The organism is Pantoea sp. UBA5923, assembly GCF_002431095.1.
GTDB classification, from domain to species: domain Bacteria; phylum Pseudomonadota; class Gammaproteobacteria; order Enterobacterales; family Enterobacteriaceae; genus Pantoea; species Pantoea piersonii.
This window is the reverse complement of the sequence record NZ_DJDN01000020.1, coordinates 87,241-132,535: the sequence shown is the minus strand read 5'-3', so window position 1 is coordinate 132,535 and position 45,295 is coordinate 87,241. Positions and strand designations below refer to the sequence as shown.

At 59.5% G+C, this 45,295-nt stretch carries 38 protein-coding genes and 2 tRNA genes; 24 read left to right on the top strand and 16 right to left on the bottom strand.

The genetic code is table 11. The features are described 5' to 3' along the window. The 4 genes from dhbA to B3797_RS05195 form a co-directional block, all read right to left on the bottom strand. On the bottom strand, positions 1-729 hold a 729-nt coding region (gene dhbA / locus B3797_RS05210), incomplete at its 3' end, for a 2,3-dihydro-2,3-dihydroxybenzoate dehydrogenase (RefSeq protein WP_311790578.1). Further along, positions 726-1,580 carry an isochorismatase gene (locus B3797_RS05205; RefSeq protein WP_311790577.1) on the bottom strand — a complete coding sequence of 285 codons (855 nt, stop codon included), beginning with the start codon at positions 1,578-1,580 and terminating at the stop codon, positions 726-728. The genes dhbA and B3797_RS05205, both read right to left, overlap by 4 nt. Positions 1,581-1,597: 17 nt before the next feature. Then, the gene (locus B3797_RS05200; protein ID WP_311790576.1) at positions 1,598-3,214 is read right to left on the bottom strand and encodes a (2,3-dihydroxybenzoyl)adenylate synthase; all 1,617 of its coding nucleotides are present in this window, start codon (positions 3,212-3,214) and stop codon (positions 1,598-1,600) included. 10 nt (positions 3,215-3,224) lie between these two features. Continuing rightward, positions 3,225-4,403 (bottom strand): isochorismate synthase, encoded by a 1,179-nt coding sequence (locus tag B3797_RS05195; protein WP_311790575.1) that lies wholly within the window; start codon positions 4,401-4,403, stop codon positions 3,225-3,227. Between the two features lie 195 nt (positions 4,404-4,598). Between B3797_RS05195 and fepB the strand changes: the two genes are divergently transcribed. After that, a complete protein-coding gene (gene fepB / locus B3797_RS05190) occupies positions 4,599-5,546 on the top strand; it encodes a Fe2+-enterobactin ABC transporter substrate-binding protein (protein WP_414693034.1) in 948 nt (315 codons plus the stop codon). Here the strand turns inward: fepB and entS are convergent. Continuing rightward, positions 5,541-6,791, bottom strand: coding sequence for an enterobactin transporter EntS (gene entS, locus B3797_RS05185; protein ID WP_311790573.1), 1,251 nt, complete (start codon positions 6,789-6,791; stop codon positions 5,541-5,543). The two genes, fepB and entS, sit on opposite strands and share 6 nt — an antisense overlap. A 143-nt stretch (positions 6,792-6,934) precedes the next feature. Here entS and fepD point away from each other — a divergent pair, with 143 nt between their 5' ends. The 3 genes from fepD to B3797_RS05170 are packed head-to-tail and all read left to right on the top strand — an operon-like array spanning position 6,935 to position 9,722. Further along, positions 6,935-7,924 (top strand): Fe(3+)-siderophore ABC transporter permease, encoded by a 990-nt coding sequence (fepD, locus tag B3797_RS05180; protein ID WP_311790572.1) that lies wholly within the window; start codon positions 6,935-6,937, stop codon positions 7,922-7,924. Positions 7,925-7,932: 8 nt separating this feature from the next. After that, positions 7,933-8,901: an iron-enterobactin ABC transporter permease gene (gene fepG, locus B3797_RS05175; RefSeq protein ID WP_409373268.1), complete on the top strand. Its 969-nt coding sequence runs from the start codon at positions 7,933-7,935 to the stop codon at positions 8,899-8,901. Then, positions 8,898-9,722, top strand: a complete 825-nt coding sequence (locus B3797_RS05170) for an ATP-binding cassette domain-containing protein (RefSeq protein WP_311790571.1) — start codon at positions 8,898-8,900, stop codon at positions 9,720-9,722. The genes fepG and B3797_RS05170 overlap by 4 nt, the downstream gene beginning before the upstream one ends. A 135-nt stretch (positions 9,723-9,857) precedes the next feature. Here B3797_RS05170 and B3797_RS05165 read toward each other — a convergent pair whose 3' ends face one another. Genes B3797_RS05165 through fes form a run of 3 tightly spaced genes read right to left on the bottom strand, consistent with a single transcriptional unit; the run spans position 9,858 to position 15,241 of the window. Continuing rightward, entirely contained in the window at positions 9,858-13,778 is a 3,921-nt protein-coding gene (locus tag B3797_RS05165) for an enterobactin synthase subunit F (protein ID WP_311790570.1), read from the bottom strand. Then, positions 13,771-13,989, bottom strand: a complete 219-nt coding sequence (locus tag B3797_RS05160; protein ID WP_311783227.1) for an MbtH family protein — start codon at positions 13,987-13,989, stop codon at positions 13,771-13,773. Before B3797_RS05160 ends, B3797_RS05165 begins: the two co-directional genes overlap by 8 nt. Positions 13,990-14,029: 40 nt before the next feature. After that, on the bottom strand, positions 14,030-15,241 hold the full coding sequence (gene fes, locus B3797_RS05155) for an enterochelin esterase (RefSeq protein ID WP_311790569.1): 1,212 nt from the start codon (positions 15,239-15,241) through the stop codon (positions 14,030-14,032). Between the two features lie 274 nt (positions 15,242-15,515). Between fes and B3797_RS05150 the strand changes: the two genes are divergently transcribed. Further along, complete coding sequence (locus B3797_RS05150; RefSeq protein WP_311790568.1) at positions 15,516-17,750, top strand: TonB-dependent siderophore receptor; 2,235 nt, start codon at positions 15,516-15,518, stop codon at positions 17,748-17,750. Here B3797_RS05150 and pmrB read toward each other — a convergent pair whose 3' ends face one another. Genes pmrB through dacB form a run of 3 tightly spaced genes read right to left on the bottom strand, consistent with a single transcriptional unit; the run spans position 17,751 to position 20,905 of the window. After that, a complete protein-coding gene (gene pmrB, locus B3797_RS05145) occupies positions 17,751-18,809 on the bottom strand; it encodes a two-component system sensor histidine kinase PmrB (protein ID WP_311783224.1) in 1,059 nt (352 codons plus the stop codon). After that, complete coding sequence (gene pmrA / locus B3797_RS05140) at positions 18,806-19,468, bottom strand: two-component system response regulator PmrA (RefSeq protein WP_311783223.1); 663 nt, start codon at positions 19,466-19,468, stop codon at positions 18,806-18,808. Before pmrA ends, pmrB begins: the two co-directional genes overlap by 4 nt. Positions 19,469-19,471: 3 nt before the next feature. Continuing rightward, entirely contained in the window at positions 19,472-20,905 is a 1,434-nt protein-coding gene (gene dacB, locus B3797_RS05135; RefSeq protein ID WP_311783222.1) for a serine-type D-Ala-D-Ala carboxypeptidase, read from the bottom strand. Positions 20,906-21,155: 250 nt separating this feature from the next. On the opposite strand from dacB, the gene greA reads away from it, so the two are divergent. Beyond that, on the top strand, positions 21,156-21,632 hold the full coding sequence (gene greA / locus B3797_RS05130) for a transcription elongation factor GreA (protein WP_120455408.1): 477 nt from the start codon (positions 21,156-21,158) through the stop codon (positions 21,630-21,632). 121 nt (positions 21,633-21,753) lie between these two features. On the opposite strand, the gene yhbY is transcribed toward greA, so the two are convergent. Beyond that, complete coding sequence (gene yhbY / locus B3797_RS05125) at positions 21,754-22,047, bottom strand: ribosome assembly RNA-binding protein YhbY (RefSeq protein WP_120455410.1); 294 nt, start codon at positions 22,045-22,047, stop codon at positions 21,754-21,756. 126 nt (positions 22,048-22,173) lie between these two features. Between yhbY and rlmE the strand changes: the two genes are divergently transcribed. From rlmE to B3797_RS05045, 17 genes are all read left to right on the top strand, one after another. Continuing rightward, positions 22,174-22,803: a 23S rRNA (uridine(2552)-2'-O)-methyltransferase RlmE gene (gene rlmE / locus B3797_RS05120; RefSeq protein WP_311783221.1), complete on the top strand. Its 630-nt coding sequence runs from the start codon at positions 22,174-22,176 to the stop codon at positions 22,801-22,803. 112 nt (positions 22,804-22,915) lie between these two features. Beyond that, the gene (ftsH, locus tag B3797_RS05115; protein WP_033749306.1) at positions 22,916-24,841 is read left to right on the top strand and encodes an ATP-dependent zinc metalloprotease FtsH; all 1,926 of its coding nucleotides are present in this window, start codon (positions 22,916-22,918) and stop codon (positions 24,839-24,841) included. An 85-nt stretch (positions 24,842-24,926) separates the two neighbouring features. Beyond that, complete coding sequence (gene folP / locus B3797_RS05110; RefSeq protein ID WP_311790567.1) at positions 24,927-25,760, top strand: dihydropteroate synthase; 834 nt, start codon at positions 24,927-24,929, stop codon at positions 25,758-25,760. 7 nt (positions 25,761-25,767) lie between these two features. Further along, positions 25,768-27,102, top strand: coding sequence for a phosphoglucosamine mutase (gene glmM, locus B3797_RS05105; protein WP_311790566.1), 1,335 nt, complete (start codon positions 25,768-25,770; stop codon positions 27,100-27,102). A gap of 216 nt (positions 27,103-27,318) precedes the next feature. Continuing rightward, positions 27,319-27,654, top strand: coding sequence for a preprotein translocase subunit SecG (secG, locus tag B3797_RS05100; RefSeq protein WP_311790565.1), 336 nt, complete (start codon positions 27,319-27,321; stop codon positions 27,652-27,654). A gap of 48 nt (positions 27,655-27,702) precedes the next feature. Then, positions 27,703-27,789, top strand: a tRNA-Leu gene (locus tag B3797_RS05095). Positions 27,790-27,848: 59 nt separating this feature from the next. After that, positions 27,849-27,925 (top strand) — tRNA-Met (locus B3797_RS05090). 209 nt (positions 27,926-28,134) lie between these two features. After that, the gene (gene rimP, locus B3797_RS05085) at positions 28,135-28,587 is read left to right on the top strand and encodes a ribosome maturation factor RimP (protein WP_147402108.1); all 453 of its coding nucleotides are present in this window, start codon (positions 28,135-28,137) and stop codon (positions 28,585-28,587) included. A gap of 24 nt (positions 28,588-28,611) precedes the next feature. Continuing rightward, complete coding sequence (gene nusA, locus B3797_RS05080) at positions 28,612-30,099, top strand: transcription termination factor NusA (RefSeq protein ID WP_081136885.1); 1,488 nt, start codon at positions 28,612-28,614, stop codon at positions 30,097-30,099. 17 nt (positions 30,100-30,116) lie between these two features. Then, positions 30,117-32,804: a translation initiation factor IF-2 gene (infB, locus tag B3797_RS05075; protein ID WP_311790564.1), complete on the top strand. Its 2,688-nt coding sequence runs from the start codon at positions 30,117-30,119 to the stop codon at positions 32,802-32,804. A 65-nt stretch (positions 32,805-32,869) separates the two neighbouring features. Next, the gene (rbfA, locus tag B3797_RS05070; RefSeq protein ID WP_120455418.1) at positions 32,870-33,277 is read left to right on the top strand and encodes a 30S ribosome-binding factor RbfA; all 408 of its coding nucleotides are present in this window, start codon (positions 32,870-32,872) and stop codon (positions 33,275-33,277) included. Continuing rightward, positions 33,277-34,221 (top strand): tRNA pseudouridine(55) synthase TruB, encoded by a 945-nt coding sequence (gene truB, locus B3797_RS05065; RefSeq protein WP_311783217.1) that lies wholly within the window; start codon positions 33,277-33,279, stop codon positions 34,219-34,221. Before rbfA ends, truB begins: the two co-directional genes overlap by 1 nt. Before the next feature lie 119 nt (positions 34,222-34,340). Further along, on the top strand, positions 34,341-34,610 hold the full coding sequence (gene rpsO, locus B3797_RS05060; RefSeq protein WP_010615981.1) for a 30S ribosomal protein S15: 270 nt from the start codon (positions 34,341-34,343) through the stop codon (positions 34,608-34,610). A 306-nt stretch (positions 34,611-34,916) separates the two neighbouring features. Beyond that, positions 34,917-37,052, top strand: a complete 2,136-nt coding sequence (gene pnp / locus B3797_RS05055; RefSeq protein WP_311783216.1) for a polyribonucleotide nucleotidyltransferase — start codon at positions 34,917-34,919, stop codon at positions 37,050-37,052. A 131-nt stretch (positions 37,053-37,183) separates the two neighbouring features. Further along, on the top strand, positions 37,184-38,068 hold the full coding sequence (nlpI, locus tag B3797_RS05050) for a lipoprotein NlpI (protein WP_033749316.1): 885 nt from the start codon (positions 37,184-37,186) through the stop codon (positions 38,066-38,068). 105 nt (positions 38,069-38,173) lie between these two features. Further along, complete coding sequence (gene yrbN, locus B3797_RS19570; RefSeq protein ID WP_100229640.1) at positions 38,174-38,230, top strand: protein YrbN; 57 nt, start codon at positions 38,174-38,176, stop codon at positions 38,228-38,230. Positions 38,231-38,246: 16 nt separating this feature from the next. Continuing rightward, positions 38,247-40,160 (top strand): DEAD/DEAH family ATP-dependent RNA helicase, encoded by a 1,914-nt coding sequence (locus tag B3797_RS05045; RefSeq protein WP_311783215.1) that lies wholly within the window; start codon positions 38,247-38,249, stop codon positions 40,158-40,160. Positions 40,161-40,248: 88 nt separating this feature from the next. Here the strand turns inward: B3797_RS05045 and B3797_RS05040 are convergent, their stop codons facing one another. Continuing rightward, positions 40,249-40,995: a glucose 1-dehydrogenase gene (locus B3797_RS05040; protein ID WP_311790563.1), complete on the bottom strand. Its 747-nt coding sequence runs from the start codon at positions 40,993-40,995 to the stop codon at positions 40,249-40,251. Between the two features lie 180 nt (positions 40,996-41,175). Here B3797_RS05040 and B3797_RS05035 point away from each other — a divergent pair, with 180 nt between their 5' ends. Then, entirely contained in the window at positions 41,176-42,078 is a 903-nt protein-coding gene (locus B3797_RS05035; RefSeq protein WP_311783213.1) for an AraC family transcriptional regulator, read from the top strand. A 17-nt stretch (positions 42,079-42,095) separates the two neighbouring features. On the opposite strand, the gene B3797_RS05030 is transcribed toward B3797_RS05035, so the two are convergent. The 3 genes from B3797_RS05030 to ubiU form a co-directional block, all read right to left on the bottom strand. Further along, entirely contained in the window at positions 42,096-43,106 is a 1,011-nt protein-coding gene (locus B3797_RS05030) for a luciferase-like monooxygenase (protein ID WP_311783212.1), read from the bottom strand. 116 nt (positions 43,107-43,222) lie between these two features. Further along, positions 43,223-44,104, bottom strand: a complete 882-nt coding sequence (locus tag B3797_RS05025) for a U32 family peptidase (protein WP_311790562.1) — start codon at positions 44,102-44,104, stop codon at positions 43,223-43,225. A gap of 10 nt (positions 44,105-44,114) precedes the next feature. Then, positions 44,115-45,110 carry a ubiquinone anaerobic biosynthesis protein UbiU gene (gene ubiU, locus B3797_RS05020; RefSeq protein ID WP_311783210.1) on the bottom strand — a complete coding sequence of 332 codons (996 nt, stop codon included), beginning with the start codon at positions 45,108-45,110 and terminating at the stop codon, positions 44,115-44,117. Positions 45,111-45,295: the final 185 nt, after the last annotated feature.

Here is a 45,295-nt window from a genome sequence, read left to right as displayed (position 1 = left end):
CACGATATCCTGCAGCACGACATGGCTGGCGAGATCCGAGGCGAGGAACAGTACGTTATGGGCGATCTCCTGCGGTCTGGCGATCTTACGCAGCGGGATCCCAAGCTTATATTGATCCGGGAAGCCGTCGATCATCTCCTGTTCGGCGGTTGGCGTATGCCACAGGCTGCGCTGCATCTCGGTATCGGTCGAACCGGGCGAAACGATATTGCACCGAACGCCATAAGGCGCCATCTCCAGGCCCACCGTCAGGGCAAGGCTGCGCAGCGCGGCTTTCGACGCGCCGTACGCTGACATGCCAATACGCGGCGCGTGCGCCGAGTTAGAGGCGATAGTAACGATGGCACCCGCCCGCTGCTGGCGAAAGAGCGGCAGCGTCTGCTGAAACATATTAAAGGCGCCGCCGACATTGACCGCCAGACAGGCCTGGAAATCTTCAAATGAGATTTCATCGGTCGCGCCGATGCGCAGGATGCCCGCGCCATTTACCAGCACGTCGAGCCGCGGCTGCTGCGCCAGCAGAGGCTGGCACGTCGCTTTCACCTGCTCCGGGTCCGCAACGTCCAGCCTGTGGCAGGCGAAAGGGTAGTCATGGTCGTGAAAGCGCAGGTCGAAGCCCTGAACCTGCGCGCCCGCCGCATGGAAAGCGAGCGCGGTGTGATAGCCGATGCCCTGGCCTGCGCCGGTTACCCAGACGATTTTACCGCTGAAGTCGAAGTGCTGGCTCATTGTGCAGGCTCCCGCGACAGCAGCGTCCACCAGCCGTCGATGGTCGGGTTTTTTGCCAGGCTAACGAAGTCGATATCGCTGTGAACCTGACGCCAGCGCGCCGCCAGCGCCATCATGCGAACAGAATCCAGACCGTAGTCGATCAGGTTCTCGCTATCTTCCGGCACGTCGTCATCCTCCAGCAGCGGCAGGATCAGCGCGCGCAGATCGTCTTTGCTGAGCGGCAGCGGCATCAGATCGGCGGTCATCACTACTTTGCCGCTGCGTCCGGCGGTATAGGTCAGCGCCATCATATGCTCTTCGCGGCTAAAGTCAGCCAGCGCATCTGCTACCATAAAGGGCTGAATATTACGCATAAAGGCGTCGGTGGCAGTAGTGAGGCAGCCGATGTGCGCATAAACGCCGGTGATGATCAGCTGGTCGCGACCCATCTCCTGCAGGATCGACTCCAGCGGCGAGCGTACAAAGGCGCTGTAACGCCACTTGGTCAGTACCTGATCCTCCGCATCGGGTGCCAGCGCATCCACGATCTTCTGCTGCTCCGGATGTTTGTTCAGGCCCGGCCCCCACATATCGTTGAGCAGCGCACGATCTTCATCGCTCTGCTGATTGGGCTGCGCGGTATAGAACACCGGAATGCCCTGCGCCTTACACCAGGCGCGCAGGCGGGCGATATTCTCCACCACCTGATTAACCAGCGGGCTGTTTTCGCCCCAGAAGTTAAGGAAATAGGCCTGCATATCATGAATAAGCAGCGCGGCGCGCTGCGGCTCCAGCGTCCATTTCACCTTGTTGGTGGGCAGCTCAGCGGCGGCAGGCAGCGGATATGAGGTCAGTTTTGGAATAGCCATAAAATCTCCGGAACAGGTCAGGCTTGTGCTTGTTGATCGGCAAGCTGTTGGCGCAGGCGTTTCTTGTCTACTTTGCCGACGGGCGTCAGCGGCAGTTCATCCACGCAGGTAATACGGTCGGGCAATTTATATTCGGCGACGCCCAGTTCGCGCAGGTGGCGTCGCAGCGCCACCGGTTTGATCGGCTGACGGGAAACGATAAAGGCGCAGCTCTTTTCGCCCATCAGCTCGTCCTGCATCGACACCAGCGCCGCATGGATCACATCGGCATGGCGCTGCAGAAGGTTTTCAATCTCCTCTGCGGCGATCTTTTCGCCGCCGCGGTTGATCTGATCTTTTTCACGGCCCTGTACGGTGATGTAGCCCTGCGGGTTAATCTCGATCAGATCGCCCGAGCAGTAAAAACCCTCGGCGTCGAAGCTGGCCGCGTTGTGCTCCGGGCTTTTGTAATAGCCGCGAAAGGTATAGGGGCCGCGCGTCATCAGACGGCCGATAGTGCCGCTCGGCAGCGGATTGCCGTTTTCGTCTGCCACCCAGACCTCATCGTCCGGTGAAATCGGACGGCCCTGGGTGGTGAGTATGGTTTTCTCGTCGTCGTCGAAGCGGGTGTAGTTCACCAGGCCTTCCGCCATGCCGAATACCTGCTGCAGCCTGCAGCCGATCTCGCTCTGAATGCGCGCCGCGATGGTTTCGCTCAGCCTGGCTCCGCCGACCTGCATGCGCTGCAGAGACGCCAGCGCCTTATTGCTGCCCCACTCATTGATCGCCTGCAGCCAGAGGCTGACGGCGGGCGGCACCAGGCCGGTGTCGGTCACCTGATGCTTTTCGATCAGCGGGAAGCAGTTCGTCGCGCTGGGATCTTCGGCCAGAATCACCTGGCCGCCCGCATAGAAGACGCCCAGCGAGCCGGGCGAACTCATTGCAAAGTTATGCGGCGCGGGCAGGGCGATCAGGTAACGCGTTTCAGCCGTGACTGCGCAGATCTCATCGCTGGCGCGAATGCTGTAGTAGTAGTCATTATGGGTGCGCGGGATGAGTTTCGGCGTACCGGTGCTGCCGCCAGAGAGCTGAAAAAGAGCCACTTCGTCGGCGGCGGTCGGCGTTGGCCGGTAGTCGCCCGCCGCTTCGGCCATCAGCGCTTCCAGGGTATTTTCCGGCTGGCTGTCATTGCGCAGGATCACCTGCCGCAGCGACGGCTGGGCAGTGCACAGCGCGTCGATAAAGCTATCGTCGGCGAACAGCGCATGGCGGCGATCGGCGATCAGCAGCGCGGGTTCGATCTGCGCGGCATAGGCCTGCAGCTCGGTGCGCTGGTGGCTGAACAGCGCATAGACTGAAACGACGCCCAGCTTAAACAGGGCGAAGACGGTGACGTAGAAATCGGCAACATTGCTGAGCTGTACCAGCGCGGTATCGCCGTTTTTCAACCCGCGGCGCTGTAGCGCGGCGGCGAGGTTGTCGCTGCGCTGCGCCAGCTGACGGTAGCTCAGCTGCAGATCGCCCTCAATAACGGCGATGGCGTCGCTGTTTTTATGACGCTCCAGGATATCGGTCATTGGCACATCCAGCCAGTAACCTTTCTCGCGGTAGCGCGCCGCCAGATCGTCTGGCCAGCGGTGGTATGGGATCGACATGGTATTTCCTTTATTGCAGTCCAAAAGCGCGCAGCATGGTGTCGAGCTTGACACCGGTCTCGCGCCATTCTGATTCCGGTTGCGAATCCGCCACGATGCCCGCGCCAGCGAACAGGCGCACCCGCGCGCCCTGTACGGTGCCGCAGCGGATGGTCACGACCCATTCGCCGTTGCCCTGATCGTCGCACCAGCCGACGATTCCGCCGAACAGCCGACGGTCAAACGGCTCCAGCGTCTGGATCAGCTGCTGCGCGCGCTGATGCGGGAAGCCGCTCAGGGCTGGCGTTGGATGCAGCAGACAGGCGAGTGACAGCGCGTTCTCCTGTTCGTCGAGCGCTTCGCCGTCGATCTGCGTCGCCAGATGCCACAGCGTGGCGGTCGTCAGCAGAGAAGGGGTAGCGGGAACCGAGAGCAGGCGGCTGCGCGGCTGCAGCACCTCACGCATCGCGTCCGTCACCAGCTTATGCTCGTGGCGATCTTTCGCTGACTGCATCAGAGTGTCGCCGGCTGCTCGGTCGCGCTCGGCAACGGCGTCGCGACGCGCAGATCCGGCGAGCGGACAGGAGCTGAAATCACGTCCCTTTTTACGCAGCATCAGCTCCGGGCTGGCACCGACCAGCGAACCGCCCTGCGGCAGCGGCAGGTGAAAGTGATAGCTGTCAGGGTTTTGCGCCACGATGCGCTGCATCAGCGCGGCGATATCCACCGGCTGTTCCGTCACGATATCCATCAGGCGCGACAGCACCACTTTATCCAGTTCACCGCGCTGCGTGGCCGTAACGGCCTGCGCCACCATCGCGGTAAAAGCGTCGTGCTCCGGTATGGCGGCGCGGCGACGCACCTGCGGCAGCGGCGGCTGAACGGCTGGCAGCGCACCTTGTAAATCGGCGCGGTCAAAGGTCTGATGCGATTCAGGAATAAACAGCGCGGCGGGCTGCGTGACGTCGAAGGGAATAGCGCCGACCAGGATCGGATGGGCAATACCCTGTTTTTTTGCCGCGGCGAAGTGGCGGCGCAACTGCTGTTGAAAATCGCCGTTTAGCGCATCGCCATCGGTCACCGGGGTGGTGACGGTGGTGTAGCAGCCTTGCGTAGCGATACTGCGCCACGGAGATGTGAAGATAAAACCCCGACACAGCGCGGAGAAATCCTCAAGCAGGGGATTTCCAAACGTCAACGTTTCAACCATAATTTTCACCTATAAATGATAAGATAATTAATAATGATTATCATTTGTATTGTGGTTCTGTAACCTACGTTGATTGGGCCGGAGTGTCAATAAATTCGCGGCGTTGAGCGCGCAATCTCCGCATCTTTCAGAAAGGTGGCAGGGCCTTGTCTTACAGTAAAAGGTGGACTGAATCTTATGTTTAAGCGGACTTTTATGACGGTGGCCGCGCTGGTTTTCGTCACGTTGCTGGCTAACCCGGACGCGCGGGCCGAAGGCGGCTGGCCGCGCACGCTGCAAAGCGCCCACGGCAGCGTGACGCTGCCAAAAGCGCCGCAGCGTATCGTCTCGACCAGCCTGACGCTGACCGGCTCGCTGCTGGCGATCGACGCGCCGGTAATCGCCAGCGGCGCTACCGCCCCAGGCAGCCGTCTGGCCGACGATCAGGGTTTTTTCCGTCAGTGGGGCGACGTAGCGAAGCGCAGAAACGTCAAGCGTCTCTATATCGGCGAACCCAGCGCTGAAGCAGTAGCCGCCGAAGCGCCGGATCTGATTATCGTCAGCGCTACCGGCAACGATTCCGCCATCAAGCTGGTGGATCAGTTCTCGGCCATTGCGCCGACGCTGGTGGTGAACTATGACGATAAAAGCTGGCAGCAGCTGGTGACGCTGCTTGGCGAAGCGACCGGCCACGAAGCTGATGCGGCGGCGCGCGTTAAGGCGTTTGATGAGCAGGAGGCGGCGCTGAAACAGAAAATCACGCTGCCGCCGCAGCCCGTTTCCGCGATGGTATTTAACGGCGACGGCCGTGCGGTGAACCTCTGGACCAGCGAATCGGCGCAGGGCAAGCTGCTGGAGCAGCTCGGCTTTACGCTCGCCGTACCGCCCGCCAACCTGCAGCAGATGCACAGCATGGGCCAGCGCAAAGATATTATTCAGCTCTCTGGCGAAAACGTCGCCAGCGGTCTGAACGGCAATAGCTTCCTGCTGTTTGCCGCAGAAGATCAGACAGCGCAGCAGCTGATGCAAAACCCTTTCCTGGCGCAAACCGCAGCGGTGAAGCAGCGGCAGGTTTATGCGCTGGGCGCGGATACTTTCCGGCTCGACTACTACAGCGCCAGCCATCTGCTGACGCGTCTGGAGCAGCTGTTCGTTAAGTCATAACGCCTCGTCCGCCAGCGTCGGCGCTGGCGGCTGATAGCGTCGCAGCCTCGCCATCAGGAGCCACATCACTAACCCCAGCAGCGCCGCGCTGAAACCGAAAAGCGCGGTGGCCTGCTGCGGCAGCAGCCATGTCCCCATCGCGCCGATCAGCGCCGCGCCGACTGCATCGCCGGTAACATTCTGCGCCGTCCAGAGACTGTTGATGCGCCCCAGCAGCGCATCAGGCGTCAGCGACTGGATTAGCGTGTATTGCACCAGGCTGTTAATGGCGCTGAAGTAGCCGAACGCCGCCAGACACGCCAGGCTGAGCGCGAACAGCGGCATCAGGCTAAACAGCCCAAGCGCAAGGAAGGCGGCGACGGCGCTGCCCAGGATCAGCCGCCCAGGCTGCGGCGACTGCGTCAGGCGTCCGCTGGTCAGCGCGCCCAGCGCCGCGCCGAGCGGCACAGCTGCATACATCAGGCCCAGCTCATCAAGACTGATCTGCCAGTGCGGCGCCAGCGCCGGATAGAGCACGCGCGCCGCGCTTGCCAGCGTAACCAGCGCGCCGATCAGCGCAGCCATACCGACCACCGGCGCGGCGAAAAGAAACTGCACGCCGCTGGCAAGCGCCCTGAGCGGATGCTCGCGCGGCTGGGGCGGCGGCGGCATCACGGGCAGCCTGAGCAGGGTCAACACGGTGAGCAGCGTACCGAAGGCAGCGAGCGCGTAGTTCCACGCCGCGCCGCCATGCGCCAGCACCACGCCGCCGATAGCGGGCGAGAGGATTGCGCCGAAGCGCACCGTCAGCATGGTAATGGCGCCCGCCTGCATCAGGTTTTCGCGTCCTACCAGCGCCGGGGTCGCCGCCAGCAGCGCGGTGACGCCGATCGCGCCGAAAAACCCGTCCCACAAGCCCAGCAGAAAAACCGCGCTGACCGAAGGCGTCGGCAGTGAAGCGTTAACGGCCAGCGCCACGAAGCCGAGGCCGCAGGTGGAGCGCGCAATCAGGATCAGACGTTTGCGCTCATAGCGATCTGCCAGCACGCCGCCGGTCAGCAGCCCGATAAACATGCCTGCGCCCGCCAGGGTAACCGCCAGCCCGACCAGCGCGGGGGAGCGGGTCAGCTGCTGGATTTGCACCGGAACGGCAACTGCCAGCATGCCGAGCGCGACAATAGAGATAAAGCGAGCGATAAAAACCGCGCGGAAAGCGGGGTGGGTCTTCAACAGGCTGAGATCGATCAGGTGGGAGGGTTTGGTCATTTCTATGCCTTTTGCTGCGGTTTTCCTCGTTATGGTCGAGGCGAATCATGGTAACATACAAAATACGAGTAATAACGATAACAAGTATCATTATCAAATTGATGCGCCAGACGCGTCAGTGAACAGTGAAGGTTCGGAACGTTATGCGCCAACTCACCGCAATAGCCGCCTCAGGGATGCTGCTGTTGCTCTTGCTCGCGCTCAGCCTGATGCTCGGCGCTAAATCGATCGCCATCCATGATGTTTATCTTGCCCTGACCACACGCTGCGGCGGCGCCGACTGCATAATTGTGCGCGAAGCGCGCCTGCCGCGTACTCTCGCAGGTTTGATGGCGGGTTGCGCGCTGGGGCTGGCAGGCGCGCTGATGCAGAGCCTGACGCGTAATCCACTCGCCGATCCCGGTATCCTGGGTGTTAATGCGGGCGCAGGTTTCGCCGTGGTGCTCGGCATCGCCCTGTTCGGCGCGGATTCGCCCGCCGACTGGCTCGGCTTCGCCTTTGGCGGCGCGCTGCTGGCGTCGCTGCTGGTGGCGCTGACCGGCGCGCTCGGCGGCGGCCGCGTCAATCCTGTGCGCCTGACCCTGGCGGGCGTGGCGCTGGGCGCGGTGCTGGAAGGGCTGACTTCCGGTCTTTCTCTTCTGAACCCCGATATTTACGATCATCTGCGCTTCTGGCACAGCGGCTCGCTGGATATTCGCAGCTTTGCCGTACTGCGCGTGACGTATCCGGCTGTGGCTGTGGGTGTGCTGGTTGCGCTGCTGCTGTCGCGCTCGCTCAACAGCCTGAGCATGGGTGGTGACCTGGCGACAGCGCTCGGTACGCGCGTGGCGCGAACGCAGATTCTGGGACTGCTGGCTATCGCCCTGCTGAGCGGCGCCGCGACGGCCGCCGTAGGCCCGATCGCCTTTGTCGGGCTGATGACGCCGCATCTGGCCCGCTGGCTGTGGGGCAACGATCATCGCTGGATGCTGCCCGGCACGCTGCTGATTACGCCCTGTCTGCTGCTGGCCGCCGATATTCTTGGACGTCTGATGGTGCCCGGCGAGCTGCGTGTCGCCGTCGTTACCGCGCTGCTCGGCGCGCCGATGTTGATTGTGCTGGTACGCCGCAAGCTGGGGAGAGGGCAGGTATGAGCCGGGCGATGAGGCATACCATCTGGCTGCTGGCGGCCTGCGCGCTGCTGGCGTTTTTTGGCGTCACCCGCGGCGCGCTGCCGATTACGGGCGCGCAGCTCTGGCAGCTAATCACCGGCGAGGCGGCGCGCAACGTTCAGCTGATCGTGCTGGAGTGGCGTCTGCCGCGCGTGGCAATGGCGTTGCTGATCGGCGCGGCGCTGGGCGTCAGCGGCGCGATTTTTCAGTCTTTGCTGCGCAATCCGCTCGGCAGCCCCGACATACTCGGCTTCAATACCGGGGCCTACAGCGGCGTGCTGGTGGCGCTGGTGCTGTTTCACCAGCACAGCGAAGCGATAACGCTGGCGGCGCTGCTGGGCGGCGTACTTACCGCAGGCGTGGTCTATCTTTTCGCCTGGCGCAACGGCGTCGAGACCTTCCGACTGATTATCGTCGGTATCAGCGTGCGTGCGCTGCTGATGGCGCTCAACGGCTGGTTGATTATCAGCGCCTCGCTGGAGGCGGCGCTCAGCGCGGGATTGTGGAGCGCCGGATCGCTCAACGGCATCACCTGGGCGAAAACGACGCCGGTAATCGTCGTGCTGCTGGCGGCACTGCTGATGACCGCGCTAATGGCGCGGCGTATGCGTCTGATGGAGATGGGCGATGATACCGCCTGCGCGCTGGGCGTGTCGGTGGAGCGCAGTCGGCTGTGGCTGATGCTGCTCGGCGTGGTGCTGACCGCCGCTTCGACCGCGCTGGCTGGCCCCATCTCATTCGTTGCGCTGCTGGCACCGCAGATCGCTCGTCGCCTGTGCGGCGGCATCAAAGGCGCGCTGCCGCTGGCGGCGCTGTGTGGCGCGCTGCTGCTGCTGGCGGCGGATTACGCGGCGCAGCACCTTTTCCTGCCTTATCAGCTGCCGGTTGGCGTGATTACCGTCAGCCTCGGCGGGCTTTATCTGATTGCACTACTGGTTCGGGAGGCACGACGCCAATGACAGAGAAAATTGCTCGCCTGCAGGGCGAAGCGCTGACGCTGGGCTACGAGAAGAAAATTGTGGCGGAGGCGCTGTCGGTAACGATTCCGGATGGTGAACTGACGGTGATTATCGGCCCCAACGCCTGCGGCAAATCGACGCTGCTGCGGGCGCTGAGCCGTCTGGCGCCGCCGCTCAAGGGGCAGGTGCTGCTCGACGGCGAGGCGATTTCGCGTTTCTCTACCAAAGAGGTGGCGCGGCGTCTCGGTCTGCTGCCGCAAAGCTCGCAGGCGCCGTCGGGCATCAGCGTCAGCGAACTGGTGGCGCGCGGCCGCTATCCGCATCAGCCTTTGTTTGGCCGCTGGCGCGATGAGGATGAAGCGGCGGTACAGCAGGCGATGCAGGCGACCGGCGTGGCGGATATTGCTGCGCAGCCGGTGGATCAGCTCTCCGGCGGTCAGCGCCAGCGCGTCTGGATCGCTATGGTGCTGGCACAGCAAACGCCGCTGCTGCTGCTGGACGAACCCACGACCTGGCTCGATATTACCCATCAAATTGAACTGCTGGAGCTGATGCAGGATCTGAATCAGCAGCATGGCCGCACGCTGGTGGTGGTATTGCACGATCTCAATCAGGCGTGTCGCTACGCCACTCATCTGATTGCGATGCGCAGCGGCGAGATTATTGCCGAGGGCAAGCCTTCGGAGATTGTTACGCCGGAGCTGATTGAGGCGGTGTACGGATTGCGCTGCATGATCGTGCAGGACCCGGTGGCACATACGCCGATGATTGTGCCGCTGGGGCGCGGCGGAAGCGGAAGGACGAGTCAAAAACCGCACTAAACATGGCAGAGCGGGTAGTCTGGTCTGAAGAGCAAAGCGTCCCGCGCCATGGATGGCGCGGGCCGAGCGGGCATGGATGCCTTGAGCGACTTTGCGATCGGACCAGACTACCCGTGACCGCACCTTACTCTGGAATCAGGCAAACTTTGCCAGCAACTGCTGCAGCTGCGGGCCGATCTGCGCAAACATGCGCGGCGAGATAATCTCTACGTGGGCGCACGCCAGCGGCCGCACCTCAAGCTCGCCTACATAGGGCGCCCAGGCGCGGCGCGCATCCTGACCCGGCTGCTGCGTCTGGGTAGCGAGGAACAGCGTGGCGCGGCCGTTGAAGCGCGCGCTGCGCGCCGTCGCCAGCAGGCGTACCGAACTGGCGTAGTTGGCCTCAATCGCATCGAACATCGCTTCCAGCCCTTCGCCCGCCTGCTGACGCTGCGCGGCGACAAACTGCTCACGTTCGCGGTTAACCTCATCCAGCACCGCCGGATCCAGCTGGTTCTCGCCACGTTTCTCGTCCCAGTTCTGCGTCTCAGGCGGCCAGGTATCAAGCAGGCCGAGGAACGCCACCTCTTCGCCAAGCGCCTCCAGCCGCGCGGCGATGCCCTGCGCCAGGGTGCCTCCGAGCGAATAGCCGAGGAAGTAGTAAGGACCGTGCGGCTGCTGCTGGCGCAGCGTGGCGAGGTGCGCGTCGCAGACCGCGTCCAGATGCGCCGCCTGACTGAGCGGGCCGCTGGCGTCGGGCGACTGGATGCCGACGATTGACCAGCGCGCGTCAAGATAGCGCTGCAGAATGCTGAACTGCCAGGCGAAGCCCGACGCCGGATGGAAGCAGAAGAGTGTTGGCCCGCTGCCCTGGCGCAGCGGCAGCACCGGCTCGAAACCGGCGTTTTGCGCTGCCTGCGCGTCGCTCAGCAGGGCCGCCAGCTTCTCAACCGTAGAGGCGACCATAATCTGACCGACGGAAACCGGCAGTTGCAGTTCGCGCCGCAGCTGCGCTGCCAGACGCATCGCCAGCAGCGAATGACCGCCCAGCGCAAAGAAGTCCTCCTGTGCGCCGACGCTGTCGCGCGCCAGCAGCGCGGCGAACGCCTCCGCCAGCTGCGTCTCCAGTCCCGGCAGCGGCGCGCGGCCCGCGTCGTTCGCGCGGCTTTGCGGCAGCGGCAGGGCTTTGCGGTCCAGCTTACCGTTGCTGCTGAGCGGCAGCGCCTCCAGCTCGACGATCGCGACCGGCACCATATGCGCGGGTAGCTGCTGCGCCAGCGCGGCGCGTATCGCCTCGGCATCAACTGGCCGATCTGCCACGACATAGCCTACCAGCTGGCGCGCGTCGCCCTGCTGCGCGCTGGCGTTGCCCAGCACCACCGCGTGCGTTACCGCCTGCATAACGCCGGGCAGCGACGCCAGCGCATGGTCAATCTCATTCAGTTCAATACGCTGGCCGCGGATCTTTAGCTGATCGTCGCTGCGGCCCAGATATTCCACCGCGCCGTTAGCGAGCCAGCGCGCCACGTCGCCTGTGCGGTACATGCGCGTGCCGTTGCCGAAGGGATCGGCGACAAAGCGGCTGGCGGTGAGATCGGGGCGGTCAAGGTAGCCGTGTGCCAGCTGCACGCCGGTGAGATAGAGATCGCCAGCGACGCCCGGCGGAACAGGCTGCAGGCGCGCATCAAGAATGCGTAAGCCGGTGTTCCAGACCGGGAAACCGATCGGCACGCTGGCGCCTTCTACCGACGCCAGCTCAGGGCCGAAAGCGGGATAATAGCTGACGTCTACCGCCGCCTCGGTCGGGCCGTAGAGGTTGTGCAGCGGCACCCGGGTCAGGGCTTCCCACTGGCGCGACAGCCCGGCAGGCAGCGCTTCGCCGCTGCAGAAGACGCGGCGCAGGCTGGCGCAGCGCGCCACGGCTTCGTCATCCTGTAATGAGGCGACGAACGCCGCCAGCATTGAGGGAACAAAGTGCGTGGTGGTGACGCGCCAGCGCGCGAAGAGCTGCTGCAGCGCGTCGGGATCGCGGTGCGCGTCCGGCGGCGCCATTACCAGCTGCGCACCCGTCAGCAGCGGCCAGAAAAATTCCCAGACGGAGACGTCGAAACTGCTGGGAGTCTTTTGCAAAACCACGTCGTCGGCGGAGAGCGGATAGCTCTGCTGCATCCACATCAGCCGGTTAACGATCGCCTCATGGCCGACCAGCACCCCTTTTGGTCGCCCGGTCGAGCCGGAGGTATAGATAATGTAGGCGCCGTCCTGCGGACGCGGATGCTGAGAGTGCTCGCGCTCGGCAACCGCTGGCAGCAGCGCGTCATAAAAGAGCGGCGCGACAGGCGAAAGCGCGGCGAAACGCGCTGCCAGCTCGTGGCTGGTGATCAAGGTCTTCGGCGCGGCGTCCTCCAGCATCATTCGCAGGCGATCGTCGGGATAGCCGGTATCAAGCGGCAGATACGCCGCGCCGACGCTGACGATCGCCTGCAGCGCCAGCGACAGAAAGATCGAGCGCGGCAGCGCCACGGCGACGATATCGCCGCGTTGCACGCCGCTGGCAGTCAGCTGCTGCGCCAGCGCCTCGACCTGCTGACGCATCTCGCGGTAGCACAGCTGGTGACGGCTGTCCGCCAGCGCGGGCGCGTCTGGCGTGCGCAGCGCCTGCGCCTGCAGCAGGCTGCTGAGCGTCGCTTCCGGCAGCATTATGGCGGTCTGGTTGATGCGATCCAGCTGCTGATGCTCCGCCTCGGTCAGCAGATCCAGTTCGCCGCAGGGACGCTCCGGCTGCGCCGCCAGCTGCTGCAGCAGCAGATCGAAACGGCTGGCGTGCTGTGCCAGTACGCTCTCCTGATAACGTTCGGCGTTGGCCAGCAGCTCCAGCGTAAGCTCGCCCTGTTCGCTGATATAGATAGCGATCTCCAGATCGCGCACCGGCCCCGAAGCGAGCTGATGCGTTATGCCCTCGATGCCGTTGAAATCGAGCTGATAGTCAAACATCTTCAGGTTGATAACTGGCCCGTAGAGCGGATCGCTATCGCCGAGGCGGCCTGCGTCGCGCTGAACCTGCTCGGCGTCGAAGCGCTGATGGCGGCGCATCTTTTTCACTTCGGCGGCCAGCTGGTTTGCCAGCGCGCTAAGCGGCTGAGCGGGATCGTAGTGCACCGCCATCGGCAGCACGTTAATCACCGGGCCGGTGGCGCAGAGCGCCGCCGAGCCGATGCGGCGCATAAAAATAAAGCCTGCGGCGAAATCATTCTGGCCGCTCAGGCGCGCCAGCCAGAGCGCCACCAGCGCAAAGGCGGCGTCGGCCGCGCTGACGGCCATCTGCTGCGTCAGCGTCTGGAAAAGCGCGCGGTCTGGCGAGAAAGCGTGGCGCAGCAGCGCGGTGCTGGCGCTCTGTCCAGCCAGCGGCAGTGCGGAAAGGGTGGCGGGCGGCGGCAGCTGCGCGCTCTTCTCACGCCAGAAGTCGCGGTCTCGCTGCCAGGTCGGCGACGCCTGATAGCGCTGGTACTCCTCAACCACGTCGCTAAAAGGCACAAACGGGGTCGGCTCCGGCGTTTCGTTGCGCATCCACGCGCTGTAGAGGTTGGCGATGCGGCGCGTCAGGGCGGTAAAGCTAAAGCCGTCTACCACCAGGTGGTGATAACGCTGATACCAGAACCAGTGCTGCTCGCCGAGGCGCATCAGCTGGTGATGCCACAGCGGCGCGCCGCTCAGCACGCGCAGATCGCCGGACATGTCGGCGCGCATCAGGGCGCGCGCGGCGGCTTCTGGATCCGCCTCCTGGCGCAAATCGACAACCTCAGGCAGCGTAAAGGCCTGCGGCGACAGCCACTGCACCGCTTCACCCTCACGTTCGCCAAAGGCCATATTCAGCGTATCGGCCTCCTGCATTCCGGCGACGATCGCCTTGCGCAGCAGCGCGCTGTCCAGCTCGCCGCGCAGCTCGACAAAATGCGCGACCGCATAGGCGTTAGTCTGTTGCGACAGCTGATCGGCCATCCAGATGCCGGGCTGCGCCGCAACCAGCGGCAGGATTTTCTGGTCGGTATGAAGGGGATTCATCAGGGTCTCAGACATGGTCGCTCCGGTTCGCGTTCGGGTAAGCCGGGCGAATATCGCGCCAGTTTGCATTGAGCCAGCTCAGACATTCCGCCTGCGGCCGGGGGCCGAATACGCTGCGCCAGCCGGCGGGCAGCGCGCGGAAAGCAGGCCAGAGGCTGTATTGCTGACAAGCGTTTATCAGCACGAGACAATCCTGCTGCGGATCGTCAAAAGGATTAGGTTGCATATCGGTCTCCTGCCCGCAACAGCCGGGCTAGCCAGGCGATTTAAAGAAGATGCTGCCACATTGCTTTCAGTCCATTGAGCAGCCCGCCGCGCCAGCAGAGCGCGTCGTGGCCGCCGTCGACCGGGTGGAAAATGACCTGATGTCCCGCTGCGGAGAGGTCTTGTTGGAGTTGTTGGTTTGCTTTAAAGATCAGATGCTCGCGGCGTCCGGCTTCCAGATAGAAGCGCGACGGCGAAAGACGGTAGTCGCCCTGCTGCAGCTGCTGGATCAGCCTGCCGTTGGCCTGGCCGCGCTCCGGCCACCAGAACGAGCCGGAAAGGCTGATGGCGCCGCCGAAATGGTGCGGCCAGTTAAGCGCCGCCCAGACGGATGACAGCCCGCCAAAACTCTGCCCGCTCACCAGCGTCTCGGCGGCGCTGGCGCGATGCGGCGCCCAACCCTGCAGCTGCGGCAGCAGCTCTTCCTGCAGGGCCAGCCAGAAATCGGCATTGCAGGTCAGCTCGCGGCTGCGATGTTCGCGATCGATGATATCGATCATGACGTAGACCGCCGGCGGTAGTTCGCCGGCGTCGGTCAACTGCTGTAGCGGCCAGGCGATCGGCATGCTGTTGGCCCAGAACTGACCATCCAGCAGCAGCGCCAGCGGGCGCTCGCTCGGCTGTGCCTCGCCGGTCGCGTAGACCCACACTGAACGGTGATTGCCGAGGCGCGCGCTCTGCCAGATATAGTGCTGCAATGGCAGCACAGGCGCGCAGCCGCTGTCCACCGCCTGCCAGACATGCTGTTCGGGCGCTTCGGGCAGATGCAGCGGCGACACACGCATACCGCGCCCGCCCGCCCAGCCGCGCAGCGGATTTAGCGGATCGTTCTGCGCGGTGGGAAACTTCTTGCTCCACCAGGCGCGCAGGGTCTGCATATCTGGCTCGCCCGCAAATGAGGCGGGATCGCTGTCGGGTATCAGGCAGTAGCTGCCGCGCCAGCTGGCGGGAAGCTGCGTGCGCCAGAACCAGACGTCGGTGCCTGCAATACGGCTGAGCGAGCGGGGCGTTGTGCGCTGATGATGGTCGGTGACGCCGGTAATATTGATCCAGACGCGGCGGACAGGGGAGGTGGCTTCACTCCCCTGCGGATCGCGCCAGAAAAAGGTCACGCCACATTCGCCGTTACCGACCAGTTCAATTAAGGGAAGACCCTGCTGCCTTAAGGTGTGCCACCAGGATTCACTGCCGGTTTCGTTGGTTAACCACGTCATAAATAGAGTATTTACTGGGCCAGATGCGCGCAAAGTTTCACAGATGTTATGAATAATACTATTGATAATTATTTGCATTTGCAATAGGGTGTTTCCCGCTCCGACATCAGGAGCGCGCGCGTTCCGCCAGCCTCATTAGCCTGTGTTGTCAGACGGATGTTCCGCGATGGAAAGCCTGGGTGCGGCTGGAATGCTTGCTTGCAAGGAAAGACTCTTTCACCGGCGCGCCCGCAGGAGACGAACAGGTTTCTGCTGGCAATCCAGGAACATAAAAATGCTTAAATTATCCCGTTTGTCATTAGCCATTTTGATTGAACTCGGCCTGACTGCTACCAGCGTACAGGCCGCAGACAGCAGCACTACCTCTGCTTCCAGCGGCGGCGACACGCTGGTAGTCAGCGCGGCGCAGCAGAATCTGCAGGCGCCAGGCGTTTCGACTATCACCGCCGACGAGATTAAAAAGCGCCCGCCTGCGCGCGACGTGTCGGAAATTATTCGCACCATGCCGGGCGTCAACCTGACCGGCAACTCCACCAGCGGCCAGCGCGGCAATAATCGCCAGATCGATATTCGCGGCATGGGGCCGGAAAACACCCTGATTCTGATAGATGGCATCCCGGTCTCCAGCCGTAACTCGGTGCGTCTGGGCTGGCGCGGCGAGCGTGACACGCGCGGCGATACCAACTGGGTGCCGCCGGAGATGATCGAACGCATCGACGTCATCCGCGGCCCGGCGGCGGTGCGCTACGGTAACGGCGCGGCGGGCGGCGTGGTGAATATCATCACCAAAAAATATGACGACCAGCAGTGGCATGGTTCCTGGAACGCCTACTACAACGTGCCTGAGCATAAAGAAGAGGGCGCGACCCGGCGCACTAACTTCAGTCTGGAAGGGCCGCTGGGCGATGATGTCAGCTTCCGTCTCTATGGCAACCTGGCGAAAACCCAGGCGGACGCTTACGACATCAACGAAGGGCATGCGGCGGAACGTACCGGTACCTACGCCGGAAGCTATCCGGCGGGTCGCGAAGGGGTAATCGATAAGGATATTAACGCCATGCTGCGCTGGGCGTTCGCGCCGATGCAGGCGCTGGAGTTTCAGGCGGGCTATAGCCGCCAGGGCAATCTCTACTCCGGCGATACCCAGAACACCAATACCAGCGATCTGGTGAAAAGCTTCTATGGCAAAGAGACCAACCGGCTCTACCGCCAGAACTTTGCGGTGAAGTGGACCGGCGCCTGGGATAACGGCGTCAGCACCAACAGCTACGCGCGTTATGAAAATACGCGCAACTCACGCATCAACGAAGGGTTGGCCGGCGGCACCGAAGGCATCTTTTCTAACAGCGGCTTCAATACGATTGAGCTGAACGATGTGCTGCTGCATAGCGAAATCAGCGTGCCGTTCGAACTGCTGGTGAACCAGACCGCCACCCTTGGCGTCGAGTGGAACCAGCAGCGTATGAAAGATCCCTCATCCACCACCCAGACCGCCTCTGACGGCGCGGTGCCCGGCATCTCCAGCAGCGGGCGCAGCCCCTATTCGCAGGCGGAGATCTTCTCAATGTTCGCCGAAGACAATCTGGAGCTGACCGACAGCACTATGCTGACGCCCAGCCTGCGCTTCGATCACCACTCAATCGTCGGCGATAACTGGAGCCCGTCGCTTAATCTGTCTCAGGGCCTGGGCGATGACTTTACGCTGAAGATGGGCATCGGCCGCGCCTATAAAGCGCCGAGCCTCTACCAGACCAACCCGAACTATCTGCTCTACAGCAAAGGGCAGGGCTGCGCCGCCAGCACCGGCTCCTGCTATCTGCAGGGCAACAGCGATCTGAAAGCGGAAAACAGCATCAACAAAGAGATTGGGCTGGAGTGGAAGCATGAAGGTTATCAGGCAGGGCTGACCTGGTTCCGCAACGACTACCGCAACAAGATTGAGGCGGGTTATGCGCCGTCCGGCAAAGCCTCTAACGGCACCACTGACATCTATAAGTGGGAGAACGTGCCGAAAGCGGTGGTCGAGGGGCTGGAAGGAACGGTGAACGTTCCTGTGACTGACAGCATCGCGTGGAATAACAACTTCACGTACATGCTGCAGAGCAAGAATAAAGAGACCGGCGATCGCCTGTCGATTATTCCTAAATACACGCTCAACTCCACGCTGAGCTGGCAGGCGACGCAGGATCTGTCGCTGCAAACCACCTTCACCTGGTACGGCAAACAGGTACCGAAAAAGTATGACTACAAAGGCAATGCCGTAACCGGCAGCGCGACGAAACAGGTAAGTCCTTACTCCATCATCGGGCTAAGCGGCACCTATGACGTGAATAAATACGCCAGCGTAACGGTCGGTATCGACAACCTGTTTGACAAGCGTCACTACCGGCAGGGCAACGCGCAGACCACCGGCAATTCCACGACGGGCGCTTATCTCTATGGCGCGGGCGCGAATACCTACAATGAATCAGGCCGTACTTATTATGTCAGCCTGAATACCCATTTCTGATCAGTTAAGACGCAACGGCAGTACGCAGCGGGCAATCAGCCCGCTGCGATCGCTGCGATTGATTAACTTCAGCTCGCCGTAGTGCATCTGCAAAATGCGCAGGACAATATTCAGTCCCAGACCGCTGCCGCCGTAGCGCTGATCGCGACGGCGAAACGCTTTAGTCAACTCTTCCGCCGCCTCGGGATCGATGCCCGGCCCCTCATCAATAACGCTGAGAATAATGTGGCTGTCACTCTCTTCCAGGGTTATCTCTATCAGGCTGCCCGTTGGGCTGTAGCGCGACGCATTCTCCAGCAGGTTGCGCAGCAGCAGACGCAGCAATACCGGCTCGCCCTGGCTTTGCGCTACCGCTTTTTTCGGCCAGATAATCTGCTGCTGGCGCGCATCGACTAGCTCTCGCATCTCTGGCTGCAGCGGCTGGAGGATTTCAGTCAGCCAGTGAACAGGCTGCGCAAGCCCGCTGGCCAGCGCCTGGCTGGCGCGCGCCAGCATCAGCAGCTGTTCAACGGTGTGCATCAGCTGATCGATGCGCGCCACCAGCATCTCGCTGTGCGGCACGCCCTGCTGCTGCAACAGCTCAAGATGCAGGCGCAGGCCGGCGAGCGGCGTGCGCAGCTCATGGGCTGCGTCTGCCGTAAACAGACGTTCCTGCTGCAGCGTATGGTCAAGGCGCGCCAGCAGCTGATTAATTGCGCCGGTAACCGAGACGATCTCTTCCATATCGGAATGAATGTCGAGCGGCGTGAGGTTATCGGCGGAGCGCTGCGCCAGGCTGGTCTGCAGCGCGCGGAGCGGACGCACGATCCAGCTAATTGCCCAGAAAGAGAGCACCAGCGTCAGGCCGACCATCACGACAGAGGGCAGCAGCAGCGAGGCGATCGCTTCGCGGATCTCATTTTCAACGCGATCGTTGCGCGCCTTAGCGGAGAGGGTTTCGTTAACAAGAAAGCCGATCTGTTCACGGCTTTCGTGCCACAGCCAGAACGCGCTCATGATCTGGCAGGTCAGCAGAATCAGCGCCAGCATAATCAGTAAGCGCTGACGCATACTGTTCATTCGCGGTTCTCCAGACGATAGCCGACGCCGCGTACGGTTTTAATCCGGTCCTTGCCCAGCTTGCGACGCAGATTATGAATATGCACTTCCAGCGTGTTAGAGCCGGTATCATCCTGCCAGCTGTAGAGATCCTGCTGCAGGGTTTCGCGGTGCACGTTTTGTCCAATGCGCATCAGCAGACGCGTCAGCAGCGCGAACTCCTTGGGCGTGACGTCGAGCGGCTGGTTCTCCAGCAGCACCTGTTGCGAAGAGAGGTTGAGCGTCAGATCGCCCTGGCGCAGCAGGTTATCGCTGTGACCCTGATAGCGGCGGATCAGCGCGCGCACGCGCGCCTGCAGCTCTACCAGCGCCAGCGGCTTAACCAGATAGTCGTCGGCGCCGGCGTCGAGTCCTTCCACGCGATCCTGGAGTGCATCGCGCGCGGTCAGGATCAGCACCGGCAGGTCGACGCCGGATCGCCGCCACTGACGCAGCAGATCGCCACCGTCGCGATCCGGCAGGCCGAGATCCAGCACGATCAGGCTGTACTGCGCGCTGTGCAGCAACGCATCCGCCTCGGCGGCGCTGGCGGCGCAGTCAACGGCGTAACCCTGGCTGCTCAGGGCCTGAGTCAGGCCCGCCTGCAGCAGTACATCGTCCTCAACGATCAATATTTTCATGCGCTAATTGTTCTGATAGATATCCCGATAGAGTCGGCTCTCAAAGCGTACCAGCGGAACGCGCCGCGTGCGTTGATCCTGCGGCGGTACGGCATAGCCTGACAGGTATTGCACAAAGGCGACGCGCGCGCCGCTGGCGGTGGTAATAAAGCCCGCCAGATTATAGACGCCCTGCAAAGAGCCGGTTTTGGCTGAAACTTTGCCGTCGACGCCCGCCTCATGCAGACCGCCGCGATACTGCAGCGTGCCGTCATGGCCCGCCAGCGGCAGCATGGAGATGTAGTCCAGCGTCGCGTCGTTTTTCGCAATGTACTGCAGCACCTGCATCATGGTATCGGGCGCGATCAGATCGTGGCGCGACAGCCCCGAACCATCAACCTGGATACTGTTGCCTAAATCAATGTTGGCTTTCTCGCGCAGGATGCGGCGGACAGCGTCCGAACCGGCGCGGAAGGTGCCAGGCACGTTGAAATAGTGATGGCCGATGGTGCGGAATACCGTATCGGCAATCATGTTGTCCGACTTTTTCAGCATAGTATGCAACAGCGAATGCAGCGGTGCCGACTGGGTCGACGCCAGTACGGTGCCCGGCGAAGTGACCTGCGTCTGGCGCACCAGATGGCCGCTGTAATCGATATCGGCCTGGCGCAGCTCCTGCTTCAGGATCTCGCCAGCCCAGGCAGCGTCATCCTGTACCGCGAACGCCAGCGGCAGCGGTTCCGCGCGCTGGCGCATACAGCCGGTCAGCGTATAGCGGTTAAGTTCGCCTGGCACCACGTCGAGTTCGCAATATTGCCCTTCGCCGCTGTTGCGGCCAATCGTGCGCACCTGGCTGAACATATGAGCGGGATAGTAAGAGGCGATGCGCACAAAGGCGGTTTCGCCTGGGGTGCTGGCGCTATAGAGCGAGACAGAGAAGCAGTTTTTATCCACAATCGCTGCGCCCGGCGGCGCGCTGAAGCACTGCGTCAGATCGTTCCACGGCCAGCCCGGTGCCATGTCATGGCTGGCGAACACCGAGGTGTCGATCACCAGGTTGCCTTTAATATGGGTTACGCCCTGCTTCTTTAGCGCGGCGACCATATTGCGCAGATCCTGACGGCCCAGCGTAGGATCGCCGGCAAAACGCGCCACCAGATCGCCGTTTAGCGTGCCATCGCTGATGGCGCCTTTGGTCTCCAGCGTGGTCTGAAAGCGGTAGTCACCGCCCAGCTCCAGCAGCGCCGCCAGCGCGGTAATCACCTTCATGGTACTGGCGGGCAACGCCATCTGTTTGCCGTGATAATCGATTATCGGGGCGCTGGCACCCACTTTCTGCACCATCAACGCCAGATTGGTGCCATCAGGCAGATACTGCATGTATTCATCTACGGGCGCTGCTTGTGCCTGCAGCATAAACGCACAGGTTAGTCCGGTAACAAGTCGTGAAAATCGCATAATCTCGCGGTAACTGGCAGGTGAAGCCGTCAATACTACGTCCCGCAGTGGTGCAAAGTAAACGATGACCAGCAGGGAACTCTGGGTTAAAATACGTATCAAAATGCAAAACCACTTTCTGGCCTGGAACCTTTTCCGGGTCAGGATTCTTTTATTTGCAAAACGAGGGTCAGGCCCTGCAGAACCGGTTTTTCTGTGGACACTGGTCAGGATGACGCCGTTAAAACAGGAAAGAGAGCGAGGAGCTTAAATGAATCAGATTCCGATGACGTTAAGGGGCGCCGAAAAGCTGCGCGAAGAGCTGAACGAACTGAAAACCGTCAAACGCCCGCGTATCATCGCCTCAATCGCTGAAGCGCGCGAACACGGCGATCTGAAAGAGAACGCCGAGTACCATGCCGCTCGCGAAGAGCAGGGGTTTTGCGAAGGCCGTATTCAGGAGATCGAAGCCAAGCTCTCTAACGCGCAGGTTATCGACGTGACCGCCATTCCGAACAATGGCCGCGTGATCTTCGGCGCGACCGTAACCGTACTCAATACCGATACCGACGAAGAGTCGACCTATCGCATCGTGGGCGATGACGAAGCGGATTTTAAGCAAAATTTGATTTCCGTTAACTCGCCGATGGCGCGCGGTCTGGTAGGAAAAGAGGTGGACGATGTGACCATCATCAAAACCCCGGGCGGCGATGTTGAGTATGAAATCCTTAAAGTGGAATACCTTTAAGGGACAGCTACGCTTTGAAAAGCGTCGAAGCATTATGTAAAGAATGGAAAAGGCCGCGATGCGGCCTTTTAACCCATGCGGGAGCATGGCACTTTCTCTGGCCGGTTTTACGGCGCGCGCATTAGCGCGGCAGAGAGATCTTGCTCTCTTTAGAAGGGCGATACAGCACCAGCGTTTTACCGATTACCTGCACGTTGCTGGCTTTGGTTTCACGCACGATAGCCTCAACGATCAGCTGTTTGGTTTCACGATCTTCCGAGGCGATTTTCACCTTAATCAGTTCGTGATGTTCCAGTGCGGATTCGATTTCGGCCAGCACGCCTTCGGTCAGGCCGTTGCCGCCCAGCATCACCACCGGTTTCAGTGGATGGGCGAGGCCTTTAAGGTGCTGTTTTTGTTTGGTACTTAGATTCATCGTATTTTTTGCTTACTCAGGGATTGAAAACGGTTCATTCTACCGCCATCTCGGGGTTATCACCAAATCAACGCAACCCATTGCGTGCAGGTTTATCGCTGCGATGACGATTTAGTTGAGAAAATTATGACGGGTAAAAAGCGTTCGGCCAGCTCCAGCCGCTGGTTACAGGAACACTTTAGCGATAAATATGTGCAACAGGCACAGAAAAAAGGGTTGCGTTCGCGCGCCTGGTTTAAACTTGATGAAATACAACAGGGTGACAAGCTTTTCAAACCCGGTATGACCGTGGTAGATCTGGGGGCGGCACCCGGCGGCTGGTCACAGTATGTGGTGCAGCAAATTGGCTCTTCGGGACGCATTATCGCCTGCGATATTCTGCCGATGGATCCTATCGTCGGCGTCGATTTCCTTCAGGGCGATTTTCGTGAAGAATCGGTGATTAAGGCGCTGCTCGATCGCGTAGGCGATCAAAAAGTGCAGGTGGTGATGTCAGATATGGCGCCCAACATGAGCGGGACGCCGGCCGTAGATATTCCCCGGTCGATGTATTTGGTTGAACTGGCGCTCGAAATGTGTCGGGATATCCTGGCGCCGGGCGGCAGTTTTGTAGTGAAAGTGTTTCAGGGAGATGGCTTCGATGAATACCTGCGGGAAATTCGCTCCCTGTTTACGAAAGTGAAAATTCGTAAGCCGGACGCTTCGCGATCACGTTCGCGCGAAGTGTACATTGTGGCGACAGGGCGCAAACTATAGCCCAATTGATGAAGTTGCAGCCCACCAGCCGCGATTCCATGTATGAAGGATATATAGTACCCTACGCTGTCTGTTAACACCGTTGTAATATGAGGTTAATCCCTTGAGTGACATGGCGAAAAACCTGATTCTCTGGTTAGTCATCGCGGTCGTGCTGATGTCAGTATTCCAGAGCTTTGGGCCCAGCGAGTCGAATGGCCGTAGGGTTGATTATTCAACCTTCCTGTCGGAAGTGAACCAGGATCAGGTCCGCGAGGCACGTATTAACGGGCGTGAGATTAACGTAATCAAGAAAGACAGTAATAAATACACGACCTACATTCCTGTCAATGATCCCAAGTTACTCGATAACCTGTTGACCAAAAACGTCAAAGTAGTTGGCGAACCGCCGGAAGAACCGAGCCTGCTGGCTTCGATCTTTATCTCCTGGTTCCCGATGCTGCTGCTGATTGGCGTGTGGATCTTCTTTATGCGTCAGATGCAGGGCGGCGGCGGCAAAGGCGCGATGTCCTTTGGCAAGAGCAAAGCCCGTATGCTGACGGAAGATCAGATCAAAACCACTTTCGCTGACGTGGCAGGCTGCGACGAAGCGAAAGAGGAAGTCGGTGAGCTGGTCGAGTATCTGCGCGAACCGAGCCGTTTCCAGAAGCTGGGCGGTAAAATTCCCAAGGGCGTGCTGATGGTAGGCCCGCCGGGTACCGGTAAAACCCTGCTGGCGAAGGCTATCGCAGGCGAAGCGAAAGTGCCGTTCTTCACCATTTCCGGTTCTGACTTCGTGGAAATGTTCGTGGGCGTCGGCGCATCTCGCGTGCGTGACATGTTCGAACAGGCGAAGAAAGCGGCTCCCTGCATCATCTTTATCGATGAGATCGACGCCGTCGGTCGTCAGCGCGGCGCAGGTCTCGGTGGCGGTCACGATGAGCGTGAGCAGACCCTGAACCAGATGCTGGTTGAGATGGATGGTTTTGAAGGCAATGAAGGCATTATCGTCATCGCTGCGACTAACCGTCCAGACGTTCTCGACCCGGCGCTGCTGCGTCCAGGCCGCTTTGACCGTCAGGTCGTCGTTGGTCTGCCGGACGTGCGCGGCCGTGAGCAGATTCTGAAAGTGCATATGCGCCGCGTACCGCTGGCGACCGATATCGACGCAGGCATCATCGCGCGCGGTACGCCGGGCTTCTCCGGTGCGGATCTGGCTAACCTGGTGAACGAAGCGGCACTGTTTGCCGCACGCGGCAACAAGCGCGTGGTATCGATGGTTGAATTCGAGAAAGCGAAAGACAAAATCATGATGGGTGCGGAACGCCGCTCCATGGTGATGACGGAAGCGCAGAAAGAATCCACCGCATATCACGAAGCGGGCCACGCGATTATCGGCCGTCTGGTACCGGAACACGATCCGGTGCACAAGGTAACGATTATTCCGCGCGGACGTGCGCTGGGCGTAACCTTCTTCCTGCCTGAAGGCGATGCGATTAGCGCCAGCCGTCAGAAGCTGGAGAGCCAGATTTCGACCCTGTACGGCGGCCGTCTGGCTGAAGAGATTATCTACGGTGCGGAACACGTTTCCACCGGCGCCTCTAACGACATCAAAGTGGCCACTAACCTGGCGCGCAACATGGTGACGCAGTGGGGCTTCTCGGAAAAACTGGGTCCGTTGCTGTATGCGGAAGAAGAGGGCGAAGTGTTCCTGGGCCGCTCTGTGGCGAAAGCGAAACACATGTCCGATGAAACCGCGCGTATTATCGATCAGGAAGTTAAGCATCTGATCGACAGCAACTACCAGCGTGCTCGCCGTATTCTGAGCGAAAACATGGACATCCTTCACGCGATGAAAGACGCGCTGATGAAGTATGAAACCATTGATGCTCCGCAGATCGACGACCTGATGGCGCGCCGCGAAGTGCGTCCGCCAGCGGGTTGGGAAGATCCAGGCAGCAACTCTGACAGCAACGGTACGCCGAAGGCGCCGCGTCCGGTTGATGAACCGCGCACGCCGAATCCTGGCAACACCATGTCAGAGCAGTTCGATAAATAACAGGGTTCTGTTCACCCTTGCAAAAACCCCGGCTGGTCCGGGGTTTTTTACATCCGTTATCAGGTAATCAGAGGAGATTTCCCCTATGAAGTTGTACGCCCGTGATGCCCATCTCGATTTATCGTTTCCCCATGTGATGGGTATTTTGAATGTCACGCCGGACTCCTTCTCCGATGGTGGAAAACATAACTCTCTGGTAGAGGCGCTGACGCACACCAATGAAATGGTTAACGCAGGCGCAACGATTATCGACGTTGGCGGCGAATCGACCCGGCCAGGCGCGGATGAGGTCAGCGTCGAAGAGGAACTGGCGCGCGTGATCCCGGTCGTGGAGGCGATTGCGCAGCGTTTTGAAGTGTGGATATCGGTCGATACCTCTAAAGCTGAGGTCATCCGGGAAGCAGCGCGAGCAGGCGCTCACATCATCAATGATATCCGTTCGCTGTCAGAGCCTGGCGCGCTGGAAGCTGCTGCTGCGGCTGACCTGCCGGTTTGCCTGATGCATATGCAGGGCGAGCCGCGCACCATGCAGCAGGCGCCTGAGTATCACGATGTCGTCAGCGAAGTGGACGCTTACTTCGAGGCTCAAATTGCGCGCTGCCAGGCAGCGGGCATTAAAAAAGAACATCTGCTGCTCGACCCTGGCTTCGGTTTCGGTAAGAATCTCAGCCACAACTATGAGCTACTGGCCCACCTCAGCCATTTTCACCGTTTTGAGCTGCCGCTGTTGGTGGGTATGTCGCGTAAATCCATGATTGGTCAACTGCTGAACGTTGGGCCGTCGCAGCGCCTGACAGGCAGCCTGACCTGCGCCGTGATTGCCGCCATGCAGGGCGCGCAGATCATTCGCGTACATGATGTTAAAGAGACGGTCGAGGCGATGCGCGTTGTCGAAGCGACACGGAGAGCAAAAGGATAATTAAGGCATGAGTAATCGTAAATATTTCGGTACAGATGGCATTCGCGGCAAGGTTGGCGAAGCGCCGATCACCCCAGATTTTGTCCTGAAGCTGGGCTGGGCGGCGGGCAAAGTACTGGCGCGCCACGGCTCAAGAAAGGTGCTGATCGGCAAAGACACGCGCATTTCCGGCTATATGCTGGAGTCGGCGCTGGAAGCGGGTCTGGCGGCGGCAGGCCTCTCCGCCGCGTTTACCGGCCCGATGCCGACGCCTGCGATTGCCTATCTGACGCGCACCTTCCGCGCCGAAGCGGGCATCGTTATCTCCGCCTCGCATAACCCGTTTGACGATAACGGCATCAAATTCTTCTCTGCTGAGGGCACTAAGCTGCCGGATGAAGTCGAAGAGGCGATTGAGCTGGAGATGGAGAAGCCGCTGACCTGCGTAGAGTCCGCCGAACTGGGCCGCGCCAGCCGTATCGTGGACGCCGCTGGCCGTTACATTGAGTTCTGCAAGGGCACTTTTCCCAGCGAGCTGAGCCTCAACGGCCTGAAAATCGTGGTCGACTGCGCCAACGGCGCGACCTATCACATCGCGCCAAACGTGCTGCGCGAGCTGGGTGCGACCGTAATCGCTATCGCCACGCAGCCCGACGGCATGAATATCAACAAAGAGTGCGGCGCGACCGATCTGCGTATGCTGCAACAGCGCGTGCTGGCAGAGAAGGCCGATCTCGGCCTGGCTTATGACGGCGACGGCGACCGTATCATGATGGTCGACCACCTGGGCGAAAAAGTCGATGGCGACCAGATCCTTTATATTATCGCGCGCGAGGGGCTGCGTCAGGGCCAGCTGCGCGGGGGCGTGGTTGGCACGCTGATGAGCAATATGGGCCTGGAGCTGGCGCTTAAGCAGCTTGGTATTCCTTTTGCGCGGGCGAAAGTGGGCGACCGCTACGTGCTGGAGAAAATGCAGGAGAAAAACTGGCGTCTCGGCGCGGAGAACTCCGGGCACGTTATCCTGCTGGATAAAACCACCACCGGCGACGGCATCGTGGCAAGTTTGCAAGTGCTCACTGCAATAGTGCGCAACCATATGAGCCTGCACGACCTGTGCAGCGGCATGAAAATGCTGCCGCAGGTGCTGGTTAACGTGCGCTTCAGCGGCTCCGGCGACCCGCTGGAGAATGAAACGGTGAAAAGCGTAACGGCGGAAGTTGAGAAGACCCTGGGCGGACGTGGACGCGTGCTGCTGCGTAAATCGGGCACCGAGCCGCTGATCCGCGTTATGGTCGAAGGGGAAAATGAAGCACAGGTCACCGAGCTGGCGCACCGGATCGCCGAGCAGGTGAAAGCGGTTTAAGGAGCTAACGGCGGCGGTTTTTACGCCGATCCGCCGTTAAAATCATCATGATGGCGCTTTTTTCCGCAGTCAGTCGCGTTAAAGAAAATTGCACTTGCAGAGGTATGCGCCTTTGGTTAGTATTCACACCCGCTTCTGATGGGTGATGACGACACGGCCCATCTATACTGGCTGAAGCTTAACTGTGCGGTTATCGCGCAAGGAAACAGGTTGATTATGTACGAAGCTCTTTTAGTTATTTTCCTTATTGTGGCCATCGCCCTTGTGGGTCTGATTATGCTGCAGCAAGGTAAAGGCGCTGATATGGGAGCCTCATTCGGTGCAGGCGCATCCGCAACGCTGTTCGGTTCTACGGGTTCAGGTAACTTTATGACTCGCACTACCGGCATTCTCGCGGCGCTGTTCTTCATCATCAGCCTGATTCTGGGTAACCTGAACACCAATAAGACTTCAAAAGGAAGCGAGTGGGAAAATCTGTCAGCGCCGGCTCAGTCAACGCAATCGACTCAGCCTGCACAACCGGCAACGCCGGGTAACGATATCCCGAAATAAGTTCGTCATGCTTGCGACGCGACAGATTCAAGTCGCGGTCTGAAAAGTGCCGAGGTGGTGGAATTGGTAGACACGCTACCTTGAGGTGGTAGTGCCCGATTGGGCTTACGGGTTCAAGTCCCGTCCTCGGTACCAAATCTGAGTTTTACTTGCAAAAATCGCAAGATCGGCGTAACATTCGTCACGTTTTCGGACGCGGGGTGGAGCAGCCTGGTAGCTCGTCGGGCTCATAACCCGAAGGTCGTCGGTTCAAATCCGGCCCCCGCAACCACTTTCCCTTAGAGTTCTTTTTCAAATATACTGTGTGCATCGACGGGCGCATCGCAGCGAGTTTTGAAAAAAATTCTTCTGGACGGTGCCGAGCCGCTTAGCGGCGTACAGGGTCCAGTCACAAAAAGCCCCGAATTTTCGGGGTTTTTTGTTATCAGGAAATCGCAACACTGGGCTATTAAGCCCTTTTTTTATGTCTTGGGGGTGGGCTTGTCCACATTAGAGCAAAAATTGACAGAGTTGGTATCGGCTCCGGTAGAAGCGCTCGGCTATGAACTGGTCGGTATTGAATTCGTTCGTGGTCGCACATCAACCCTGCGCATCTATATTGATAGTGAAGATGGCATCAATGTCGATGATTGCGCGGATGTCAGCCACCAGGTAAGCGCAGTGCTGGATGTGGAAGATCCCATCACCGTGGCTTACAACCTTGAAGTCTCCTCACCGGGACTGGATCGCCCCATGTTTACCGCGGAACACTATGTGCGGTTTACAGGCGAAGAAGTCAGTCTGGTCCTGCGCATGGCGGTACAGAACCGTCGCAAATGGCAGGGCATCATCAAGTCAGTCGAAGGCGAGATGGTGACGGTGACCGTTGAGGGTAAAGATGAGGTGTTCGCGCTGAGTAATATTCAGAAAGCGAACCTGGTCCCCCACTTTTAAAAGTCCGGATTGAGGCTAACCAGGATGAACAAAGAGATCTTAGCTGTTGTAGAAGCCGTTTCTAACGAAAAAGCCCTGCCGCGTGAGAAAATCTTCGAAGCGCTGGAGAGCGCGCTGGCAACTGCGACCAAGAAGAAGTATGAGCAAGAGATTGACGTTCGCGTCAGCATCGATCGCAAAAGCGGCGACTTTGACACCTTCCGCCGTTGGGAAATCGTAGAAGAAGTCACGCAGCCGACGCGCGAGATCACGCTGGAAGCAGCCCGCTTCGAGGATGAAGCGTTCAATCTGGGCGATTACGTTGAAGATCAGATCGAATCGGTCACCTTTGACCGTATCACCACCCAGACCGCGAAGCAGGTTATCGTGCAGAAAGTGCGCGAAGCTGAGCGTGCGATGGTGGTCGATCAGTTCCGCCAGCACGAAGGCGAAATCATCACCGGCGTGGTGAAAAAAGTGAATCGCGACAATATCACTCTCGATCTCGGCAGCAACGCCGAGGCGGTGATTTTGCGCGAAGATATGCTGCCGCGTGAAAACTTCCGTCCGGGCGACCGTATTCGCGGCGTTCTCTACGCCGTACGTCCGGAAGCGCGCGGTGCGCAGCTGTTCGTGACCCGTTCTAAACCCGAAATGCTAATCGAACTTTTCCGCATCGAGGTGCCAGAGATCGGCGAAGAAGTCATCGAAATTAAAGCGGCGGCTCGCGATCCGGGCTCACGCGCTAAAATTGCGGTGAAAACCAATGACAAACGTATCGATCCGGTTGGCGCCTGCGTCGGTATGCGCGGCGCGCGCGTACAGGCCGTATCAAGCGAGCTGGGCGGTGAGCGTATCGATATCGTACTGTGGGACGATAACCCAGCGCAGTTTGTTATTAACGCCATGGCGCCGGCCGACGTGGCGTCAATCGTGGTTGATGAAGATAACCACACCATGGATATCGCTGTTGAAGCCGGGAATCTGGCTCAGGCGATCGGCCGTAACGGCCAAAACGTGCGTCTGGCTTCCCAGCTGAGCGGCTGGGAGCTGAACGTGATGACCGTCGATGATCTGCAGGCGAAACACCAGGCCGAAGCGCATGCTGCTATTGATATGTTTACTAAACATCTCGACATCGACGAAGAGTTCGCCACCGTACTGGTGGAAGAGGGCTTCTCTTCGCTGGAAGAGCTGGCATACGTGCCGATCAACGAGCTGCTGGACGTTGATGGTCTGGACGAAGAGACCGTAGAAGCCCTGCGTGAACGAGCCAAAAATGCGTTAACCACCCTGGCGCTGGCGAAAGAAGAGAGCCGTGGTAATCAGGAGCCCGCTGAGGATCTTCTGAATCTCGACGGCCTGGATCGTACGCTGGCGTACCGCCTGGCGGCGAAAGGCGTTTGCACGCTGGAAGATCTCGCCGAGCAAGGTGTCGACGATCTGACGGATATTGAAGGGCTGAATGATGAGCAAGCCGGCGCGCTGATTATGGCCGCGCGAAATATCTGCTGGTTCGGCGATGACGCGTAATAACAGGAAGGAACAGCATGACAGATGTAACCGTAAAATCGCTGGCCGCAGAGATTCAGACCCCGGTCGATCGCCTGGTTCAGCAATTCGCTGACGCAGGGATCCGCAAGTCGGAGAACGACGCGGTCACGCAGCAAGAGAAAGAAACTTTATTGTCTCACCTCAATCGCGAGCATGGTCAGACCGGCTCAAGCAAGTTAACATTGCAGCGTAAGACACGCAGTACCTTGAATATCCCAGGCACCGGGGGTAAAAGTAAATCGGTGCAAATCGAAGTCCGCAAAAAGCGCACCTACGTAAAAGGTGATGCGGAAGCTGAACAGGCAGAAGCAGAAGCCCAGGCTCAGCGTGAAGCGGAAGAAAAGGCGCAACGCGAGGCTGAAGAACAAGCCCGTCGCGAAGCTGAAGAAAAAGCGCAACGTGAAGCCGAAGAGAAAGCCAAGCGCGAAGCCGCTGAAAAGGCGAAGCGTGAAGCAGCGGAAAAAGAAAAAGTGACGAATCATCAAACCGACGATATGACCAAGGCTGCGCAGTCCGACAAAGCCCGTCGCGAAGCGGAAGCGGCTGAACTGAAGCGTAAAGCGGAAGAAGAAGCGCGCCGTAAGCTGGAAGAGGACGCACGCCGCGTTGCTGAAGAAGCGCGCCGCCTGGCTGAAGAGAAATCGGCTGAATGGGAAAAACCTGAGGAAGAGGATAAAGGCGACTATCACGTCACTACCTCGACTCATGCCCGTCAGGCTGAAGACGAAAACGACCGTCAGGTTGAAGCGGGCCGCGCGCGTGCGCGCACCACCGCTAAAGCGGCGCGTCCGGCGAAAAAAGGCAACAAGCATTCCGAAGCCAAAACCGATCGCGAAGAAGCGCGCGCGGCGATTCGCGGCGGCAAAGGCGGCAAACACCGCAAGCCAAGCATGCTGCAGCAAGGCTTCAACAAACCTGCTCAGGTTGTTAACCGCGACGTTATCATCGGCGAAACCATCACCGTAGCCGAACTGGCTAACAAAATGGCGGTGAAAGGTTCCCAGGTCATCAAAGCGATGATGAAGATGGGCGCGATGGCGACCATCAACCAGGTGATCGATCAGGAAACAGCTCAGCTGGTAGCGGAAGAGATGGGTCATAAAGTGATCCTGCGCCGCGAGAACGAGCTGGAAGAAGCGGTAATGAGCGATCGCGATACCGATGCTGCGCAAGAATCGCGCGCACCGGTCGTCACCATCATGGGTCACGTCGACCACGGTAAGACGCGCCTGCTGGACTACATTCGTTCGACCAAAGTCGCCTCTGGCGAAGCGGGCGGCATTACCCAGCACATCGGTGCTTACCACGTTGAAACCGACAACGGCATGATCACCTTCCTGGACACCCCGGGCCACGCCGCGTTTACCGCGATGCGTGCACGTGGTGCGCAGGCGACCGATATCGTTATCCTTGTGGTAGCGGCTGACGACGGCGTGATGCCACAAACCATCGAAGCGATCCAGCACGCGAAAGCGGCGGGTGTGCCGGTGGTGGTTGCCGTCAACAAAATCGATAAGCCAGAAGCCGATCCGGATCGCGTGAAGAACGAGCTGACGCAGTACGGCATCATCCCGGAAGAGTGGGGCGGCGAAAACATGTTCGTCAACGTCTCTGCGAAAGCCGGTACCGGTATCGACGACCTGCTGAACGCGATTCTGCTGCAGGCGGAAGTGCTGGAGCTGACCGCTATCCGTGAAGGTATGGCGAGCGGCGTCGTGATCGAATCCTTCCTGGATAAAGGTCGCGGTCCGGTAGCAACCGTTCTGGTGCGCGAAGGTACCCTGAACAAAGGCGACATCGTGCTGTGCGGCTTCGAATATGGCCGTGTGCGTGCGATGCGTGACGAACTGGGTCGCGAAGTGCTGGAAGCGGGTCCGTCCATTCCGGTGGAAATCCTCGGTCTCTCCGGCGTGCCGGCAGCGGGCGATGAAGCGACCGTTGTACGTGACGAGAAGAAAGCGCGTGAAGTGGCGCTGTATCGTCAGGGCAAGTTCCGCGAAGTCAAACTGGCACGTCAGCAGAAGGCGAAGCTGGAAAACATGTTCGCCAACATGACCGAAGGCGAAGTTTCCGAGCTGAACATCGTGCTGAAGTCCGACGTCCAGGGTTCTGTGGAAGCGATCTCCGACTCGCTGCTGAAACTCTCCACCGACGAAGTGAAGGTGAAGATTATCGGTTCTGGCGTGGGCGGTATCACCGAAACCGACGCAACCCTGGCTGCGGCATCCAACGCTATCATCCTCGGCTTCAACGTGCGTGCCGATGCCTCTGCGCGTCGCGTCATTGATGCTGAAAACGTCGACCTGCGTTACTACTCCGTCATCTATAATCTGATCGACGAAGTGAAAGCAGCGATGAGCGGTATGCTGGCACCGGAGTTCAAACAGCAGATTATCGGTCTGGCTGAAGTTCGTGACGTGTTCAAGTCACCGAAATTCGGCGCGATCGCTGGCTGTATGGTCACCGAAGGCAACATCAAGCGTCACAATCCGATCCGCGTACTGCGCGACAACGTGGTTATCTATGAAGGCGAGCTGGAATCTCTGCGTCGCTTCAAAGATGACGTCAACGAAGTGCGTAACGGCATGGAGTGTGGTATCGGCGTGAAGAACTACAACGACGTTCGCGTTGGCGACATGATCGAAGTGTTCGAAGTGATTGAAGTTAAGCGCACCATCGACTAAGCACTGGACGATGTGTTGCAATTTGGGAGGCCGCTGGCCTCCCGAATTATTTTGGAGAGTTGATTATGGCGAAAGAATTTGGCCGCCCACAGCGCGTGTCGCAGGAGCTGCAAAAAGAGATCGCAATCATTCTGCAGCGCGAGATTAAAGATCCGCGTCTCGGCATGATGGTGACGGTATCCGGCGTGGAAGTGTCGCGCGATCTCGCTTATGCCAAAGTATTTGTCACCTTCCTCAACGATAAAGACGAGGATGCGGTGAAAAACGGTTTGAAGGCGCTGAAAGAGGCGTCTGGCTATATCCGTATTCTGCTCGGCAAGGCGATGCGTCTGCGCATTGTGCCGGAGCTGACCTTCTTCTACGACAACTCGCTGATTGAAGGTATGCGCATGTCGAACCTGGTCTCTAACGTTATCAGGAACGATGTCGAGCGTCGCGGTGAGAACCCGACGGAAGATGACAAGGAGGACTGATGAGTCGTCCTCGTCGTCGCGGTCGCGACGTCCACGGCGTGTTTCTGCTCGATAAGCAGCAGGGCGCGTCGTCCAACGATGTGCTGCAAAAAGTTAAGCGCCTGTTTAACGCCAACAAAGCGGGCCATACTGGCGCGCTCGATCCGCTGGCGACCGGCATGCTGCCGATTTGCCTCGGCGAAGCCACCAAATTCTCACAGTATCTGCTCGACTCGGATAAGCGTTATCGCGTGATCGCGCGCCTCGGCGAACGTACCGATACCTCCGACGCTGACGGCAATATCGTCGAAACCCGTCCGGTGACCTTTAGCCAGAGCGAACTCGACGCGGCGCTGGAGAGCTTCCGCGGCGAGACGATGCAGGTGCCGACCATGTTTTCGGCGCTGAAGTATCAGGGCCGAAAACTGTATGAGTACGCGCGCGAAGGCGTCACTGTGCCGCGCGAAGCGCGTCCGATTACCGTATTCGAACTGCAGTTTATCCGCTGGGAAGGTGATGAACTGGAGCTGGAGATTCACGTTTCCAAAGGCACCTATATCCGCACCATTATTGACGATCTGGGCGAGAAGCTCGGCTGCGGCGCGCATGTCATTATGCTGCGTCGTTTGCAGGTGGCGCGCTACCCGATCGAAAAGATGATGACGCTGGAACAGCTGCAGGCCGTAGCGGCGACGGTAAACGCGGCGGAAACGCCCGATTACGCGCCGCTCGACGCGCTTTTGCTGCCAATGGATAGCCCGGCGGAAGCGTTTCCTCTGGTAAATTTGCCCTCTGCCGTTGCTGCCTTTTTCAAACAGGGCATGCCGGTTCAGGCGGCAGATGCACCGCAGCAGGGACTGGTGCGCGTCACCGAAGGGGATGCGCATAAGTTTATCGGGATGGCGGAAATCGCCGATGACGGGCGCGTGGCGCCGCGTCGTCTGGTGGTGGAGTACCCCGCGTAATCATTGCTCAACGCCGCATTTGCGTTGCTATCGGGCGAAGAGTAGAATAGCGCGGCTTTAAAGCGGGTAGCTGAATTAGAGATCGGCACCCATACATTCATTTATTACTGGAGTTTATTATGTCTCTAAGCGTAGAAGCTAAAGCAGAGATCGTTGCCAAATACGGTCGTGGCGCTAACGACAGCGGTTCAACTGAAGTTCAGGTTGCTCTGCTGACTGCTCAGATTAACCACCTGCAGGGTCACTTCTCTGAGCACAAAAAAGACCACCACAGCCGTCGCGGTCTGCTGCGCATGGTATCTCAGCGTCGTAAGCTGCTGGACTACCTGAAGCGTAAAGACGTTGCTCGCTACACCAGCCTGATCGAAAGCCTGGGTCTGCGTCGCTAAGTCTGAAGAATCTGATCAAAGATGTAGTGCAGAGACTTTGCAAAAAACGCGTCTTGCGATCAGATTCGTGCGAGTTTCGCGAAAAGGGGGCCTTTACGGCCCCTTTTTTCGAGCAATGCGCAGCAATCCGTACCAAACTCATGTATTGTTGCAGTGAGTGATCTTCGTTTGCAGAGGTTCGCGCGGCTAATGAGAGGCTTTACCGCAGATTCGGTTAAAGGTTGTCATTAGTCGCGAGGATGCAGCTGAAGATCGGTAATCCATGGCTCGCCAGAAAGGCGTTGCCCCGAAGTTAAGGAATTCATTTTGCTGAACCCGATCGTACGTAAATTCCAATATGGTCAGCATACCGTCACGCTGGAAACCGGCATGATGGCGCGCCAGGCCACCGCAGCCGTTATGGCCAGCATGGACGACACCGCCGTATTCGTTACTGTTGTCGGCCAGAAAAAAGCGAAAGCAGGTCAGGACTTCTTCCCGCTGACCGTGAACTACCAGGAGCGTACCTACGCCGCTGGCCGTATCCCGGGCAGCTTCTTCCGTCGCGAAGGTCGTCCAAGCGAAGGCGAAACCCTGATTGCGCGTCTGATTGACCGCCCGGTTCGTCCGCTGTTCCCGGAAGGCTTCGTGAACGAAGTTCAGGTTATCGCAACCGTAGTCTCCGTTAACCCGCAGGTTAACCCGGACATCGTTGCAATGATCGGCGCCTCTGCTGCGCTGTCGCTGTCAGGCATTCCGTTCAACGGCCCGATCGGCGCCGCGCGCGTCGGTTACATCAACGACCAGTATGTGCTGAACCCGACCGCTGACGAAATCAAACAGTCTCGTCTGGATCTGGTGGTTGCCGGTACGCAGAATGCGGTACTGATGGTAGAGTCCGAAGCGGACATCCTGACCGAAGATCAGATGCTGGGCGCAGTGGTCTTTGGCCACGAGCAGCAGCAGGTTGTGATCGAAAACATCAATTCTCTGGTTGCAGAAGCGGGCAAACCGCGCTGGGACTGGCAGCCTGAGCCGGCTAACAACGCGCTGATCGCACGCGTTGCCGCGCTGGCTGAAGCGCGCATCAGCGACGCTTACCGCATCACCGACAAGCAAGAGCGTTACGCACAGGTTGGCGTCATCAAAGACGAAACCATCGCTGCGCTGCTGGCCGAAGATGAAACGCTGGACGACGCTGAAATCGGCGACATCGTTCACAGCCTGGAAAAGAACGTGGTGCGTACCCGTATCCTGAACGGCGAACCGCGTATCGACGGCCGTGAAAAAGATATGATCCGTGGTCTGGACGTGCGCACCGGCGTGCTGCCGCGTACTCACGGCTCGGCGCTGTTCACCCGTGGCGAAACGCAGGCGCTGGTTGCCGCGACGCTGGGTACCGCGCGCGACGCGCAGAACCTGGATGAGCTGATGGGCGAACGTACCGACAGCTTCCTGTTCCACTACAACTTCCCTCCTTACTCGGTAGGCGAAACCGGTATGGTCGGCTCGCCGAAGCGTCGTGAAATCGGTCACGGCCGTCTGGCGAAGCGTGGCGTGCTGGCAGTGATGCCGAAGCAGGAAGAGTTCCCGTACACCGTTCGCGTGGTTTCTGAAATCACCGAATCAAACGGTTCTTCTTCTATGGCTTCCGTGTGCGGTGCTTCTCTGGCGCTGATGGATGCCGGCGTGCCGATTAAAGCGGCCGTTGCGGGCATCGCGATGGGCCTGGTAAAAGAAGATGAGAAGTTCGTGGTCCTCTCCGATATCCTCGGCGACGAAGATCACCTCGGCGACATGGACTTCAAAGTAGCCGGTAGCCGTGAAGGCATCACCGCGCTGCAGATGGACATTAAAATCGAAGGCATCACCCGCGAAATCATGCAGGTTGCGCTGAATCAGGCCAAAGGTGCGCGTCTGCACATCCTGGGCGTGATGGAGCAGGCGATCAGCACGCCGCGTCAGGAAATCTCTGAGTTCGCGCCGCGCATTTACACCATCAAGATCAATTCAGACAAGATCAAAGATGTGATTGGTAAAGGCGGTTCCGTTATCCGCGCGCTGACCGAAGAGACCGGCACCACCATCGAAATCGAAGACGACGGTACCGTGAAAATCGCGGCAACCGACGGTCTGAAGGCGAAAGAGGCGATTCGTCGCATCGAAGAGATCACCGCCGAGATCGAAGTGGGCCGTATCTACAGCGGTAAAGTCACCCGTATCGTTGACTTCGGTGCCTTCGTCGCTATCGGCGGCGGCAAGGAAGGTCTGGTACACATTTCTCAGATCGCGGACAAGCGCGTAGAGAAAGTGACTGACTACCTGCAGATGGGCCAGGAAGTGCCGGTTAAGGTACTGGAAGTGGACCGTCAGGGCCGCGTTCGTCTGAGCATCAAAGAAGCGACAGAGTCTAAGCCTCAGGGCGAAGAAGCTGCCGTGACCAGCACGCCAGACGCAGAGTAATTCCCTGTTTGCCTCTCCTTATCCCATTGTGGATGGGAGAGGCGTTTGTGTCATCGCGAGGGCGGGAATCCTTGTGCACAGCAGGCGGATGACAGGAGCGTTATCCTAATGTTTGTATTCGGGAGTGGGAAATGAAGCCTTTTTTGCGCTGGTGTTTTGTTGCGACAGCTATCACGCTGGCAGGATGCAGCAACTCCAATTGGCGTAAGAACGAAGTTCTTGCAGTACCTCTACAACCCACACTGCAGCAGGAAGTGATTCTGGCGCGCATGGAACAAATTCTTGCCAGTCGCGCCCTTACCGATGATGAACGCGCACAGCTGTTATATGAGCGCGGAGTGTTGTATGATAGTCTCGGTCTGAGAGCACTGGCGCGGAACGATTTCTCGCAAGCGCTGTCTATAAGACCAGATATGCCGGAAGTGTTTAACTATCTCGGCATATATTTAACGCAGGCAGGCAATTTTGATGCTGCCTATGAAGCGTTTGATTCTGTACTTGAGCTTGATCCAACTTACAATTATGCGCATTTAAACCGTGGTATCGCCCTCTATTACGGCGGTCGATACAAGTTAGCGCAAGATGATCTGCTGGCGTTTTATCAAGACGATCCCAACGATCCTTTCCGCAGCCTGTGGCTCTATCTCGACGAACGTGAGATGGACGCTGACAAGGCGAAAGTTGCGCTGCAGCAGCGTTACGACAAAGCGGCCCGTGATCAATGGGGATGGAACATTGTCGAATTCTACCTTGGCGACATCAGTGAAAGCACGCTGATGGAACGTCTCAAGGCAGACGCAACGGATAACACCTCGCTCGCTGAACATCTCAGTGAAACCAACTTCTATTTAGGTAAGCACTACCTAAGTCTGGGGGAGAAGGACAACGCGAAAGCGCTGTTCAAACTGGCGGTGGCCAACAACGTCAATAACTTTGTTGAACACCGATACGCATTGTTGGAACTGGCGCAACTCGGCCAGACACAAGACGATTTATCAGAATCTGACCAGCAATAGCTGACGAACTTTTATTGCCTGAATTACCCGTTAAGTCATCATCTTCCGGGATGAGGGCTTTTCTGTTCGTCGAAACTTCTAATTTGAGCCGGTTCACACTTTTTGATGAAAATGACTGAAAATTTTCACGACGAGTTATGTAGACTGGCCGCCGCAATCTAAGAGGCACGTGTACTACATGACTGATATTCAAACCACTTTTGCTGACCTGGGCCTGAACGCCGACATCCTCGAATCACTGAACGGCATGGGCTATGTTAAGCCTTCTCCGATCCAGGCTGAGTGTATTCCTCACCTGCTGGCGGGCCGTGATGTACTGGGCATGGCGCAGACCGGCAGTGGTAAAACTGCAGCGTTCTCGCTGCCGCTGTTAAACAACATTGATCCTTCTCTTCGCGCACCGCAGATCCTGGTGCTGGCGCCGACTCGCGAGCTGGCGGTGCAGGTTGCAGAAGCGATGACCGAATTCTCTAAACATATGCGTGGCGTCAACGTCGTGGCCCTTTACGGCGGCCAGCGTTATGACGTGCAGCTGCGCGCGCTGCGTCAGGGCCCGCAAATCGTGGTGGGCACCCCGGGTCGTCTGCTCGACCACCTGAAACGCGGCACGCTGGATCTCTCCAGCCTGCGTGGCCTGGTGCTGGACGAAGCTGATGAAATGCTGCGTATGGGCTTCATCGAAGACGTTGAAACCATTATGGCGCAGATCCCGGAAGGTCATCAGACCGCGCTGTTCTCAGCGACCATGCCGGAAGCGATCCGTCGCATCACCAAGCGTTTCATGAAAGATCCGCAGGAAGTACGCATTCAGTCCAGCGTTACGACGCGTCCGGACATCAGCCAGTCTTACTGGACGGCGTACGGTCGTAAAACCGACGCGCTGGTGCGTTTCCTGGAAGCGGAAGATTTCGATGCCGCTATTATCTTCGTGCGTACTAAAAACGCGACGCTGGAAGTGGCCGAAGCGCTGGAGCGCAACGGTTATAACAGTGCGGCGCTGAACGGCGACATGAACCAGGCGCTGCGCGAGCAGACGCTGGAACGTCTGAAAGATGGCCGTCTCGATATTCTGATCGCAACTGACGTTGCGGCGCGTGGTCTGGACGTTGAGCGTATCAGCTTGGTCGTTAACTACGACATCCCGCTGGATGCCGAGTCTTACGTGCACCGTATCGGTCGTACAGGCCGCGCGGGCCGCGCCGGTCGTGCGATTCTGTTCGTCGAGAACCGTGAGCGTCGTCTGCTGCGCAACATTGAGCGCACCATGAAGCTGACTATTCCAGAAGTGGAACTGCCGAACGCAGAACTGCTGAGCACCCGTCGCCTGGAGAAATTCGCCGGACGCGTACAGCAGCAGCTGGAAAGCAGCGATCTGGACCAGTATCGCGCGCTGCTGGAGAAACTTTCTCCGCAGGACGATCTTGATATGGAAACGCTGGCCGCTGCGCTGCTGAAAATGGCACAGGGCGAACGTCCGCTGATCGTGCAGCCGGATGCGCCGCGTCCGCAGCGTCGTGAGTTCCGCGATCGTGACGATCGTCGTGATGACCGCCGCAGCCCGCGTGAAGCGCGTGACAACCGCGAAGGCGGCGATCGTCCGCGTCGCGAACGTCGCGACGTTGGCGAAATGGAGCTGTACCGCATTGAAGTTGGCCGCGATGACGGTGTTGAAGTTCGTCATATCGTTGGCGCTATCGCTAACGAAGGCGACATCAGCAGCCGCTACATCGGCAACATCAAGCTGTTCGGCACCCACTCGACGATCGAGCTGCCGAAAGGCATGCCGGGCGATATCCTGCAGCACTTCACCCGCACGCGTATTCTCAATAAGCCGATGAATATGCAGCTGCTGGGCGATGCGCAGCCGCAGAGCGATGCGCGCGGCGAACGTCGTGGCGGTGGTCGTGACTTCGGCGGCGAGCGTCGTGGCGGCAACCGTGAGGGTGGTCGTGAAGGCGGACGTCGTTTCTCTTCCGAGCGTCGCGAAGGCGGTCGTGAAGGCGGACGCAGCAGCTTCAGCCGTGAAGGCAGTCGCGGTCCACGTCGCGAAGAAGGCGCTGCAGCAGCAGCACCGCGTCGTCGTGAGTTCTGATAATCAGCCTCGCTGATGAATAAAAAGGGAAGCCTCCGGGCTTCCCTTTTTTACTGGTGCGTTATGGTGACGCGCCTTTTTTTTTGCTTTAAGCGCCGCCAGCGATCAATACGCGCTCGCCGCTAATGTAGGCTGCTTCCTCAGAGGCGAGAAACAGCGCCACCTGTGCCACATCTTCCGGCAGCCCGAAACGGCCGAGCGGCGTCGCCGCCAGCAGCTGCGCTTTAAGCTGCGGATTGAGCTTCTTCGCCGCCAGTAATCCTTCTGTCAAAATGATGCCCGGCGCCAGCGCGTTAACGCGAATATTGCGCGGGCCGAGCTCGCGCGCCAGCCCCTGCGTCAGCGTATCAATCGCGCCTTTTGTCGTTGCCCAGAGCACTGAACCCGGCGTGCTATGCTGGCTGTTTAGCGCGCTCAGATTGATGATACAGCCGCCCTGCGCTGGAAAGCGCCGCGCCGCCTGCTGACAGACCAGCAGGGTGCCCAGCAGATTTACGTTGAGCTGCTGCTGCATCTCCAGCAGACTCAGGGCGCTAAACTCGCCGTGATGAAACTGGCCGGCGTTATTGACCACAATATCGGGCGCGCCGAAGTGCGCCTCTGCGGTTTCGAACAGACGCTCGACATCTGCCTGGCGTGAAATATCCGCCTGCACCGCCAGCCCCTCGCTGCCCAGCACGCGAATGTCGCTGACCACATCGGCCGCGCCTACCTCATCCTGACGATAGTTCACGACAACGCGCGCGCCAGCCGCGGCAAAAGCCATGGCGATTGCTGCGCCGATGCCTTTCGAGGCGCCCGTCACCAGCGCAATTTTTCCATCAAGTGCTTTCATCTTGTCTCTCCACCTGAATATCGCGTTTGCAAAATATGCGCTTTTGCGCCGATCGGGCGGTAGCGCAATCCTGCAAGTCTCTTGCACGATCCTGCAAATCTGGCGGAGAGACGGCTGCGTCTGTGAATGGTTCAGGTAACATATTCTCGACAATCCACGCGTGAAGAAAGAGGAGAGGATATGGCGGAACCGGCGCAGCTACAGCATCTGGCACAGCTTATTGCCCGTCATGCGGTCGAAGATGGCCGTCACGACAGCGCGATTGATTTTCTCTTTTTTGGCCGCAGCTCAAGGCCGACCGAACCAACCTCCCATGCTCAGTGGGCCAGCTTCGCGCTGGTGGCCCAGGGTGGAAAAGCGCTGCGTATGGGGGAAGAGGTGATTCACTACGGACCTGGCGATCTGCTGCTGGTAACGATGGATATGCCGGTGCGCTCCTGCGTAACCGTTGCGACGCCGGATAAGCCAAATCTCGGCATTGGCATCGCTATCAACGAGTCGCGCCTGATGCGCTATCTTGACAGCTTTCCACTGGCCTCATCGCTGGCGGAAGCGCGCACTGAACGCGGCATCGCCGCGCACAAAGTCTCGCCGCTGCTGGTCGATGCGGTGATCCGTCTGATTCGCCTGCTGGATCAGCCGCAAGATATCGCCGCGCTGGCGCCGCTTATTGAACAGGAGATCTTTTATCGTCTGCTGACCGGGCCGGAAGGTGGCCGCATCCTCAATATGGCGCTGGCGGAGCGGCCCGGCAACAAGGTGGCGCGCGCGGCGCGCTGGCTGCGTGAGAATTTTCACCAGCCGCTGAAAATCGAACGACTCGCCAGCAGCGTCGGCATGAGCCCCTCTTCGCTGCATCATCATTTCAAAGCGGTAACCGCAATGACGCCGATGCAGTATCAGAAGCAGCTTCGCCTTAACGAAGCGCGCCGCCTGATGATGATGGATAAACTGGATGCGGGAACGGCGGGGTATCGCGTGGGGTATCAGAGCGCGTCGCAGTTCAGCCGCGAGTACAGCCGTTTTTACGGCCAGTCTCCCGCACGCGACGTTCGCCAGCTGGCGGTGGGGCCTGAAGCGTAGCGCCCACCGCGCGCACGCTAGAGCGAGCGAGCCGCTTCCATCGCAATAGCGAAGGAGCGCAGGCGCGCCTCGGTATCAAAGATCTGACCGTTGACCATGATCTCGTCAGCCTGGGTTTCGCGCATCAGCGCGGCAAGGCCATGACGCACCTTGTCGGTATCGCCGACCAGCGACATGCTCAGCGCCTGCTGCACGCCATACTGTTCCGACGGCGACCACAGGTTGTCCATGTTCTCCACCGGTGCAGGCAGCGGGCCGGGCTTGCCGCGGCGCAGGTTGATAAACTGCTGCTGCTGCGAGGTAAACAGGAAGCGCGCGTCGCGCTCGCTGTCAGCGGCGACAACGTTGATGCAGACCATCGCGTAAGGCTTGTCCAGACGCGCCGAGGGCTGGAATTTTTCACGATACAGGTGCAGTGCCTGGAACAGCAGATCGGGCGCAAAATGCGACGCAAAGGCGAACGGCAGGCCGAGCTGCGCCGCCAGCTGGGCGCTGTAGAGGCTGGAGCCAAGCAGCCAGACCGGAATTTTCATGCCCAGTCCTGGCACCGGCTGAACGGGCGGCTGCGCATCTTCGTCGGCGTCAAACCAGTTAATCAGCTCCTGCACATCGTCCGGGAAGGTATCCGCATGGATGCTGGAGAGGTGACGGCGCAGCGCCATCATGGTGCGCTGATCGGAACCCGGCGCGCGGCCCAGGCCTAAATCGATACGGCCGGGATAAAGGGACGCCAGGGTACCGAACTGCTCGGCGATCACCAGCGGCGCATGGTTAGGCAGCATAATGCCGCCCGATCCCAGATGCAGGGTAGTGGTGTTGGCCGCCAGATAGCCGATCAATACCGATGTCGCCGCGCTGGCGATGCCGGTCATATTATGGTGCTCGGCCAGCCAGTAACGCTCGTAGCCCAACGCTTCCGCCTGACGCGCCAGCGCCAGCGATGTGTGAAAGGCATCGCGCGGGGTTGAGCCCTGAGGAATCGGTGCCAGATCCAGCACAGAAAGACGAAGGGGTTTTTTCTCAGACATGGGCACTCCAGTTGGGTATGGCGCAGGTGATGATTAACCTGCACCAACCAGTATTACGTAATAATGCCCATATTAAAACTGCTAACAACGGCAGGCGACTAGCCTGTATGTGCCTTTCAGGAGGAGATCAGCGTCATGCCGGCGACTTTACGCCAGTAGCCGTTGCAATCGTTACCCTGCGCCATCATCAGCGGTGACTGCCCCTCTTCGTTGGCGCGGAAGCGGGCGATCTCGTCCAGGGTCGCGCTGTTTTGCGGCGACAGCCGCAGAATATCGACCCAGCCGCGCATGCCGGTTAAGTCATTGCCGAGGTTGTAGCAGTAGCCGCTCATGGTCTGAATGCCGTTCAGCACAAACACCTGCTGGCCTTCCTGTGAGTGGACGCGTCGCCCGTTAGGGTAGTTGATGCAGCAGGTCTGGCAGTCATCTTTGGCACGATGTTCGGCGCGGGCGGTAAAGCAGCGCGCCGACAGCGCCAGCGGCAGATAGCCGTAGCCCAGCACCTCTACTTCAAACTGGCCGCGAATGCCGCGCTCCTCGCTCTGCTGCTGCAGCTGCAGCAGCCAGTCGCGCGACATCTCCACCGGCATACACCAGCGCGTCATTCCCTCTTTTACCAGCAGATGCAGGGTCTCGACGTTATAGACGTTGAGCGTAGGCCCGGCGACAAACGGCAGCTTGCGTTCGGCCGCCATATTCACCGTTCCGATGTCGTTCGCCTCAATCAGAAATTCGCCGTTGTCGACGTAGCGCTTCAGCTCTTTCAGCTCTGAAGGCGACTGCAGCAGCGCCAGCGTACTCAGCACCACCTGCTTGCCGCTGGCCGCCAGCTCGCGCGCCAGCTCCATCCAGCGCTGGTAAGAGGTTGCGCGCCGTTTGCTGCACACCGCTTCGCCGAGATAGACGATATCCGCGCTGCTGTTCGCCGCCTGCTGATAAAAGCTCGCCAGCTGCTCTGTCGGCCAGTACCACAACACCGGACCGATTGCGTATTGCATCCTGTTCTCCTTATTGCCATTCACGGTGGTAAGCGCCAAGCGTGGTCTGCGAGCCTTCGGAAAGCTCATCCAGCGCTGCTGACCAGGCGTCGCTGACCGCAAAGTTTTCCGGCGCGCTCTTGCAGCGATCGATCGCCTGACGCCATACGCGCGCCACCTGTGCCACATAGGCGGGACTGCGCTGACGTCCCTCAATCTTCACCGAGGCGACGCCAGCGCGCAGCAGATCCGGCAGCAGCGTCAGGGTGTTAAGGCTGGTGGGCTCTTCCAGTACGTGATATCGCTGGCCGTCCACCTGATAGCGTCCTTTACACAGCGTGGGATAGCCTGCGCTCTCATCCGGCGCGTAGCGGTCGATCAGCACGTCATTCAGGCGGGACTCCATACCCTTGGGGGTTTGCTGCCAGCGCACAAACTTCGCGGGCGAACAGGCGCCCGCGCTGTTGGGCGACTCGCCGGTCAGCCAGGAGGAGAGATAGCAGCGGCCTTCCGCCATAATGCAGAGGCTGCCAAAGGCGAACACCTCAAGCGGCACCGGCGTTTCGCGCGCCAGCTGCCTGACCTGATGCAGCGACAGCACGCGCGGCAGCACCACGCGGCTGAGCGCGAAGTGGCGGTGGTAAAAGCGCACCGCTTCCAGATTGGTGGCGGAAGCCTGCACCGACAGATGGCGCTCAATCTCAGGGTAGCGCTGCGCGGCGTACTCCAGCGTGGCGATATCGGCAAGGATCAGCGCGTCCGCGCCGTTCTGCGCCGCCACGTCGATGGCGCGTCGCCAGCGGCCCATACCGTCAGGGTGGGCGAAGGTGTTGATAGCGACATGTAACTTACGGCGATGCTGGTGCAGATAGCGGGCCGCTTCCGCCAGCTTCTTATCGGTGAAGTTCAGCCCGGCGAAGTGGCGCGCGTTGGTGTCGTCTTTCAGTCCGACATACACCGCATCGGCGCCATTCTCCACCGCTGAACGTACGGCGGGCAAATTACCGGCCGGGCACAGCAGTTCCATAGTGATCCCTCGTCGACAGGATAAGGCGTCGAGTCTAGGCAAACGGCTGGCGCTAAATGTTGATTTGAGGCAGTGAATCGCCAGTTGATAAGAGGGATAGCGGAAAATTCGCCTAAAGGAGCGGCGAAATTATTGATCTCGACTGCGGCGTGCGGCGACGGATGTGGCAATATACCTGAAATTTT

What these genes read in the sequence shown, in the direction of transcription:
- nlpI (WP_033749316.1), top strand. Translation starts at nt 37,184, where the DNA reads ATGAAGCCTTTTTTGCGCTGGTGTTTTGTTGCGACAGCTATCACGCTG.
- fepG (WP_409373268.1), top strand. Translation starts at nt 7,933, where the DNA reads ATGAGGCATACCATCTGGCTGCTGGCGGCCTGCGCGCTGCTGGCGTTT.
- B3797_RS05160 (WP_311783227.1), bottom strand. Translation starts at nt 13,989, where the DNA reads ATGCAACCTAATCCTTTTGACGATCCGCAGCAGGATTGTCTCGTGCTG.
- ftsH (WP_033749306.1), top strand. Translation starts at nt 22,916, where the DNA reads ATGGCGAAAAACCTGATTCTCTGGTTAGTCATCGCGGTCGTGCTGATG.
- entS (WP_311790573.1), bottom strand. Translation starts at nt 6,791, where the DNA reads ATGACCAAACCCTCCCACCTGATCGATCTCAGCCTGTTGAAGACCCAC.
- dacB (WP_311783222.1), bottom strand. Translation starts at nt 20,905, where the DNA reads ATGCGATTTTCACGACTTGTTACCGGACTAACCTGTGCGTTTATGCTG.
- infB (WP_311790564.1), top strand. Translation starts at nt 30,117, where the DNA reads ATGACAGATGTAACCGTAAAATCGCTGGCCGCAGAGATTCAGACCCCG.
- B3797_RS05035 (WP_311783213.1), top strand. Translation starts at nt 41,176, where the DNA reads ATGGCGGAACCGGCGCAGCTACAGCATCTGGCACAGCTTATTGCCCGT.
- pmrA (WP_311783223.1), bottom strand. Translation starts at nt 19,468, where the DNA reads ATGAAAATATTGATCGTTGAGGACGATGTACTGCTGCAGGCGGGCCTG.
- fes (WP_311790569.1), bottom strand. Translation starts at nt 15,241, where the DNA reads ATGACGTGGTTAACCAACGAAACCGGCAGTGAATCCTGGTGGCACACC.
- folP (WP_311790567.1), top strand. Translation starts at nt 24,927, where the DNA reads ATGAAGTTGTACGCCCGTGATGCCCATCTCGATTTATCGTTTCCCCAT.
- B3797_RS05195 (WP_311790575.1), bottom strand. Translation starts at nt 4,403, where the DNA reads ATGGTTGAAACGTTGACGTTTGGAAATCCCCTGCTTGAGGATTTCTCC.
- pmrB (WP_311783224.1), bottom strand. Translation starts at nt 18,809, where the DNA reads ATGAACAGTATGCGTCAGCGCTTACTGATTATGCTGGCGCTGATTCTG.
- B3797_RS05200 (WP_311790576.1), bottom strand. Translation starts at nt 3,214, where the DNA reads ATGTCGATCCCATACCACCGCTGGCCAGACGATCTGGCGGCGCGCTAC.
- glmM (WP_311790566.1), top strand. Translation starts at nt 25,768, where the DNA reads ATGAGTAATCGTAAATATTTCGGTACAGATGGCATTCGCGGCAAGGTT.
- fepB (WP_414693034.1), top strand. Translation starts at nt 4,599, where the DNA reads ATGACGGTGGCCGCGCTGGTTTTCGTCACGTTGCTGGCTAACCCGGAC.
- rpsO (WP_010615981.1), top strand. Translation starts at nt 34,341, where the DNA reads ATGTCTCTAAGCGTAGAAGCTAAAGCAGAGATCGTTGCCAAATACGGT.
- greA (WP_120455408.1), top strand. Translation starts at nt 21,156, where the DNA reads ATGAATCAGATTCCGATGACGTTAAGGGGCGCCGAAAAGCTGCGCGAA.
- secG (WP_311790565.1), top strand. Translation starts at nt 27,319, where the DNA reads ATGTACGAAGCTCTTTTAGTTATTTTCCTTATTGTGGCCATCGCCCTT.
- nusA (WP_081136885.1), top strand. Translation starts at nt 28,612, where the DNA reads ATGAACAAAGAGATCTTAGCTGTTGTAGAAGCCGTTTCTAACGAAAAA.
- yhbY (WP_120455410.1), bottom strand. Translation starts at nt 22,047, where the DNA reads ATGAATCTAAGTACCAAACAAAAACAGCACCTTAAAGGCCTCGCCCAT.
- rbfA (WP_120455418.1), top strand. Translation starts at nt 32,870, where the DNA reads ATGGCGAAAGAATTTGGCCGCCCACAGCGCGTGTCGCAGGAGCTGCAA.
- B3797_RS05205 (WP_311790577.1), bottom strand. Translation starts at nt 1,580, where the DNA reads ATGGCTATTCCAAAACTGACCTCATATCCGCTGCCTGCCGCCGCTGAG.
- ubiU (WP_311783210.1), bottom strand. Translation starts at nt 45,110, where the DNA reads ATGGAACTGCTGTGCCCGGCCGGTAATTTGCCCGCCGTACGTTCAGCG.
- rlmE (WP_311783221.1), top strand. Translation starts at nt 22,174, where the DNA reads ATGACGGGTAAAAAGCGTTCGGCCAGCTCCAGCCGCTGGTTACAGGAA.
- truB (WP_311783217.1), top strand. Translation starts at nt 33,277, where the DNA reads ATGAGTCGTCCTCGTCGTCGCGGTCGCGACGTCCACGGCGTGTTTCTG.
- B3797_RS05025 (WP_311790562.1), bottom strand. Translation starts at nt 44,104, where the DNA reads ATGCAATACGCAATCGGTCCGGTGTTGTGGTACTGGCCGACAGAGCAG.
- B3797_RS05045 (WP_311783215.1), top strand. Translation starts at nt 38,247, where the DNA reads ATGACTGATATTCAAACCACTTTTGCTGACCTGGGCCTGAACGCCGAC.
- B3797_RS05040 (WP_311790563.1), bottom strand. Translation starts at nt 40,995, where the DNA reads ATGAAAGCACTTGATGGAAAAATTGCGCTGGTGACGGGCGCCTCGAAA.
- B3797_RS05030 (WP_311783212.1), bottom strand. Translation starts at nt 43,106, where the DNA reads ATGTCTGAGAAAAAACCCCTTCGTCTTTCTGTGCTGGATCTGGCACCG.
- B3797_RS05165 (WP_311790570.1), bottom strand. Translation starts at nt 13,778, where the DNA reads ATGTCTGAGACCCTGATGAATCCCCTTCATACCGACCAGAAAATCCTG.
- B3797_RS05150 (WP_311790568.1), top strand. Translation starts at nt 15,516, where the DNA reads ATGCTTAAATTATCCCGTTTGTCATTAGCCATTTTGATTGAACTCGGC.
- fepD (WP_311790572.1), top strand. Translation starts at nt 6,935, where the DNA reads ATGCGCCAACTCACCGCAATAGCCGCCTCAGGGATGCTGCTGTTGCTC.
- B3797_RS05170 (WP_311790571.1), top strand. Translation starts at nt 8,898, where the DNA reads ATGACAGAGAAAATTGCTCGCCTGCAGGGCGAAGCGCTGACGCTGGGC.